This is a genomic window from Rhizobium sp. AN6A (assembly GCF_900215635.1).
Lineage (GTDB): Bacteria > Pseudomonadota > Alphaproteobacteria > Rhizobiales > Rhizobiaceae > Agrobacterium > Agrobacterium tumefaciens.
In genome coordinates, this window is the sequence record NZ_OCNC01000003.1 from 1,278,223 (window position 1) to 1,334,972 (window position 56,750).

Sequence of the window (56,750 nt, forward strand, 5' to 3'; positions counted from 1 at the left end):
CCCGCTTCGTGCAGGAGAGCAACCAGTTCCGGCCATATCTCGTCATGGCGCCGCCTATATTCGGCTTGCTTGCCGGCGAAGAGTTTCATCTTGAAAGCGTGTTTCTCTAATTCCGGCATGGCTTAGCCTCTGATGGCGCGAAGGCGGCGCACAACGATGGGTATGGCGATGGTGATGATCAAAAGCAGGCCGACGAAGATCGACATGACGATGCCAGGCACGTTCAGAAGACCGAGGCCGAAGGTGACGAGGCCCATGACGAAGGCAGCGATGACGACGCCTGCAATGGTGCCGGAGCCGCCGAGAATGGACACCCCGCCGAGCACCACCATGGTCACGACTTCAAGCTCCCAGCCTTGAGCAATCGAGGGGCGGGTGGAACCGAGCCGCGAGGTGAGGCAGACGGCGGCGATGCCGCTCATCAGGCCGGTCAAAAGGAAGAGGATGAATTTCACTCGCTCGACGGGAATACCGGAAAAACGGGCGGCAAACGGATTGTTGCCGATGACATAGACCTGCCGGCCGAAATTTGTGGCGTGCAGCAGAATGGCGAAGATGACGGCCATTGCGAGGAAGAGGACGAATTCGAAGGAGATGACCGAGTACACGTAACCCTGACCGAAATAGGCGAAATCCGCCGGATATTTGCCATAGGCCTGATCACCCAGCACCATATAGGAAATACCGCGAAACAGGCTCATCGTACCGATGGTGACGACGATGGATGGCAGTTTCAGGCCAGCGACGAGAAAGCCGTTGAAAGCCCCGCAGAGTAGCCCGGTTCCGATGCCGATGGCGACGAGCCCCGGCGTGCCGACACCCATCTGCACCGCCGCACCCATTGCGGTGGAGGCGAGAGCGATGATGGCGGCGACTGAGAGATCAATCTCGCCGGCGATGATCAGAAGCGCCATCGCAAAGGCGATGATCGCCTTTTCGGTGAAGTTGAACGTCGCGTCGGACAGGTTCCAGGCATTGAGGAAATAGGGCGAGGCGAACGAATTGGCGATGAAGATGAGGATCGCGACGCCGAGCAGCAGCACTTCCCAGCTCGCCAGGAGACGGCGCAACGGCGTGCCGAGCTTGTCTGGAATGATGCGCGGCTTCTGCGCCGGTTGAGAATTCGTGCTCATGCTGCGGCCTCCTTGGCCTGATCGCTTGCCGCCCGGTCGCGCAGGATGATGCGCCCTTTTCGAGCTTCGGCGCGGGCGTTGAAGACGACGGCGAGCACGATAACCACGCCGGAAATCGCCATTTGCGCGAAGGGAGAAATGCCGATGACGGGCAGGGCGTTCTTGATGACGCCGAGAAACAGTGCGCCGAGCACAGCGCCTGCCACCGAGCCAATGCCGCCGGCAATGGAGATGCCGCCAATCACATTTGCCGCCACGCTATCGAGTTCGAAACCGGCGGCGATATCCACATAGGCAACGGCATAACGCGATACCCAGAGATAGCTCGCAAGTCCTGCCAGTGCACCCGACAGAACGAAAGCCAGAAAGCGTGTGCGGCCGACATCGATGCCTGCATAGACCGCAGCGCCCGGATTACCGCCGGAAGCGTAGGCGGAGCGGCCGAAAGAGGTGCGGCTGAGCACGAGCCAGGCGCCGGCGATGATATGGATGGCGACCCAGGATAAAACCGGCATGCCGAGGATCATGGTGCGCGGCACGTTGAGAAAAGTCGGCGAAAGCTGGTGCGCATTCACCCAGCCGCCGCCCGAAAGCACGAAGGCCATGCCGCGATAGATGGTGAGCGTGCCGAGCGTGACGACGATGGGCGGAATGCCGAGCCACCAGACCAACACGCCGTTGATTGACCCCAGAAACGCGCCGATGCCGACCGCCATGGCGATGAGAAGCGGCAGTGGAATTCCCGGAAAGGCGGCATTGGTCATCGCCACCGCCATGCCGGTGAAGGCAAGGTTAGCGGCAACCGAAAGATCGATGGATTTGGTCAGAATGACCGCCATCTGGCCAAGCGCCAGGATGATGAGGATGGAGGTATCGTTGAAGATATTGACGAGATTGGCCGGCTTACCGAACCCGGGCGCGCGCAGCGCAAAGCCTGCGATCATGATGACGATGATGCCCGCCAGCAGCCATTCGCGATTTTTGAGAAAACGTTGCATGGTTTTGCCCCTCTCAGGCGTTGCCGGTGGCGGCGCGCACCAGCTTTTCCGGAGAAAAATCGGCGCGTTCGAACAGACCTGCCATCAGGCCTTCGCGCATGACGATGGCGCGGTCGGACATGCCGAGAATTTCGGGAAGTTCGGATGAAATCATGATGATGGAGAGACCTTCGGCCGCAAGCTCGCTGATGAAGCCGTGCACGGCGGCCTTCGAGCCGATATCGATGCCCTTGGTGGGTTCATCGAGAATAATGACTTTCGGCTGCGTGGCGAGCCATTTGCCGATCACCACCTTCTGCTGGTTGCCGCCGGAAAGCGTGCCGACAGGCACGGACAGGGCGGCGGCGCGCAGGTCGAGACGGGAGGCATATTTGCGCGCCAGAGCAAATTCGTTTGCGGCGGCGAGAAAGCCTTTGCGAGAGGTGCGGGCAAGAGAGGGCAGCGACATGTTCTGGTAGATCGGCATGTCCAGCGCCAGCCCATGGCGTCCGCGCTCTTCCGGCACATAAACGATGCCGGCGCGGATCGCATCCTCCGGCGAACGGATAACGAGCGGTTCGCCATTGAGCGTAATCTGTCCTGAGGCCGGGCGGGTGATGCCGAAAAGCGACTGGCACAGTTCCGACCGCCCGGCACCGATCAGCCCGTAAAGACCAAGAATTTCGCCTCTGCGCAGATCGAGAGAAATATCGCGAAATTCTGTCTGGTGTGAATAATTGCGGACTGACAGAACCGTCGGGCCGAGTGTGACCGCCTGTTTCGGAAAGGCGTTCGTGACGTCGCGACCAACCATCAGGCGCACGATCTCGTCCTGCGGTGTAGCCGCAAGATTACCCGCGCCGACCATCTTGCCGTCCCGGAATACGGCGTAATTTTCAGCGATTTCATAGACTTCGTCGAACTTGTGGCTGATGAAGAGGATGGCCTTGCCCTGCCGCTTCAGGTTTTCAACGATGCGGAACAGATCGTCTATTTCCTTGCGGGAAAGGGCGGCTGTCGGTTCGTCCATGATGACGATCCGTGCCTCGACGGAAAGCGCTCTGGCGATTGCCACGAGGTGGCGCTGCGCGATGGAAAGGTCCTTCAGCCGAATGGACGGATCGATGGTGCTTTCGAGCTGTTCAAGCAGGACCCCGGCGCGCGCATTGATGGTCTTCCAGTCAATGAGGCCGAAACGGCCTTTGGGCGCATGACCGAGGAAGATGTTTTCGCCCACGGAAAGCTCATCGAAAAGCACGGTCTCCTGGTGAATGGCTGTCACGCCGGCATCGATGGCATCCTGTGCGCCGTGAAAGGTGACGGGCCGGCCATCGAGAAGGATTTCCCCTTCATTCGGGCGGTAGATGCCGGTGAGAATTTTGACGAGCGTGGATTTTCCAGCACCGTTCTCGCCGATCAGCGCCGTGACCTTGCCGGGATAAAGCGCGATATCGACGCCATCCAGTGCCTTCACACCGGGGAATATCTGGCTGATGCCGCGCATTTCCAGAATGGGCGTCGCGCTGGAAGTCTCGGTAACGTCTAAGATTTTGGTTTCAGCACGCATCATTCCGTCTTACCGGTTGGTTTTGAGTGAAGCGGCGAGAGGCACCCCCCTCTGCCCTGCCGGGCATCTCCCCCACAAGGGGGGAGATCGGCAAGCGGATAACACCCTGCCTATGGAACGAGCGGGTGCGGCATATCGATCTCCCCCCTTGTGGGGGAGATGCCCGGCAGGACAGAGGGGGTTAGCCTCCGCACTGCCGGAAATTATTCAGATCAGAAAATCTTAGAGAACTGATCGATGTTCTTGGCGTCATAAATGAAGGGATCGGCCATGGCCGCTTCGCTATTTTCGCCGACCTTGATCTTGCCCATGCGGCCGGCTTCGATTTCCGAGCCCGGCTTGCCGTCGGCTTCGCCCTTCACAAGGCGGTAGGCAATCTGGGTGGCGGAATAACCGAGGTCGATCGGGTTCCAGATGGCGAATTCCTTGGTTGCGCCTGATTTGATGGCGCCAGCCATCTCCGAGGGAAGGCCAAGGCCCGTCACAAAGACCTTGCCGATCTTGCCCGCATCCTTCACGGCCTGAGAAGCCGCAAGAACGCCAACCGTCGTCGGTGCGACGATGACCTTCACATCAGGATGGGAGGAAAGCAGTCCCTGTGCTTCGCGGTAGCTCTTGTCGGCAAGGTCGTCACCATAAACGGTGGTAACGAGGTTGAGGCCGGGGAAGTCCTTCAGCTGCTTCTTCATCTCATCGATCCAGATATTCTGGTTCGTGGAGGTGGTGGTGGCCGAAAGGATGGCGAAATCGCCCTTGCCGCCTTCCAGGTGCGATGCGGCAAGCTGCAGGCACATCTTGCCGATCAGCGCGTTGGACGAGGGGTTGAGCTGCAGAATGCGGCCTTCAGGTGCCACGCCGGAATCCCAGGAGATGACCTTGATGCCGCGCTGCGCCGCCTTTTTCAGCGCCGGAACCACGGCGTCCGGGTCATTGGCGGAAATGGCGATGGCATCCACACCCTGCGCGATCAGCGAATTGATGACCTCGATCTGGCCTTCCGCCGTTGTGCTGGTCGGGCCTGTATAGATGATCTCGACACCGCCGAGGTCTTTTGCAGCCTCCTGCGCGCCCTTGTTGGCGGCTTCGAAAAAGCCGTTGCCAAGTGATTTGACCACCAGCGCGATCTTCACATCGGCTGCCTGGGCAACGCCGCCAAGGCCCGCGACGGAGAGCGCCGCGCTAAGTGCCAGGACGCTCGTCAATGTTCTGCGTGTAAGTTTCATGTTCCTTTTCCTCCCGTTTTTGAACCTGTTCCTCTCTTCGGTGCTTCCTCAAGCGACCGAAGAGGAATCCTCCTCATCAGGCGGGTTGGCTATCTTGCCATCCCCCGCTGCGCCGGCGATCAGCAATTCGACGCCGGCATTTTCAACCATCCGCGCCGCCTCATCCGAAATCCCGTCATCGGTGATGATGGTCGAGACGTTTTCGAGTGGGCATAAAATCAGGCTGGATCGTTTTTTGAATTTCGAGGAATCGACCATCACGATCAGCTCTTCCGCCTGCCGCATCAGCTTCTGCTCGCTCTGGATCACCAGCGCGTCCGATTCCATGATGCCGAGTGCGCCGATACCCTGCGCGCCGAGAAAAATTCGTCTTGCGTAAAAATTGCGGATGGCATCGTTTTCGAAGGGCGACAGGATAAGGCTTTGATCGCGATAGATCGCGCCACCCGGCACGCTGACATTGCACTTGGAATGTTTGACCAGATGCTCCGCAATCGCGAAGGAATTGGTCATAACCTGCAGCCGTCGCGCCGCCATGTAGTGCACCATCTGGAATGTGGTCGTGCCGCCATTCAGGATGATCGCATCACCATCATTACAGAGATCAACAGCTTTGCGCGCAATTGCGCGTTTCTTGTCGATGTTGACCGATTCGGACACGCGGAACGGCCGCGCGGCCAGATTGCCCAACTGCGGTGGATGCACCGCTTCGGCACCGCCACGCACGCGCCGCAACTTTCCCTGAACATGCAGGGACGCAATATCCCGGCGGATCGTTGCTTCCGACGCATCCGTCAGTTCGGCAATATCCTGCACCGTCACGACAGCTTTTTCCTGTGTGGCGCTCAAGATGATGCGATGGCGTTCGCGTTCGTGCATGTGGTCCTCCTGATTGTGATTATTCGCAATCTCGTTACGTTGTCAATCAAGAACGATCAAATTAATCAATATCGCGCTGCAACATGAAAATTTATGATCGTTTTTGATTGACATTATGCTTTTGTATGCGCGATATCTGCCGTCAACGGAGGCGGGCCGATATCGGCACCGCGAATGCAGACTTGACTTGGGAGGAAGACATGACGGGAAAATCCCGCCTTCTCGAAAGCCGTTGGGACGATGCCTATGCCAAAACGCTCGATGAGCCTGGCAAGCTGCTTTATCGCTCCAATCTGCTTGGCGCCGACAAGCGCATCACCAATTACGGCGGCGGAAACACATCCGCGAAGGTGCTTGAAACCGATCCGCTGACGGGCGAGAAAGTCCGCGTCATGTGGGTGAAAGGATCCGGCGGCGATGTCGGCACCATCAAGCTCGATGGCTTTGCGACGCTTTATCTCGACAAGCTGGAAGCGCTAAAGGGCATTTACAAGGGTGTCGAGGACGAGGACCGCATGGTCGGCTTCCTGCCGCATTGCACCTTCAACCTCAACCCACGCGCCGCCTCTATCGATACGCCGCTGCACGGTTTCGTGCCTTTTGATCATGTCGATCATATGCATCCGGATGCGATCATCGCGATTGCCGCCTCCAAAAATTCGAAAGAACTGACGCAGCAGATCTTTGGTGATGACATCGGCTGGCTTCCCTGGCGTCGTCCTGGTTTCCAGCTTGGTCTCGATCTCGAGGCTTTCGTAAAAGCCAACCCCGAGGCCAAGGGCGTTGTGCTGGAAAGCCACGGTCTGTTCACCTGGGATAACGACGCCAAGACATGTTACGAACTGACGCTCGCCATCATCAACAAGGCGATCGAATGGTTTGCAGCCAAGACCGAAGGCAAGACGATTTTCGGCGGTGCCGTTGCCAGGAGCCTGCCAATTGCTGAACGCCGCGCGATTGCTGCGAGGTTGATGCCGGAAATCCGTGGTCGGATCGGCCGCAAGGAGCGCAAGCTCGGCCATTTCGATGATCAGGACGCGGTTCTGGAATTCGTCAATTCGAAGGATCTGAAGCCGCTCGGAAATCTCGGCACCTCCTGCCCGGATCATTTCCTGCGCACGAAAATCCGCCCGCTGATCCTCGACCTCGATACGGCAAATCCTGATGTGGATGCGCTGACAGCCGGTCTCGACAAGGCGCTAGAGGCCTACCGCGCCGACTACGTCAGATATTATGAAGCGTGCCGCCACAACAATTCGCCTGATATGCGCGATCCGAACCCGGTGATTTTCCTGATCCCCGGCGTCGGCATGCTGTCCTTCGCCAAGGACAAGGCGACCGCCCGTATCGCCGGTGAATTTTACGTCAACGCCATCAACGTCATGCGCGGCGCTTCCACCGTGTCCGAATATCAGGGTCTTCCCGAACAGGAAGCCTTCGATATCGAATATTGGCTGCTGGAAGAGGCAAAGCTCCAGCGCATGCCGAAGCCGAAAAGTCTTGCAGGACGCGTAGCCTTTGTCACCGGCGGCGCCGGCGGCATCGGCCGGGCGACGGCGGAAAGGCTGGCAGCGGAGGGCGCCTGCATTGTTCTCGCCGATATTGACGAGGCGGCGCTGGAAGCGGCCAAGGGCGATTTCGCGAAGCGCTACAGTGCTGATGCGGTGCGCAGCGTCAAGCTGGATGTGACGCAGGAAGACGCTGTCATTTCCGCCTTTGCGGAAGCGAGCGTGGAATTTGGCGGCGTGGATATTCTCGTCTCCAATGCCGGCATCGCCTCGTCTGCACCGGTGGAAGACACGACGCTTGCCATGTGGAACAAGAATATCGATATTCTCGCGACGGGTTATTTCCTCGTGTCGCGGGAAGCATTCCGGCTGCTGCGGCGGCAGAACCTCGGCGGCAACGTGGTGTTCGTCGCCTCGAAGAACGGTCTTGCCTCTTCGCCCAATGCTTCTGCCTATTGCACGGCTAAGGCGGCGGAAATCCATCTTGCCCGTTGCCTTGCTCTGGAAGGGGCGGAAGCCGGCATTCGCGTCAACACCGTCAATCCCGATGCCGTTCTGCGCGGTTCGAAGATATGGAACGGCGAGTGGCGCGAGCAGCGCGCGGCCTCGTCCAAGATCGAGGTGACCGATCTGGAGGAACATTACCGCAAGCGCTCGATGCTGAAGCTCAACGTGTTCCCGGAAGACATCGCCGAAGCGATCTACTTCCTGGCGTCCGACGCGTCGGCCAAATCAACCGGCAATATCATCAATGTCGATGCCGGCAATGCGCAGAGCTTTACGCGGTAGGAATTTCGGCACGTCTCACCTCCGTCCTTCCGGCTTAAGGCCGAAATGACGGAGGTGGCGATGATCGAGCATGCACTGGACCGATTCCGGGGAGGAAGAGATGACCGACACCAAAATCGCCGCCGATGTGATCGCGGCCGAAAACGACAAGCGCGCCGCCGCGCTGAAGGATGACTATGACGCGCTGGGCAACCAGCTTGCGCGCCGCAACATCGATATCGATGCTGTCACCGCCAAGGTCGCGGAATTCTTCGTCGCTGTTCCATCCTGGGGCGTCGGCACCGGCGGCACCCGTTTCGCCCGCTTTCCGGGCGAAGGCGAGCCGCGCGGCATTTTTGACAAGCTGGATGATTGCGCCGTCATCAACCAGCTGACACGGGCGACGCCGAATGTCTCCCTGCATATTCCGTGGGACAAGCAGGACCCGAAGCGTTTGAAGGACCATGCCGACACGCTGGGTCTCGGCTTCGACGCCATGAATTCCAATACCTTCTCGGATGCACCGGATCAGAGCCATTCCTACAAATACGGTTCGCTCAGCCACACCGATGCCGCAACGCGGGGCCAAGCCGTCGAGCACAACATCGAATGTATCGAGATCGGTAAAGCCATTGGTTCCAAGGCGCTGACGGTGTGGGTGGGCGATGGTTCCAACTTCCCCGGCCAGAGCAATTTCACCAGAAGTTTCGAGCGCTATCTCGCCGCCATGGCCGATATCTACAAGGCGCTGCCGGATGACTGGCGCATCTTTTCCGAACACAAGATGTTCGAGCCGGCTTTCTATTCCACCGTCGTGCAGGATTGGGGCACCAACTACCTCATCGCCAATACGCTCGGTGAAAAGGCTTTCTGCCTCGTCGATCTCGGCCACCATGCGCCGAACACCAATATCGAGATGATCGTCTCCCGGCTCATCCAGTTCGGCAAGCTCGGTGGTTTCCACTTCAACGATTCGAAATATGGCGATGACGATCTGGATGCCGGCTCCATCGAGCCTTACCGCCTGTTCCTCGTCTTCAACGAGCTGGTAGATGCCGAACATCGTGGCGTGAAGGGCTTCCATCCCGCCCATATGATCGACCAGTCGCACAATGTGACCGACCCAATCGAAAGCCTGATTTCCAGCGCCAACGAAATCCGTCGCGCCTATGCGCAGGCGCTGCTGGTGGATCGCGCGGCTCTCGACGGTTACCAGCAGGACAACGATGCGTTGATGGCCTCCGATACGCTGAAACGGGCCTATCGCACCGATGTCGAGCCGGTTCTCGCCAAGGCAAGGCAACTGGCGGGCGGCGCGATCGATCCTGTTGCCACCTACCGGGCGAGTGGTTATCGCAAACGGGTTGCGGCGGAACGCCCGGCTTCGGTCGGTGGCAGCGGCGGGATTGTTTAGGGGGTGGGGTTTGAGGGGATAGGCGGAGAAGCCGAGCCTGCTTACAAACCTTGCCTCAAACGCGACGTCATCCTCGGCCTTGTGCCGAGGATCTGCCGACATTTCACAAAATAGATAGGTAGCAGATGCTCGGGACAAGCCCGAGCATGACGAAGGTGAATGTGTCCGTCACCACCTCACCAACTCCTCTGCGCCGTTTCCTCACTCCCCCGAAGGCGATTGCCTGCGGACCTGAAACGTATGCTCCGGCCCCGGAAACGCACCGGAGCGCACCTCTTCGGCATAACCTGCCGCTGCCTGTGAAACGGTCGCACCCAGATCGGCGAAACGTTTGACGAATTTCGGTTTGAAATCGGTGAAGAGCCCGAGCATGTCGTCGGAAACCAGCACCTGCCCATCGCAGGCCGGTGATGCGCCGATGCCGACAGTCGGGACGGAGAGTTTTTCGGTCAATTCGCGCGCAAGCGGCTCGACGATGCCTTCGACGACAATGGCGAAAGCACCGGCCTGATCGACCGCAATCGCATCGCGCCAGATTTTCTGCGTTTCCGCATCCGAATGTCCAAGCGAGCGGAAACCTCCGGCGGTGTGAACCAGCTGCGGCATCAGCCCGACATGGCCAAACACCGGAATGCCGCGCCCCACGAGAAAGGCAATGGTTTCGGCCATTTCTTCGCCGCCTTCCAGCTTCACGCCATCACAGCCGGTCTCCTGCATCAGCCGCACGGCGTTGCGGAACGCCTGTTCCTTTGATTCCTGATAGGTCCCGAAGGGGAGATCGACGATGACGCAGGCGTGTTCCACACCACGCATGACGGCGCGGCCATGGGCGATCATCATATCCAGGGTGACGCCGACCGTCGTGTCCATGCCATAAAGCACCATGCCGACTGAATCGCCAACCAGCAGCAGGTCGCAATGCGGATCGAGCAGGCGGGTAATCGGCGTTGTATAGGCGGTGAGGCAGACGATGCGCGCACCGCCCTTCATTTGCCGGATGGAGGCTGTCGTCAGCCGCTTCTGTTTCGCGTGCGTGCTCATGGTGCAGCCTCCTGTTTGCCGGTTTTATCACGTCCGATGACGCGGTTGTCGAGAAGGCGGGTGCTGCCGACCCGCACGAACAGCGCCACCAGCACAGGCCGCGCCTGCAGCGAAGCCACGGGGGCCAGCGTGTCCGGATCGCGCACCGCCACGACTTCGGACAATGCCAGCTTCTCGGTGGCGATGAATTTTTCTATTGCTGCTTCGAACGCGGACGGGTCGTCGCAGCCTTCATTATACAGCCGCTCGGCCTCATCAAGCGCGCGCGGCACAATCACGGCGGCGGCGCGCTCTTCAAGGCTCAGATAGACATTGCGCGAGGAGCAGGCGAGCCCATCCGCCTCACGTACGGTGGCGACAGGAACGACGCGGACTGGCTGGGCGAGATCTTCCACCATGCGCCGGATCAGCGTTACCTGCTGGTAGTCCTTTTCTCCGAAATAGGCGGCATCCGGCTGTACGAGATTAAAAAGCTTGGTGACAACAGTCGTAACCCCGGCAAAATGCCCCGGCCGTACCGCACCTTCCAACTGGCTTCCCAGTTCCGGCACATCCACCACGGTCTGCATCGGGCGCGGATACATCTCCGTCACCTCGGGTGCGAAAAGAATGTCGACGCCTGCCTCTTCCAGCAGCGCGCTATCGCGGGCGAGATCGCGGGGGTAACGGGCAAGATCCTCATTGGCTCCGAATTGCAGCGGATTGACGAAGATCGAGACCACCGTCACGTCGTTCTCCGCCTTTGCTTTGGCAACCAGCGTCAGATGGCCGATATGCAAAAAACCCATGGTCGGCACGAAGCCGACGGTCTTGCCATCGCGGCGAAACATGGCGGTCAGACCGCGCAATTCAGCGACGGTTTTTACAAGGCGCATAGGTTCTCCTCCGGCTCCCCGATCGCCCTCCGGCGAAAGGTGGTGGATAGAACTCGATTTGCCGAACGGGGTCAACGCGGCTGCGGGCATTATATCGATTAAGACCTTGAGCGGTGGTTCAGGACCCGCCAGCCCAGATCGGCGGGCGTTTTCCAGCGAAGGCGTCTCTGCCTTCGCGCGCCTCCTCGCTGCTACTTATTTTCGCGATGACGCTTTCGGCAAAGGCGAGCCGTTCACTGGCCGGCATGTCGCGCATCGTCAGCAGCGCTGCCTTTCCGGCGGCGACTGCGCCCGGCGCGTTCTGCCGCAAGCGGGCGAGTACCCCCTCGATCACGCCATCGAGTTCGGCACGTGGCGCCGTGCGGTTGATAAGGCCGATGCCTTCGGCCTCTGCGGCAGTGATCGGTTGCCCCAGATAGGCCATTTCGTGAAGGCGGCTCAGCGGTATTTTGGCCAGAAGTTTCGCCGCCACCATGGCCGGGAAAAGCCCGACGCGAACTTCCGGCAGGCCGAACTCAGCATGATCGGCGGCATAAGCGAGATCGCAGGCCGCGACAAGGCCGAGCCCACCCGCCAGCACCAGGCCATTGACGCGGGCTATGACGATCTTTTCGCACATTTCGATGGCGCGTATCACATCGGCGATGGGATTTGTTCCGTCTAGCGAGAGGAAAATGCCGCCAGCGCTTTCCTTCAGATCGGCACCTGAGCAGAAGCTACGGTCGCCCGCTGCCGTTATCACCACTGCACGCAGGTCGTCGTCGCTGGAGGCCGTCCGGATCGCATGCGTCAAGGCGTCCGTCATCGCGGCGTTCATGGCGTTGTGGACGTCCGGCCGGTTAAGCGTCAGCCACAGAACGTCCTTGCGCTTCTCGCTCAACAGCTCATCCATCATGTGCATTATCCTCCATCTTTACGGCAAGCAGTGCCTTACCGGCGCGTGCCGCATTTGCCCTGCCGAGATGGCGACTTATCCAGTCTCCCGTTCTCGCCACCGCCATCAGGTCGATGCCGGTTTTGATGCCAAGCCCGTGCAGCAGGTAGACAACGTCTTCGGTGGCGACATTGCCGCTTGCGCCCGGCGCAAAGGGGCAACCGCCGAGCCCGGCCACGGAACTATCGAACACGCAAATACCTTCCTCAAGCGAAGCCAGTACATTGGCGACGCCCTGCCCATAGGTGTCGTGGAAATGCATGGCGAGTTTTTCGCAGGGGATGCGGGTCGATACATGTTGGATGAGCTTGCGGATTTGCCCGGCCGTGCCGACGCCAATCGTATCGCCGAGCGAGATTTCGTAGCATCCCATGGCGACAAGCGCTTCGGCCATCGCCGCCACATCATCTGGCGCGACCGCGCCGTCATAGGGGCAACCGGCGATGCAGGAGACATAGCCGCGCATGCGGATGTTACGGCTGGCCGCTGCCTCCGAAACATCGCGCAGGCGCTCGAGGCTTTCGGCGCGCGAACAGGCGATATTGTGCTGGCTGAAGCCTTCGGATGCGGACACGAAAACGGCTATCTCCGTCACACCGGCTTCAACGGCGGCCTCGAAACCCTTGATGTTGGGAACGAGCGCCGGATAGGCGGTATTGGGATGTCGTTTGAGGCCTAGAAGCACCTCCTTCGACCCTGCCATTTGCGGAACTTTTTTTGGCGAAACGAAGGCTCCCGCCTCCACCGCCGCCAATCCGGCCGCAGCCAGCCGCTCGATCAACCCGATCTTGATGGCGGTGGGAACCTCAGCACTTTCGTTTTGCAGGCCATCACGTGCGCCGACCTCGACGATTTTGACGGTTTTGGGCAAGGCCATCTCATGCGCCCTCCGGTTCGAAATCCACCAGCATCGCGCCGGCTTCGACCATATTGCCTTCGGCGCAGTTGATGGCGGTGACGGTACCTTTCGCTGGCGCACGGATCGTGTGCTCCATTTTCATCGCCTCCATCACCACAAGCGCGTCACCGGCCTCAACCGCTGCGCCCTGCTGGCTTAGAATGGCGCGGATGACGCCGGGCATCGGGGCTTCCAGACCGCCGGTATGGGTGGAGGTATCCGCAACATCGACGGGGTCGGGCTGGCTGATGCGATAGTGCTCGCCATCCAGAAAAAGCGCGTGGCCGTTATCGCTGGCAAAGAAACGGCACTGCCTTTGCCTGCCATCGACGGTCGCCCGCAGTGTGCCGTCTTGTGAGATGCTGCCATGAGCGCGGATGGCCCGCGTGCCGATCTCCAGTGAAAAACCATCTGGCTTATGTGTAACGGCGACATCGACCGGCTGTTGATCCAGGACGAAACGCAGGGTTTCCCTCGCTGGCGCATTGAGGCGGAAAGAGTTCGTATTGTTCCAAGGGCTATAAGGATCGGCCTGCGGCTTGGCCCCGTTCCGGCGTGAGAGAAGCAGGCCGAGCGTGGCCAAAGCTATTTCGTTCTCGCTTGTGGCTCCGGGGGCAAAAAGCGCCGCCTCGTTGCGGGCTATGAAGCTTGTATCGAGTTCGGCGGCGGCGAAAGCATCCAGCTCCGCAAGCCGTGTCAGAAAGGCGGCATTGCTGGTGACGCCGCAAATTGCCAGTTTTTCGAGTGCAAGCCGCAGACGCCGCACGGCAGACGGACGGTCGTAGTCCCAGACGATAAGCTTGGCGATCATCGGATCATAGTGCACGCTGATGGCGTCGCCGGTGCGTATGCCGCTATCTATCCTAAGGTGAGGTCCTTCTTCCGGAAAGGCGAGGTGGCTGACCGTGCCGATTGACGGCAGAAAATCATGCGCCGGGTCTTCGGCGTAAATCCGTGCCTCGATGGCATGGCCGTTGATGCACAGATTGCCCCAGTCGTCCGGCAGCGCCTCTCCATTCGCAACACGGATCTGCCATTCGACCAGATCGAGCCCGGTAATATATTCCGTGACCGGATGCTCGACCTGAAGCCTTGTGTTCATTTCCATGAAATAGAACTCGCCGGACGGGTCGAGCAGGAACTCCACCGTTCCCGCACCGCGATAGTCGATGGCGCGGGCGGCGGCGACCGCCGCGTCGTACATGCGTTGCCTGAGCGTATCGGGCAGGCCGGGGGCAGGGGCCTCCTCTATGACTTTCTGGTGCCGGCGCTGGATCGAACAGTCGCGCTCGAAAAGCGAAAAACAATTGCCATGGCCATCGGCAAAGACCTGCACCTCCACATGGCGCGGCCGTTCCAGATATTTCTCGATCAGCATGCGGTCGTTGCCGAAGGCGGCGAGCGCTTCGCGTTTTGCGCCGGCGAGCTCTGCCGCAAATTCACGCTTTTCACGGACAACGCGCATGCCCTTGCCGCCGCCGCCAGCTGAAGCCTTGAGTAAAACCGGATAGCCGATGTCTTCTGCCTCGCCTGCAAGCTTTTTGTCGGCCTGATCCTCGCCGTGATAGCCAGGCACCACGGGAACGCCCGCTTGCGCCATAAGCGCCTTCGCCTCGCTTTTTCCACCCATGGCGCGGATGGCATCGGGTGTCGGGCCGATGAAAATGATGCCGGCAGAGGCGCAGGCTTCGGCGAAACCGGCATTCTCCGAGAGAAAACCGTAACCCGGATGAATGGCTTGCGCGCCGCTTGCCTGTGCGGCGGCAATGATCTTTTCAGCATCGAGATACGACGAACGAGCGGGTGCCGGGCCGATGGCGATGGCCTCGTCGGCCAGCGCCACGTGCATGGCGTCGCGGTCGGCATCCGAATAGACCGCGACGGTGCGGACGCCCATCTTGCGGGCGGTGCGGATGATCCGGCAGGCGATTTCGCCGCGGTTGGCGATCAGTATTTTTGAGAACATCGTCGCCTCACATCCTGAATATGCCGAAACGGGTGGGTTCAATCGGCGCGTTCAGCGCGGCCGACAGGCCAAGGCCAAGCACGAGGCGGGTGTCCTTCGGGTCGATGATGCCATCGTCCCACAGCCTTGCACTGGCATAATAGGGGTGACCTTCCCGCTCGTATTTGTCCCGGATCGGCTGTTTGAACGCCTCCTCGCCCTCCTTGGACCAGTGGCGGCCATCCGTCTCGATACCGTCGCGCCGGATTTGCGCCAGAACGGATGCCGCCTGCTCGCCGCCCATGACGGAAATGCGTGCATTCGGCCACATCCACAAAAAGCGCGGCGAATAGGCGCGCCCGCACATGCCGTAATTGCCGGCACCGAAGGAGCCGCCGATGATGACGGTGAATTTCGGCACTTTAGCCGATGCAACGGCCGTAACGAGCTTGGCGCCATCCTTGGCGATACCATCAGCCTCATAGGCCTTGCCGACCATGAAGCCGGTGATGTTCTGCAGGAAAACCAGGGGAATGCCGCGCTGGCAGCAGAGTTCGATGAAATGCGCGCCCTTCAGCGCCGATTCAGAAAAGAGAATGCCGTTATTGGCGACGATGCCGACGGGATAACCGTGGATATGGGCGAAACCGCAGACCAGCGTCGTGCCATAAAGCGCCTTGAACTCGTCGAATTCGGAGCCATCCACCAGACGCGCGATGATTTCGCGCACCTCGAAAGGCTTGCGCGTATCGGTTGGCACGATGCCGTAAAGCTCCTCCGATGGATAAAGCGGTTCTGCGGGTTCGCGAATATCCAGCTCCACCTGTTTGCGGCGGTTGAGGGTGGAGACGATCCGCCGGGTCAGCGCCAGCGCATGACGGTCGTCGTGGGCGTAGTGATCAGTCACGCCGGATTGCCGCGAATGCACATCGGCGCCGCCCAGTTCTTCCGCACTCACCACTTCGCCCGTTGCGGCCTTCACCAGCGGCGGGCCGCCGAGAAAGATCGTGCCCTGATTTTTGACGATCACGGACTGGTCGCTCATAGCAGGCACATAGGCCCCGCCAGCCGTACAGCTTCCCATCACCACGGCGATCTGGGCGATGCCTGCCGCCGACATATTGGCCTGATTGTAAAAGATGCGGCCGAAATGATCGCGGTCGGGAAACACCTCGTCCTGGTTGGGAAGGTTCGCACCGCCTGAATCCACGAGATATATGCAGGGCAGGTGGTTTTCGGCAGCGATCTCCTGCGCGCGCAGATGTTTCTTGACCGTCAGCGGATAATAGGTGCCGCCTTTCACCGTCGCGTCATTGGCCACGATGACGCATTCACGGCCTGCGACCCGACCGATGCCGGTGACGATGCCGGCGGCGGGAACGGGTTCGTCATAGACCTCGTACGCGGCGAATTGCGAGAATTCGAGAAACGGACTGCCTGGATCGAGCAGCGCCTCTATCCGGTCGCGCGCCAGCAATTTGCCGCGTGACAGATGCCGTTCGCGCGCCTTGTCGCCGCCGCCCTTCGAGATTTTTTCGACATGCTGCCGCAGGTCATCCACCAGGTCCGACATGAAGGTGACGTTGGCGGAAAAGGTGGGGTCGCGGTTCAGACTGGATGTAAGCTTCATCGCATTCCTCACCCGTTGCCTTTGACCAGTTCGCGGCCGATCAGCATCCGGCGGATTTCGCTGGTGCCCGCGCCGATTTCATAAAGCTTGGCGTCCCGAAGCAAGCGACCCGCCGGGCTTTCATTGACATAGCCGGAACCGCCGAGAAGCTGGATCGCATCCAGTGCAACTCGCGTCGCCCGCTCGGCGGCAAACAGGATCGCACCTGCCGCATCCTGCCTTGTGATGCGGCCATTGTCGCAAGCGCGCGCCACGGCATAGACATAGGCGCGGGAGGCGTTCATGGCCGAATAGATATCGGCAAGCTTTCCCTGCACCAGCTGGAATTCGCCGATCGGCTTGCCGAATTGCTTGCGCTCACGCGCATAGGGCAGCACCAGATCGATAGCCGCCTGCATGATGCCAACAGGGCCGGCAGCCAGCACCGCGCGCTCGTAATCAAGCCCGCTCATCAGTACCGTCACGCCGTCGTTCAAACGCCCGAGGATGTTTTCCTCCGGCACCTCGCAATCCGTAAACACCAGTTCGGAGGTGGGTGAGCCGCGCATGCCAAGCTTGTCGAGTTTTTGTGCGGGGCGAAAACCCTTGAAGCCTTTTTCGATCAGAAAGGCCGTGATGCCACGCGCACCGGCGGACATGTCCGTCTTGGCGTATACAACCAGCGTGTCTGCCTCGTGGCCGTTGGTGATCCACATCTTTGTGCCGTTCAGCACATAGACGTCGCCCTTACGTTCCGCCTTCAGCCGCATCGAGACGACATCCGATCCGGCCTCTGTCTCGCTCATGGCAAGCGAACCGACATGCTCGCCCGACACCAGCTTCGGCAGATATCGCCGCTTCTGCTCTTCCGTTCCCCAGCGATGAATCTGGTTGATGCAGAGGTTGGAATGGGCGCCATAGGACAGGCCGATGGACGCGGAAGCGCGGCTTATCTCCTCCATCGCCACGCAATGGGCGAGATAGCCCATGTCAGCACCGCCGAATTCCTCCGAAACGGTAATGCCGTGCAGACCGAGTTCACCCATCTGCGGCCAGAGCTGGCGCGGAAACTGATCGTTGCGATCGATTTCTGCGGCAAGCGGCGCTATTTCATCGTCGGCGAATGCTCTTGCGCTGTCGCGCAATGCTGCGATTTCCGGGCCGAGATCGGCATCGAAAATGGCGGCGAGGTTCAAACTCATCGCTTCTCCTCCTCCGGACGGCCGTTTATCTCCGTCCCTCTCGTCAGCGGCCAGCACCTCCTCCGTGCTGGCAACTCTCATTTACGGCGCGTCACCTCCGGTGAAGGCGGCGGAACGGCGCACGAATGTCTTGATGGCGAAATTGGACTGGATGCGCGACACACCGGGAACCGTGGTCAGGAAATCCAGAAGCTGCTGATAATGCGGTAGATCCCGCACCATGGCATGAATGAGATAGTCGGAACTGCCGCTCGTCTGATAGCCGCCCACCACTTCCGGAATGGAGGCGACATGGTGCTCGAACGTCGTCAGCGCTTCCTTGATCTGTCGTTCCAGCGTGACGGAAATGAAGACGCCCATATTGCCGAGCAGCCGGTTCTCATCGAACACGGCGGTATAACCGCGAATGATGCCTTCTTCTTCCAGCTTGCGCACGCGGCGCAGTGTCGGCGTGAAGGAAAGCCCGATCCGGGCCGCCAGATCGCGCCAGCTCACACGCCCGTCATCGCCAAGCACATGGAGAATCTTCTGGTCGAAACTGTCGAGCTCAATCATGGATCATTTGCTCTATGATATGACTAATTATTGGATCAAAGATATCGCCAATCAAAAAACTGTCAATCAAAATAGCTTTGAAATGAATTCGAGATAGTGATAGCGTTCACGTCAGTCGCGGTCTGGAGGAGATTGCGATGACGGTCGTTCTCTCGGTGGGAGGATGGCCAAGGGAGGTGAGTTTGGCTGTGCATGACCCTGTCGTTATCGTCGGGGCCGCCCGTACTGCTACGGGTGGGTTCCAGGGCGAATTCAAATCGGTGGCGGCGCCCGATCTAGGGGCGGCGGCGATCCGCGTGGCCGTCGAACGGGCCGCAATTTCTTCCGCTGATATTGACGATGTGCTGATGGGCTGCGTGCTCTCGGCCGGGCAGGGACAGGCTCCCGCCAGACAGGCAGCGATTGCCGCCGGCATTCCCAACTCGGTTGGCGCAACAACAATCAACAAGATGTGCGGCTCAGGCATGAAAGCGATCATGTTGGCACATGACCAGCTTGCGGCGGGAAGCTCTTCCATCGTGCTTGCAGGTGGCATGGAGAGCATGAGCAACGCCCCCTATCTGCTGGACCGCGCCCGCAACGGCTATCGTCTTGGCCACGGCAAGCTCACCGACCACATGTTTCTCGACGGTCTCGAAGACGCCTATGACAAGGGCAGGCTAATGGGGACTTTCGCTGAAGATTGCGCGCAAGAGTATCAATTCACTCGCGCGATGCAGGATGATTTTGCGCTCGCCTCACTGGAACGGGCGCGACGCGCCATAGCGGAGGGTGCGTTTGAAGCGGAAATCGCGCCTGTTGGCGATGATGGCGTAGACGAGTTGCCGGGGAAGGCAAAGCCGGAAAAAATACCGCAACTGAAGCCCGCCTTTCGCGACGACGGAACGGTGACGGCGGCGAATTCCAGTTCCATCTCGGATGGTGCAGCCGCTCTCGTTCTCATGCGTCACTCCGAAGCGGAAAGACGAGGCCTTTCACCGCTGGCGACCATTATCGGTCAGGCCTCCTATGCGGATGCACCCGCCAGATATCCAACGGCTCCCATCGGCGCGATGACAAAGCTGTTCGAAAAAACCGGCTGGTCGGCAAAGGATGTCGATCTGTTCGAAATCAACGAGGCTTTCGCGGTTGTGGTGATGGCGGCCATGCGTGATCTCGATCTGCCGCATGAGAAGGTGAATGTGCATGGCGGCGCCTGCGCGCTCGGCCATCCCATCGGGGCCTCCGGTGCACGCATCGTCGTCACGTTGCTGGCCGCTTTGCAGCGTCACGGACTGAAACGCGGCATTGCCGCTGTCTGCATCGGCGGCGGCGAGGCGACTGCGCTTGCCGTCGAGCGGCACTGAAGAGAGGCGGAGATGATCCTGAACGAAGCCCAGCAACAGATCAGGGACATGGCCCGCGATTTCGCCCGCGAGCGGCTCGCCCCCGGCGCTGCCGCGCGCGACCGGGAAAGCCGGTTCCCGAAAGACGAGCTAAAAGAAATGGGTGAACTCGGCTTTCTCGGCATGCTGGTCTCGGAGGACTATGGCGGGTCGGAAACCGGTGCGGTCGCCTACGCCCTGGCGCTAGAGGAAATCGCTGCCGGTGACGGCGCCTGTTCCACCATCATGAGCGTCCACAATTCGGTTGGCTGCGTGCCAATCCTGAAATTTGGCACGGAAGAGCAGAAACAGCGTTTCCTCCCCAAGCTCGCCTCCGGCGAATGGATCGGCGGTTTTGCGCTGACCGAACCGCAGGCCGGTTCCGACGCCTCCAATCTGAAGACAAAAGCGAGGCGCGATGGCGACCGCTATATCATCGACGGCGCAAAACAGTTCATCACATCGGGCAAGAACGGCGATGTCATCATCGTTTTTGCCGTCACCGATCCTGCTGCCGGCAAAAAAGGTATCACTGCTTTCATCGTGCCGACCGCTACGCCCGGTTACGAGGTAATCAGGGTCGAGGAAAAACTCGGTCTGCATTCTTCGGATACCTGCCAGATTGCCTTTACCGACATGGCGGTTCCAGCCGAATTGCGGCTCGGTGAAGAGGGGCAGGGGTATCGCATCGCGCTCGCCAATCTGGAAGGCGGCCGCATCGGCATTGCCGCACAGGCGGTTGGCATGGCGCAGGCGGCTTTCGAGGCGGCGCGGGATTATGCCCGCGAGCGCAAGACCTTCGGGCAGGCAATCATCGAGCATCAGGCCGTGGCGTTCCGGCTTGCGGATATGGCAACCCGCATAACGGCGGCGCGGCAACTGGTGCTGCATGCGGCGGCGCTGAAGGAAGCGGGTGAGCCCTGCCTTTCGGAGGCCTCGATGGCCAAGCTCTTTGCCTCGGAAATGGCGGAGCGTGTCTGCTCGGACGCCATCCAGATTCACGGCGGTTATGGCTACATGGCGGATTATCCGGTGGAGCGGATCTATCGCGATGTACGCATCTGCCAGATTTACGAGGGAACCAGCGATGTCCAGCGCATGGTCATCGCGCGAAACCTCTGAAAATTGTTTCGTCGTCTGGAAGAGATGGCGATGGGAGGAGTAGAATGGATATTACCGAAACCACGCATCTCAGCCTGCATGTTCCCGAACCAGCGGTGCGGCCAGGCGACCAGCCGGATTTCTCCAATGTGAAAATACCCAAGGCCGGCTCCGTGCCACGCCCGGAGGTGGGCGCAGCACCTGAAGACATGCGCGATCTGGCCTATTCCATCATCCGCGTCCTCAATCATCAGGGTGAGGCTGTCGGCCCGTGGGCCGGGCTGCTTTCGGATGAGGATTTGCTCGTCGGCCTAAAGAACATGATGCGGCTGCGGGCTTTCGATGCCCGCATGCTGATGGCACAGCGGCAGGGTAAGACCTCCTTTTACATGCAGCATCTGGGCGAGGAAGCGGTCAGTTGCGCCTTCCGCAAGGCGCTTTCCAAAGGCGACATGAATTTCCCGACCTACCGGCAGGCGGGTCTGCTGATCGCCGACGATTACCCGCTCGTCACCATGATGAACCAGATTTATTCCAACGAGCTCGACCCGTTGCATGGGCGGCAATTGCCGGTTCTTTACTCCTCGAAGGAGCATGGCTTCTTCACCGTGTCCGGCAATCTTGCCACGCAATATGTACAGGCGGTCGGTTGGGCGATGGCATCTGCCATCAAGGGCGATACGAAGATCGCGGCAGCATGGATCGGTGACGGCTCAACGGCGGAATCGGATTTCCACTCGGCACTGGTCTTCGCCTCCACCTACAAGGCGCCGGTCATCCTCAACATCGTCAACAACCAATGGGCCATTTCCACCTTTCAGGGTATCGCGCGCGGCGGTTCCGGCACCTTTGCGGCCAGAGGCCTGGGCTTCGGCATTCCGGCACTTCGGGTCGACGGCAACGACTATCTCGCCGTTTATGCCGTGGCACGCTGGGCGGTGGAGCGGGCGCGGCGCAATCTCGGGCCGACGCTGATCGAATATGTGACCTACCGTGTCGGTGCGCATTCCACTTCCGACGATCCGAGCGCTTATCGCCCGAAGACCGAGTCCGAGGCATGGCCACTGGGTGACCCGGTTCTGCGGTTGAAGAAACATCTCATCCTGCGCGGCGTCTGGTCGGATGAGCGGCACAGGCAGGCGGAAGCGGAAATTGCCGACGAGGTGCTTGAGGCGCAGCGTGAAGCGGAAAGCCACGGTACGCTGCATGAGGGCCGCAAGCCGCCAAAGAAGGATATTTTCGAGGGCGTTTACGCCGAGATGCCGCCGCATCTCGCCCGCCAGCGCCAGAAGGCAGGGTGGTGAGACATGACAAGAATGACGATGATCGAAGCCGTCCGCAGCGCCATGGATGTGTCCATGGAGCGCAGCGACGATGTGGTGGTGTTCGGCGAGGATGTTGGCTATTTCGGCGGCGTGTTTCGTGCGACGCAGGGGTTGCAGGGAAAATACGGCAAGACCCGCTGTTTCGACGCGCCGATCAGCGAATCCGGCATTGTCGGCACGGCCATCGGCATGGCCGCTTATGGCCTGCGCCCCTGTGTGGAAATCCAGTTCGCGGATTACATGTATCCGGCCTATGACCAGATCACCCAGGAAGCGGCGCGCATTCGTTATCGCTCCAATGGCGATTTCACCTGCCCCATAGTCCTGCGCATGCCGACCGGCGGCGGCATTTTTGGCGGGCAGACGCATAGTCAGAGCCCGGAGGCGCTTTTCACCCATGTCTGCGGGCTGAAGGTGGTGGTTCCCTCCAATCCTTACGACGCCAAGGGGTTGCTGATCGCCTCGATCGAGGACCCGGATCCGGTGATGTTTCTGGAGCCGAAGCGGCTTTATAACGGTCCCTTCGACGGCCATCACGACCGGCCGGTAACGCCATGGTCGAAGCACGAGATGGGCGAGGTGCCGGAAGGGCATTACACCATTCCGATCGGCAAGGCCGAAATCCGCCGCGCCGGGCAGGATGTCACTGTCATCGCTTACGGCACCATGGTGCATGTGGCGCTCGCCGCAGCGGAAGAAACGGGCGTGGATGCCGAGATCATCGATCTGCGCAGCCTTTTGCCACTCGACCTGGACACCATCGTCAAGTCCGTCTCCAAGACCGGCCGCTGCGTCATGGTGCATGAGGCAACGCTCACGTCAGGCTTCGGCGCGGAAGTCGTGTCGCTTGTGCAGGAACACTGCTTTTATCATCTGGAAGCACCCGTCGTCCGTGTGGCTGGTTGGGATACGCCTTATCCCCACGCGCAGGAGTGGGATTATTTTCCGGGGCCGGCCCGCGTCGGGCGCGCCCTCGTCGAAGTCATGGAGGCCTGAAGATGGCGGAATTTGTTATCACTATGCCCGATGTCGGCGAAGGTGTGGCGGAAGCCGAACTGGTGGAATGGAACGTCAAACCCGGCGATCCCGTGCACGAGGATATGGTGCTGGCCGCTGTGATGACCGACAAGGCGACGGTTGAAATCCCCTCGCCGGTTGCGGGCGTCGTCACATGGTTGGCAGCGGAGGTGGGTGATACGGTGGCGGTTAAGGCACCGCTGGTGCGCATCGAAACCAATGCCTCCGCTGCCGCTGCTGCCCCCGCGGATGTGACTGAGCCGGAAGCGCCATCCGACATGACGGAAGAGCCGCCAACGGCTGAAATCCAGCCCGCCCGCGAAATACAGGATGCGCCGCCTTCCCCTGAGGTGGAACACCATAAACCTCTGGCGTCGCCAGCCGTTCGCCAGCGCGCCGACGATCTCGATATCGATCTCGGACAAGTGAGGGGAACAGGGCCGGACGGACATATCACCCACGCCGATCTCGATACATTTCTGACCGCGCGGTCGCAATCTGAGAGGCCCGCTGCGCCGATAGCTTCCCGCGATAGCGCTGTCGAAGAGGTGAAGGTGACGGGGCTGAGGCGCAAGATCGCCGAGAAAATGACGCTGTCCGTCTCCCGCATTCCCCACATCACCTATGTCGAGGAAATCGACGTGACCGATCTGGAGGATTTGCGCACGACCATGAATGGCAACCGCCGGTCAGGGAAGCCGAAACTGACGATCCTGCCGTTCCTGATGCGCGCACTTGTGAAAACGGTCGCCGATCATCCCGGCATGAATGCCACCTTCGATGACGAAAAAGGGGTCGTCAGCCACTACGAAGCGGTGCATATCGGCATAGCCACGCAGACACCTGCGGGGCTGATGGTCCCGGTCGTTCGCCACACGGAAGCGCTCGGCCTTTGGGAGTGTGCTGCTGAAGTCGTGCGCGTGGCCGAGGCGGCGCGTACCGGCGCCGCGCAACGGGACGAGTTGACGGGGTCCACCATCACCATCAGCTCGCTTGGCCCCCTTGGCGGTATCGTTTCGACGCCCATCATCAATCACCCGGAGGTGGCGATCATCGGCGTGAACAAGATCGTGACGCGACCGGTCTGGGATGGCAGCGGTTTCGTGCCGCGCAAGATGATGAACCTCTCCTCCAGCTTCGATCACCGGGTCGTCGACGGCTGGGATGCCGCCGTCTTTATTCAGGCCATCAAGGCGCTCCTGGAAAAGCCGGCGCTGATCTTCATCGACGGCTGAGCTTCGTTTGAAAAGGATTTTCTTCCGTGAAGCACTTCAGCTTCACGGAACTGTTTCGGTGTCGGTATAGGCTTGCGTTCGCGATCTTCGGGTATAGAAGAGAAAGAACGAGAAGCGTGTTTTCTCATCATGATCATAGTGGCGGACGGGGGCGCTCCGGTGCCCAGCGCTTCGCTGTTCGTCGGCAACCGAATGAAGAAGAAGGTCCTTTCATGAGCACTCCCAAACCCGTTGTCCTGACTATTCTCGATGGCTGGGGACTGAGCGAGGACACGTCCAGCAATGCGCCGGTACTGGCAAACACGCCCACCATGGATCGGCTTTTCGCCACCTGCCCGAATGCGCGGCTGACCACCTTCGGCCCGAATGTCGGCCTGCCCACCGGGCAAATGGGCAATTCGGAAGTTGGACACACCAATATCGGCGCCGGTCGCATCGTTGCCATGGATCTTGGCCAGATCGATCTGGCGATCGAAGACGGCAGCTTTTTCAGGAATGCTGCGATGCTCGATTTCGCCGCCAAGGTGAAGGCTGCGGGCGGCGTGGCGCATGTGATGTGCGTCGTCTCCGATGGCGGCGTTCACGGCCACATCGTCCACGGTCGGGCGGCGGTGAAGCTGCTGACCGATCTGGGTTTGAAGGTCGTCGTGCACGCCATCACCGATGGTCGCGATGTCGCGCCGCAGTCTGCGGAAGGCTTCGTCGCCGCATTTGCGGCAAGTCTGCCGCAAGGCGCCAGCATTGGCACGGTGATCGGCCGTTATTATGCGATGGACCGCGATAATCGCTGGGAGCGTGTTGAAAAGGCCTATGACGCCATGGTCCTCGGCCGGGGCGAACATGCGCCGGATGCGGTGAGCGCCGTTGCCGCGAGCTACAAAAATGATGTTACGGACGAATTCATCCTGCCGACGGTCATCGGTGGTTACGAAGGCTTCAAATCCGGTGACGGTCTCTTCTGCCTGAATTTCCGTGCCGACCGTGCCCGTGAAATCCTGCTTGCCATCGGTGCGGATGATTTCGACGGGTTTGTCCGTGAAAAGCCTGTGCTTTCGGCGCTGCTTGGCATGGTGGAATATTCGACCAAACATGCGACCTTCATGACGACGGCCTACCCTAAGCGCGATATCGAAAATACGCTGGGCTCCTGGGTTGCCAAGCAGGGTCTGCGGCAGTTCCGTCTGGCCGAGACGGAAAAATATCCGCATGTCACCTTCTTCCTGAATGGTGGCAAGGAAGAACCTGAAGTGGGCGAAGACCGCTTCATGCCGAAGTCTCCCAAGGTTGCGACCTACGATTTGCAGCCGGAAATGAGCGCGCCGGAAGTGACGGAGAAATTCGTCGAGGCGATCGGCAAGGGTTACGATCTCATCGTCACCAATTACGCCAATCCCGACATGGTGGGCCATACCGGCGATCTGCAAGCCGCGATCAAGGCTTGCGAAGCCGTGGACCGGGGGCTCGCCGCAGTCGTTGCCGCTCTGGAAAAGGTTGGCGGCGCCATGCTGGTGATTGCGGATCACGGTAATTGCGAAACCATGGTCGACCCGGTAACCGGTGGCCCGCACACCGCGCACACCACCAATCCGGTGCCGGTGATCCTGTTCGGCGGACCTGAAGGCGTGAAGCTGCATGACGGTATCCTTGCCGATGTCGCTCCCACGCTGCTGCAATTGATGAATGTGCCGCTGCCTGCGGAAATGACGGGCAAGAGCCTGATCGACCTGTAATCCAGCGACGATGCGCGAGAGCCTGCTGCTCTCGCGCATGTCCGGGCGAGGCGGAAATGCTTACCGTTTGGCGTAGATTCGGTCGTGAACGAGCATGCCGGCGATCATGGCACAAACGAAGAGAATGACCGGCATTAGGCCGAGAGCAAGCGCCGATATTACCGGGCCGGGGCAGATACCGGCGAGCCCCCAGCCTGCACCGAAAATAGCCGAGCCCACAACCAACGGCGCGTCGAACCGAGTTTTGGCGGGAAGGTGAAATTCCGCACTGAGAATCGGTTTGGCAAGAAAACGGGACAACAGAACGCCCGGCACGGCGACCAAAACCGCACCGCCGAGAACGAACATCAGGCCCGGGTCCCAATGGCCGCTCGCCACGTCGAGAAAACCAGAAACGCGGGCAGGATCGATCATGCCGGACAGGGAAAGGCCGAATCCGAACAGTGCCCCGGCCACAAGTGCCACCACGAAACGCGCTATGACGGGATTTTTCATGACAGCGCTCCGGTTATCGTCGCGGCGAGGATACCGGTGATCAGGAAGATGGCAGTGGCGGTGATGGAGCGCCGGGAAAATCGCGCAAGCCCCATGATGCCATGGCCGGATGTGCAGCCGGATCCCATGCGCGTACCAAACCCCACCAGCAGGCCAGCAATGACGATCAGTGGCCAGGGTGCAGATATGGTGAGCGCGGGAAAGCGGCCGAATGCAGTGGCGTAATGATAGGGGCCTGTCAGCAAACCTGCGACGAAGGCCACATCCGTCAAGCGCCGTTCTTTGCCGAGCACATTGCCCAGGATGCCGCTGATGCCGGCGATGCGGCCGTTAAAGAGAAACAGAAGAATACTCGCGAGGCCAAGCAGCATACCGCCGAATAGAGAGGGCCAATAGGCTGTCACGGGTTTTCCTCCGGCGCACAGAAGATGGTATAGAGAGCCTCGATCAGCTGCGCAGCTTTTTCCTCGGTTAACCGGTAAAAGATCTGTTTGGCCTCGCGCCGCGTTTCAACAACGCCCGCCTCACGCAAAACCCCAAGTTGCTGGGAAAGTGTGGGCTGGCGGATATCCAGCTTGGCTTCCAGCTCGCCAACGGAAAACTCGCCTTGCGCCAGCGTGCAGGCGAGTATCAGCCGCGCGGGATGGGCAAGCGTCTTCAAGAGTATGGCGACCTCGACTGCGCGTTCCTCCATTTCGGCAAGCGGGATTTCGGTGATATCAGGTATCTGTTTCCGCATGTTTTCCTTCACCATGTGCTGCCCTCCAGCACGTCGAGCGGGAATTTCAGATAACGTTTGCCATTGGCCTCCGGCTCCGGCAGGCGGCCGCCACGGATATTGACCTGCAAGGCGTGCAGAATTAGCTTCGGCATCGGCAAGGTGCGATCCCGCGCCTCGCGCAGCTGGATGAAACTTTCCTCTGTCATGCCAGCCAGATGCGGATTGCCGCGTTTCTGTTCTCCAACAGTGCTTTCCCATTTGGGCGCGCGGCCACCGGGTTGATAGTCATGGCCGGTGAAAAGCCGCGTTTCGTCGGGAAGGGCGAGGATGTCCTGAATGGATTCCCAGAGTTCTCTGGCGCTGCCGCCTGGAAAATCGGCGCGCGCCGTGCCGGAATCGGGCATGAAGAGAGTGTCATGCACGAATGCGGCGTCGCCCACCACGTAGGTCACGGAGGCGAGCGTATGTCCGGGTGAAAACAGCACGCGAGCTTCCAGCGAGCCGATGTTGAACCGGTCTCCCGCTTCAAACAGCCGGTCCCATTGCGAGCCGTCTGTTTCAAGATCGGGCCAGTTATATTTCTCCTGCCACAGCCGCTGCACACCGGTGACCTTGGCGCCGATTGCCGTTTTCGCGCCGGTTCTTTGGCTGAGATAGTGGGCGGCGGAAAAATGGTCGGCATGCGGATGCGTGTCTAGAACCCATTCCACCGACAGGCCTTGTTCCCTGACATAGTCCAGAATGGCATCGGCATTCATCGTGCCGGTCGCCCCGGATTTCTCGTCGAAATCGTAGACCGGATCGATGATGGCGCAGCGCCGGGTTGCGGGGTCGGAAACGACATATTGCACGCTCGATGTGCTCGGATCGAAGAAAGCCTTGACGTGCGGCTTTGCCGCTGCCTGCCGCTCCAGCCAGCGGACGGCGCCGGAAAGATCGAAACCATGCTGTTGGCCGAAAGTCGCGATCTCACTTTGTTTCATGCGCCCGTCCAGCGCTTCGCCAAGCACATAGAGGGTCAGCGCTCGCGCTCCACCCTTGCAATGGGCGAATACGGGGCCTTTTGCCTCGGTCATCGTCTGCTGAAAGGCACGAATATCGGCTTCGGTGATTGTCGGGCCGTTGACCGGAATGAAACTGTAGGCCAGACCCGCAGCATTGGCGGCGCTTTTTTCATGTTCATTGCCCGGCTGGCCGGGCTCTTCGCCATCCGGCCGGGCATTGATGATGCTTTTGTAGCCCTGATCGGAAAGCGATGAAAAGTCGGAGATCTCCGGCTGGCCTGCGACCGTCAGACGTTCGTTGATCCTCACGGCACTCATCGGTTTCTCCTGTTGTTCTAAATTAATATACGTTATCATATAATGTATATTGTTCGGCGGCAACAGACGGAAGAGAAAATTTCAGAGGCGGCGATTTCCTGTGTTCGCGACGAAATCACAAACTTGCCCGAAGGGGATCGAGCAAGTGTGCTTTTCCGGGAAGCCCGCAGGGGGCAGTGTGGGCGGGGGCTGGCTTCAGGCGAAAAGCTTGCGGCGCGTCGCTTTCCAGCCAAGACAGATTGCCGCAACAAGCAGGGCGAGTTGAGCGACAAGGAATGGTGGTTCGTTGCCATTCGGCGCCAGTGCGTTCAGTGCCTCGACCTTGAGAAAGGACTGAACGATCAGCACGAACATATTCAGATAAAGGCCCATCGTGGCGGTGATCGAATAAACAGTTCGCGCCCTGCCATTAAGACCGTATCCGTAAAGCGCGACCAGCGCGACCGCCAAAATGATGGTCGAGATGATGCCAACGCCGAGTGCCGGTGTGAAGTTGCCGATTGGAAACAGGAAGCCGGTGAGCGTTGTGGCGAGCGTGGTGACGAGAAAAAGCGCCATCATGCGCGGCATCCACCGCCCTGCCGCATAAGCGGGCAGGGCGATCAATCCGGTTACGATGCCTATGAGGCTCAAGGCAACGTGCAATGTCGTGAATTGGGGAATGGTCAGTCCGAGGATCATGATGTGTCTCCCTCTATTCAGTTTGGGTTGCACCATACCGGCTGGCGGCATGTGCATGCGATAGATTGGGCCTCAATGCAGCGCGGGCCGCAAGGAAATTTTCAAGGTCTGCCGTATCCGGCAGGGAAGGAATGGTCAGCGTTTCGCCGAGATCAAGACCGGCCAGGGCCGCATCCACCATCTCGTGAGCATCCATGATCATGGCGGCGGGAATGGCGTCGAGACGTTCCTCTTCCCAGATGGCCGTGCGGGTGATGCCCGGCAGGACACCCTGAACCCGCACGCCGGAAGGGGAAAGCTGCGCGTGCAGCGCTTCGGTGAAGGCAAGCACAAAGGCTTTGGTCGCCGGATAAACGGCGGTAAATGCCGCCGGCATCAAGGCCGTGACCGAGGTGATATTGATGATCGTGCCCTTTCCATCTGCTGCAAGACGCGGTGCGATCGCCGCTGCAAGCCGGGTGACGGCAAGGATATTGAGATTGATCATCGTCGTGACATGGGCCGGGTCCAGTTCCGTGATAGCGCCGTCTCCGGCAATACCGGCATTGTTGACAAGACCGGTGATCCGCCGGTCCTCGCGCAGCCGTGCCTCAACCCTTTCGAGGTCTTCCGCCCGTGAAAGGTCTGCTGCCAGAACCTCGACAGCGATCTGGTGATCCTTTTCCAGCCGCTCGGCCAGCGCCTTCAGCTTTTCGGCGCGTCGCGCCACGAGGATGAGATCATGGCCGCGTTTTGCGAGGCGCTCGGCATAAACAGCGCCAATGCCATCGGACGCGCCGGTGATGAGAAACGTATTCTGTGTCATGTCCCATGTTTCCTTTGTCTGATGGTTCAGGCGTTGATGAAAGCAAGAAGGTCGGCGTTGAACCGGTCCTGATGGGTCTGTGTCAGTCCATGGTCGGCGCCCTCATAGACCTTGAGGGTCGCATGTTTGACGATCTTGACCGTGGAGAGCGCCGAAGCGCCGATCGGCACGATCTGGTCGTCGTCGCCGTGCAGTACGAGCGTTGGCTTGTCGAAAGCCTTCAGGTCCTGATGGAAATCGCTTTCCGAAAAGGCGCGGATGCTGTCGAGCTGGCCCTTGAGGCCGCCCATCATGCCCTGCCGCCAGAACTCGTCGCGAATACCTTCAGAAATCACAGCACCTTCACGGTTGTAGCCGTAGAAAGGCATGGTCAGATCCCTGAAGAACTGGCTGCGATTGTCGTAGGTACCCTTGCGGATGCCGTCGAAAACATCGATCGGCAGGCCGATGGCATTGCTTTCCGTCTTCAGCATCAGCGGCGGTACTGCGCCGATGAGGGCGATCCTGGCGACGCGGGCCGTACCATGACGGCCGATATAGCGCGTCACCTCGCCGCCGCCGGTGGAATGGCCGACGAGAATGATGTCGTGAAGATCGAGCTGTTCGATCAGCTCGGCCAGATCGTCAGCATATTGATCCATGGTGTTGTTGTGCCAGACCTGGTCGGAGCGGCCGTGGCTGCGGCGATCATGGGCAATGGTGCGGAAACCGTTATTGGCAAAGAATACCATCTGCGCGTCCCATGCATCGGCACTGAGCGGCCAGCCGTGGGAAAAGATGATGGGCTGGCCGTCTTTCGAACCCCAGTCCTTGTAGAAGATGTGCGTTCCGTCTCTGGTGGCTATCGTTGTCATGGCTCTCTCTCCTGTTGCGGGTGGTTTGCTTGCGTCCTGTGGGAATAGAGATACTCTGGAGACAGCCGGGGCTGGATTGGCGCTTCTGACAGAAAACGAGCCGAAACTGACAAAACGGGGATGTGGGGCATGGCGGGTGTTGCGGGAAGTGCGCTGGAAGTCGGTCTGGTTCTCTACCGGGACTGTCAGGTCGCCATGGTGCACGGCATCACCGATCTTTTTGCCATCGCGTCGGTCTTTTCAGAGGATCGTGGTGGGCCGAAACTGCGCGTCAGTCACTGGAGCATGGGTGAGGGCGGTGAGTTTTCCCGTTGTCATGACACCGAGCCGGGCAGGCCGGGGCATCCCGATATCTTCGTCGTACCCGGCCGGCTGACCGGGCCAGCCGAAATCGATGAGGCCGGGCCCTATGCCCGCTGGCTGCTGGACCGGCATGCGCAGGGCGCGACGCTTGCCGCCAGTTGCGGCGGTTCCTTCATCATCGCTGCGACAGGTCTTCTGGCCGGCCGGCCGGCCACTACCCACTGGCTGTTTGCGGAACGGTTTCGCGAGCGCTTTCCCGATATCCGCCTGGAGATAGACAAGATCGTCATCGAAGACGGCGATATCATCACGGCGGGTGGGCTGATGGCATGGACCGATCTTGGTCTGCGCATTGTTGACCGGCTGCTTGGGCCTTCGGTGATGATCGAGACCGGAAAGTTCCTGCTGATCGACCCCTCCGGTCGGGAGCAGCGACATTACAGCAGTTTCGCGCCGCGGCTGACGCATGGCGACGAGCCGATCCTGAAGGTGCAGCACTGGCTGCAGGCGCGCGCGGGGAGGGCGACCAGTGTCACCGATATGGCCGCACATGCCGGGCTTGAGGAGCGAACCTTCCTGCGCCGCTTCAAGGCCGCCACCGGTATGAAGCCTATCGAATATGTCCAGCATCTTCGTGTCGGCAAGGCGCGGGAACTGCTGGAATTCACCCGTCGTTCGGTGGACCAGATCGCCTGGTCGGTGGGATACGAGGATGCCGCTGCCTTCCGTCGCGTTTTTCACCGTATTCTCGGCCTCTCGCCGGGCGAGTACAGAAACCGCTTTTCCAGCGGTTCGGCCATGGTGGCCGCCTGAGGGCAAATCCCGCTGTTGCGACATTGCCGCTTTGCAACGAGGTTGGTGCGAGAAGCGCGGCCCTTGCAATGTGGCGGGTGTTTGCTAACATGCCAGACAAGTTTAAAACAGGTGGGCCGGAATGGACGTTGAGAGCAGCACGAAGCCGGGAATATCGCTCGCGGCGAAAATCAGCTCCGCATTGCGGCGGGATTTGTCTGAAGGCGTGTTCCGTCCCGGCGACCGGCTCCCGAGTGAGAGCGCGCTGACACGCGAATATTCCGTCAGCCGCACCGTGGTGCGGGAGGCCATCGCCATTCTGCGCGCGGATGGTCTCGTTGAGGCCCGCAAGGGAGCGGGCGTTTTTGCCATTGAGGTGAAGCCGGCCAAGGAAGTGCCTTTCAATGATCTCGCCGTGGGGCGGATCTCCTCGGTAATCGAACTGCTGGAATTGCGCACCGTCTTCGAAGTTGAGTCCGCCGGGCTTGCGGCATCGCGCCGTTCCGCCGTGCAGGTGGAGTCGATTGTCGATGCGCATCGGCGCGTTGGCGACTGTCTCGCCGCCGGGTTGCCGACGCGGGATGCCGATTTCGAGTTCCATCTGGCCATTGCACAGGCGACACAGAACAGGCGATTCCCCGAGTTTCTTCAACTCATCCGCTCCGGCATCATTCCGCGTGGCGAATTACAGGGGGCGGCGCCCGGTTCCCGTCCGAAGGACTACAATCTTCATCTCCAGGAGGAGCATGCGAAGATCGTTGACGCCATCATCGAAGGCGATGCCGATGCTGCCCGCCAATATATGGCGGCGCATCTGCGCGGTAGTCTTGAGCGCTACAAGGTGCTTTTGCGCTCCCGCACAGCCGCCGAATAACTCGGAAATTTCAGCTTTCTCAGCAGGTTAAGCGCTCGCCCGTCGGTAGAAGGCCAGAGAGGCGGCAAGCGTCAAAAGCGCGCCGCCGCAAATGCGGTCGAGCCATAACGCCCCTGACTTCCGCAACAGTCTGACGGCCTGCGAGCCCAGCAGGGCATATCCGAACATGACGATGAAATCGATGCCGGCAAAAACCAGCGCAAGCACCGCATATTGCTGGATCTGCGGTGCTGCCGGATCGATGAATTGCGGCAGGAAAGCCGAAAAGAACAGATATCCCTTGGGGTTGGTCACGGCCACAAAAAAGCTTTTGAGGAAAATCGAGCGGGCGGAAGTGGCCCCGGAAGTATCTGCCGATTGAAGAGCGCCATCGAGCGAGCCTCTGGAGCGCAAAAGCACGACGCCGAGGAAGGCAAGATAACAAACGCCGACCCATTTGACGACGCCGAACCAGAACTCTGAGGCGGCGAGCAATGCTCCCAATCCCAGTGCGACCGCGCCGATCAGAACGAAATCGGAGAGGACCGCGCCGGCCATGCCGGTCAAGGCACGGCGGACCCCGAAACGCGAGCCATTCGCAAGCGCGAGCAAAACCGTCGGCCCAGGTGTGGCAATACCGATAAAGGCGACTATCGCAAATGCCAGAAGTGTCATTTCCGCCATCTCTTCCTCCCCCTTGAAGTAGGAGATGTGCCGGCGCCGGACCGGCATCTCCAAAGGCAGTTCGAAGCGAAGAATACAGGCTTTTGTCATCGCGGCAATATGTGCGATTCCTTTTCCGGCAAAGCAAAGAACCGTTGGATTTAGGATGAAATCTCGGTCTTGAAAGGCAGCGTTGTTGCCTGCTTCAGTCATCTTCCACGCCTGCCGCAAGACCAATTTTATCGGCATATGCTTGACAGCTCTCCACACCTGTGACAACTTGCGAATAGTTGTCAGACAGGATTGCGCCTTTATTATTTTGTGCAGTCGACTTCTGGCAAGGGAGGAACCATGCCAAAAAGACGCCTTTCGCTGTATGGCCTGTCCGGCCAGATCGGAAGTATTGCGGTCACGCTGCTCGGATTGCTGCTGCTGACCTTTTTCATCGGCCGCCTGATGCCCGCTGATCCGGTGCGGGCCATCGTCGGCGAGGACGCGACCCGCGAAACCTATGAGCAGGTTTACCATGCGCTCGGTTTCGACCGTCCGCTCTGGCAACAATTCATCTATTATCTCGGCGATGTGTTCACCGGCGATTTCGGAACCTCGATCCGCACGGGCCAGCCCGTCATCCAGGATATCATACGCGTCATGCCGGCGACGATGGAGCTTGCGACCTTCGCGATCCTGATCGGTGCCGGCCTCGGGATTCCCATGGGGGTCTATGCCGCCGTCAAGAAAGACCGCTGGCAGGACCATCTGGTGCGGGTGCTCAGCCTGTTCGGCCATTCCATGCCGATTTTCTGGACCGGTATGATTGCCCTGATCGTTTTTTACGCCCATCTCGGGCTTGTCGGCGGCGGTGGCCGCATGGACCAGTTCTATATCGGTCTCGTGGAGGAACGAACGGGCTTCCTGCTCATCGACAGCCTGCTGGCGGGCGATATGGAAGTCTTCTGGTCGGCCATCAATCACCTCATTCTGCCCGCCGCTCTGCTCGGTTATTCGTCGTCGGCCTATATCACCCGTATGACGCGAAGCTTCATGCTCGACCAGCTGGGCCAGGAATATGTGACGACCGCGCGCGTCAAAGGCCTGTCGCAACGCCAGACGGTGTGGCTGCATGCTTTCGGCAATATTCGTGTGCAGCTCGTCACCATCATTGCGCTTGCTTACGGATCACTGCTGGAAGGCGCTGTCCTTATCGAGACCGTCTTCGCCTGGCCGGGCTTCGGCCAATATCTCACCAGCAATCTCATCATCGGCGACATGAATGCCGTGATGACCTGCGTGCTCATCGTCGGCGTCATTTTCATCGGGCTCAATCTCCTGTCCGACATTCTCTACCGCTTTTTCGATCCGAGGACCCGCTGATGACGGCTCGTGCAGAAACTTCCTTCCGTCTTCCCGTGCCGTTGAACGCGCTGAAGAACATCATCGTCTTCCTGCTGAAAAGCCCGACATCGGCCTTCGGCCTGGTGATATTGCTGCTTCTCGTCATCGCGGCGATTTTCGCGCCCTGGCTTGCGACACATGACCCTTACGTGCAGGATCTCGCCAAGACGCTGCAGCCGCCCGGTAACGGTCATTTCTTCGGCACGGACGAGCTTGGACGCGATATTTACAGTCGCCTTCTGTGGGGCGCGCGCATCACGCTGACCATCATTTCGCTGGTGTCGATCATCGTTGGTCCGGTCGGTCTTCTGGTCGGCACGGCCTCCGGTTATCTCGGCGGCAAGTTCGATACGGTGATGATGCGCATCACGGATATTTTCCTGTCGTTCCCGAGCCTCATCCTGTCGCTCGCCTTCGTGGCCGCGCTCGGACCCAGCCTCAACAATGCGATCATCGCGATCGCGCTCACCTCATGGCCGCCGATCGCGCGGCTCGCACGCGCCGAAGCGATGACATTCCGCAAGGCGGACTACATTGCCGCCGCAAGGCTTCAGGGTGCTTCGCCGCTGCGTATCATCATAAAATCGATCATGCCCATGTGCCTGCCTTCGGTCCTGATCCGTCTGACGCTGAATATGGCGACGGTCATTCTGACCGCCGCAGGCCTCGGCTTCCTCGGCCTTGGCGCGCAGCCGCCCCTGCCGGAATGGGGAGCGATGATCGCGACCGGACGCCGTTACATGCTCGACAGCTGGTGGCTCGTCACTTTCCCCGGCGTTGCGATCCTTTCCGTCAGCCTCGCCTTCAACCTTCTGGGTGACGGCCTGCGGGATGCGCTCGATCCGAAGCAGATGAACCGGAAATAGGGCCATGGAAAAACCAATCCTCGACGTCGAAAATCTTCGCATCCGTTATGGCGGTTCGCCTACCGAGGCCGTGCGCGGCATCTCCTTCACCCTTGGCCGGGAGCGTCTCGGCATTGTCGGCGAAAGCGGCTCGGGCAAGTCCACTGTCGGCCGGGCTTTGCTGCGCCTCCTTCCATCGGCGACCATAACGGCCGACAAGCTTGATTTTGATGGTCTCGATCTGCTGTCGCTCAGTGAGAAGGAGATGCTGAAGGTTCGCGGACGGCGCATGTCGATGATCCTTCAGGATCCAAAATTCTCCCTCAATCCCATCCGCCGTGTCGGCGATCAGGTGACGGAGACCTATCTGCGCCATTTCAAGGCGTCGAAATCGGAAGCCCGGGAAAAGGCGCTCGCCATGCTCGATGCGGTGAAAATCCGTGACGCCGCGCGCGTCTACGAGCAATATCCGCACGAGATTTCCGGTGGCATGGGCCAGCGCGTCATGATTGCGATGATGCTGCTTGCCGATCCCGATCTGGTCATTGCCGACGAGCCGACCTCTGCGCTGGATGTGACGGTGCGGCTGCAGGTTCTGAATATTCTCGATGGCCTCGTTCGGGATAGAGGCATCGGTCTCATCATGATCAGCCACGACCTCAATCTCGTGCGCAATTTCTGCGACCGGGTACTCATCATGTATGCCGGCCGGGTGGTGGAAACGCTTGCCGCGCGCGACCTCGATCAAGCGCAGCACCCCTATACGCGCGGCCTGCTCGCGGCGCAGCCGCGGATTGGCGGCACGCGTGCGCCACTTGCGGTGTTGGATCGCCGTCCCGAATGGCTGGAGGAGAAAGTATAATGGCCGTTTCCGTTGAAACCCGCGATCTCTCCATCACCTTCGGCAGCGGCCACACGGCGCTGAAAGTGCTGCCTTCGGTGTCCTTTCGCGTCGAGCCGGGCGAGTGTTTCGGTCTGGTCGGTGAAAGCGGTTCGGGCAAATCCACAGTGTTGCGCTGCGTGTCGATGCTGAATGATTTCTGGAGCGGCGAAATCCTCATCAATGGAAAGTCGGTTCGCGACATGCCGCTGATCGAGCGATGCCGCACGTTGCAGATGGTGTTTCAGGATCCCTATGGTTCGCTGCATCCGCGCCAGTCGGTGCGCACCGTTCTCGGAGAATCGCTTGCCATCCATAAACTGGGCGATCGTGAAGAGCGCATGCGCAAGGTGATTACGGATGTCGGTCTGCCCGTGTCGTTCCTGGACCGCTTTCCGCACCAGCTTTCCGGCGGCCAGCGGCAGCGCGTGGCGATTGCGCGTGCGCTGATCCTAGAACCGTCGCTGCTTCTGCTCGACGAGCCGACCTCTGCGCTCGATGTTTCGGTGCAGGCCGAAATCCTCAACCTGTTGCAGCGCCTGCGCGAAGAGCGCGGCTTCACCTATATCATGGTGACGCACGATCTCGCCGTGGTCGATCACATGTGCGATCGCTTCGCTGTGATGCTGCGCGGCGAAATCACCGAAATCCTGCCGCGTGAGGCCATCGCCGGCAATGGCGCGACACATCCCTATGCGCGCGAACTGATCGGCGCCTCGCTGGAATATGAAGGCGCATGACACCTCCCAAAGCGTGATCGCCCTCCTCCGGGGCGTCACGAATAATAAAATCCTCCTTCCTTGCCCGGCCTTCAGTGCCGGGCAATTTTTTTGGATGGCTACGGCGGGATGGCGGGCCGCCAACTGCGCTTAGGCTGCTCACACAAGACCCCGGATCTCGTCCGGCGTGACGGAGTGCGGAGGCTTCGCTTGCGACTAACACATTGGGTGAATGGAGCCTTATTACAGCAAAAAGGCGCGGGGTTAGCCGCGCCTTTTCCTACTCGCAGATATGGCAGCCGATCACCGCTCCTTGCTCACCTCTTCAAAGCGCGAGAGCCAAGGGCTCACGATCATGCCCTTGATGTCGCTGCGGAAAGCGGCGGTGTCGACGACTTCGGAGAATGGCTGAATGGACATGACAATCTCGTCCATATAGGCCTGAAGGTCCTCGTAGAGCTTCGTCTGTTTCGCCACGTCGCGCTCGACAAGGGCTTCCTCGATCATCTTGTTCAGTTTTTCATCGAAGAAGCTCGTGCGCCAGCTCTGATAGTTGGTGAGCTTGGCGTCGTCCGCATTGTTCGGATTATAGGCGATGGAGCGCAGGTTGTTGTCCGGATGCGGCTGCTGACCGCCGCCGCCGCGGCCGAGAAGCAGTTCGAAGTTGCGCTCGCGCATGGCGCCGTAAATCTGGTCGCCGGAACCGCTGATAAGTTCGGCCTGGATGCCGGCCTGGGCCAGCGTGTTCTGGATGGCCGTTGCCGCTTTCATGAAGGGGTCTTCCGAAAGCACGCGCAGCGTCGTCTTGAAACCGTTTGGATAACCGGCTTCAGCCAGAAGCGCCTTGGCTTTTGCAATATCGAGCTTGTAACCCTGATCCGGCAGCGCGCCCATCACACCGGTGCTGAGAGAGCGCTGATGCAGCTTGCCGTAATAGGGCATGACCGCCTTGTCGAGACCGTCGTAGTCGATCAGGTAACGCAGGGCTTCGCGCACTTTCTTGTTCGCGAAGCGCTCGTCCTTCATCGAAACGCTGAGGTAATAAAAACCGGAGCCGGGTGTGGATTCGATGGCGATGGTCTTGTCGGCTTCGAGCGACTTCAGGTCCGGCGCCTGCAGGGAATAGGCGACATCGATATCGCCCTTTTCCAGCATCAGCCGCTGGGATTGCGATTCCGGCAGATGGCGCATCAGGACGCGCTTCATCCTGGCTTTTTCACCCCAGTAATCGTCGTTGCGGGTGAGGATGATATATTCGTTGGATTTCCACTGGGTCAGCTTGAACGGGCCGGAGCCCGCCGAATTGAGCGTCAGCCACGCGCCACCGAGATCGCCGTCCTTTTCGTTGGCAAGCGCCGTCTGGCTGTCGATGATCGAGCCGGGCCCATTCTGTGCAAGGATCATCAGCAGCAGGTTGGGATCATCAGGCTTCGGAATATTAAGCACGAAGGTCTGGTCGTTTTCGGCGACGAAAAGCTTGTCGGCATCCTCCAGCTTGAAACCGCGCGTTTTGAGGAAAGACGATTGCGCCAGATTGCGGGCGAGCAGACGTTTCAGGCTCCATGCCACGTCCTTTGCCGTCACGGCGTTACCGGACGCGAACTTGGCGTCGGCGCGCAGGTGGAAGCGGATCGATTTCCGGTCCTCGCCGATTTCCCAACGTTCGGCAAGGCGGGGCTGGACGCTACGATCTTTGGGCGAAAGCACGACCAGCGTGTCGTAGATATTATTCAGCACCTGCACCGTCTCGCGGCCGGTAATGGCGGCTGGGTCAAGGGTCAGGATATTGCTCATGGTCGTGGCGACGATGAGCTGGTCCTTCGGCGTTTCGGCAAAGACGCTGAGCGGCATGGCGCCGATCAGCAGTGCACCGAGGGCTGCGGTTGCAAGAAAATGTCTCATTTTTCCTCCCATACGGCCGGTTCATACGGCCTTCCACGTTTCGATCCGCGCGCCTGTTCCTCCACAGGCTTCGTGTGATCAGCCAAGAATGTCTCTGACCGGAGCGGCGAGCGCCCGGCCGATTGCGGCCGTTGCCGGCGCTTCCAGATGCACGCCATCCACTGGCGAGGCGCTGGCTACCGATCCGGCATCAAAGAAGTGATGCCCAAGTTCGGCGGCGAGTTTGTGGTAGAGCGGCGCAAGCCGTAGTGATTGTCCGATATCGCGACCGCCTGCGGGCTCTCCACCCGGGCCTGCGACGCAGGGCGGCGGCGCGACGATCAGAAGCTTAGGCACTGCATCTCGCGGCTTGTAGATGAAGGTCTCGACGATTTGCGCCAGCCGCCGCATGCCCGAAACAGCGGCTTCCGCGCGACCGCCATGCACCGGCTTGATGTCGTTGGTGCCGAGCATGACGATGACGAGATCAAGCGGCATGTGGCACGAAAGCGCGACTTCAAGCGCCCGCGCGCCATTGCGGCAGGCCGGGCCGGCATGGTCGTCATAACAGGTGGTGCGTCCGCCAAGTCCTTCGGCATGAACCTTCGCCTTTCCGGAAAGCTCGGCCTCCAGCACCTCCGGCCAGCGATGCTCAGGCCGGTGGCGGAGACCCGTTGCCGGGTCTGCGCCCCAGGTGAGGCTGTCTCCAAAGGCGAGCACGGTTTTCATAGCCTTATCTCACCCGGTTGTTGTCGATGAAATCGAAATCGATATCCTCGCCAAGGCCCGGCCGGTCGGGAACGTGAACGAAGCCATCGCGGTCCATCGGGTCGGACAAAGACTTCAGATAGTCGTGGCCGTCATCATATTCGAGGAAGGGATGCAGGAGGCCGCGCTCGTACCAGCGGCAATTCTTGGTGGCGGCGACCACATGCAGGTTCATGGCCGTATTGCCATGCACCTCGCATTCCATACCGAAGGCTTCGGCCAGATGCATGGTCTTGAGCGCCGGCGTGATGCCGCCGACATCGTTGACGCCGGTGCGAAGAATATCGCAGGCGCCGGCCTTGATCCATTCTGCGCGGTGCCAGTGCTTGCCAGCAGCACTTTCCGGGCCGACGACGGGAATATCGAGATTGTCGGCGAGCCACTTGTAGGAGGAGAGCGACTGCTCATCCATCGGCTCTTCGATCCAGTCGAAGCCGAGCTTTTCAAGGCCACGTCCCAATGCCAGCGCATCGGTGCGGGAATACCAGTGAAAGGCGTCGATCATCAGGCGGATATCGGGCCCGACCGCCTCGCGCACTGCCGCGCAGGCTTTGAGGTCCATCTTCACATCCGGCGCCCAGCTGACGGGCGGCATCCAGGTGTGAAGCTTGATGCCCTTGTAACCGCGCTTCACCAGCGTTTCGGCGAACCGGCCATAGTCTTCAGGCGTTGCAAGGCCGCCTTCCAGCTCGTCGCCGCACATGATGGAGCCATAGGCCAGCACCTTGTCGCGATAACCGCCGATCAACTTGTATACAGGTTGTCCGAGGCTGCGGCCGGCAAGGTCCCAGAGCGCGCAGTCCACCACCGCCAGCGTGCGGTCCGTCAGCTGCGCCGCCGAGCCGCGTTGCCAGTGAGCAAGGTCCTGCCAAAGGCGTTCCCGGTCGCGATGATCCTCGCCGATCAGCACCTTCTTGACGAATTTTTCGATGACATGCGGGCGAACGATTTCCGGCGCTGTGAAGGAATGGCCTTCTTGCCCGTCTTCCGTGCGGATGGTCAGCATGGCCTGTTCAACCTGATGCGCCGGACCCGGATGTGCGTGACCGGCACTGTCCGAGTGCCGACGGGTCGTCGTGCGGAAAACACGGACCTCGACGTCGGTGATGATCATAATTCCTCCCTCATGCAGGTATCGCAGCGTTCGTGGTGGCTGCAATGTCATACATGTATGCGTTATTTGTCAACATGTATGATAATCTGTATTACATGTTGGGAAGGAAAATCAAGGACATTCGCGCGGCGCTCGATATGTCGGCGTATTTACAAGGATGGAGAGGAGATAAAGCGACCGCCCCTCGAGGATTAATCTATAATTTTAGTAGACTAATGAATCGCGCAACGATCTTTCAAAAATCGCCGGGACTATAAAAGACCATGCCGCGCCAGCGATGCCGGTCATCGTGCATTCTGCTTGGGTATGCGCGGTACTGGATGATGGCCGCACCTGCGCTGTCTGAGCTTCATCATGCCTCAACAAACATTCCCGGATGCACACCATGCCTCTCTCCCATATCTCGCATTTTGCTTTTCTGGTTCCCGGCAACTATCACGATGATGATCCTGCGCAGGGGCTGGAGGAAACTCTGCAGCTTTTCGAAGCCGGCGAGGCGCTGGGTTATGATAGCGCCTGGGTCCGCCAGCGCCATCTGGAACGCGGCGTGTCCTCGGCCGCTACCTTTCTCGCGGCGGCGTCGCAGCGCACCAAGCGGATTGGCCTCGGCACCGCCGTCATTCAACTGGGTTATGAAAACCCTTTCAGGCTGGCGGAAGATCTCGCCACCGTGGATGTGCTGTCACACGGACGGTTGAATGTCGGCGTTTCCGTCGGTGCGCCGCCCTTCGCCCATCTGATTTCGGATTATGTCGATACGGCACCCGATGCGGATTACAGCCATGCCCGCGCCGAGAAGCTCGCCAGGGCCTTGAGATCAGAACCGCTGTCCAGCGAAACGGAGGCGGGCAATGCAGCGGGCGCGCAGGTGCCGCGCCTTCGGCCCTTCGCCAAGGGGTTGACCGACCGGCTGTGGTATGGCGGCGGATCGCAGAATTCCGCACGCTGGGCGGGGAAGGCGGGATTCAATCTGCTGACCGGCAATATCGTCAGCGGTGAAAATACCGATGATTTTCTGACGGCGCAGGCGGCCCTCGTCAGCCGCTTTCGGCAGGAATGGGCGCATGAGCGCCAGCCGCGCGTCGCCCTTGGCCGCGTGATTTTACCGACGGACAGTGCCAGCCCGGCGACACGCCGCCGTTATGCGGAGTTTGCGGCCGAGCGCGACAAGCGCACGCATACGCCGCATGGTGCGCGCCGCACGCTTTTTCTGCCTGATTTTGTCGGGACGACGGATGAAATTCTGGAGAAGCTGTTGCGCGATCCCGTTCTGCCGCATGTCTCGGAATTCCGTCTGGAACTGCCCTATGAATTCCAGCCGGAAGACTATCGCCAGATCGTGACGGATTTCGCGTCCGTCGTGCCGCAGCTTTCCGGCGGGCGGCCGGTTCTGAAAGTGGCGACAGCTCAATAGCGCGTTCACAACGTCGCCATTCCTGCGCCCAGCGTGGGAATGGCGAACGAGAGGAACAGCGTCAGTCCGGTTGAGGCAGGCCGTATCTCTCGCGTATGGTCGTGCCTTCGTATTCGCGCGGATAAACGCCGCGGTCTTGCAGCACCGGCACGACTTGTTCGACGAATTCGGCGATATCGTCAGGGGCACGGGGCGGCTGCAACGTGTAGCCGTCAACCGTTCCGTCCTGCCAGAGATCGATGATACCGTCCGCCACCTCTTCCGCTGTGCCGAGCAGCAGCCGGTGATGCCCCTCCGAGCGCCGCACGGCCTCGCGGGCGGTGAGCTTTTCATGGGTCAGCAGTTCGGAAAGGCCAAGCCCCATGCCTACTGCCCATTGGCGGTTCTGGTCGGGAATGAAGTGCTCGCCATCCAGTTTCGCGTCGGGATCGAAATCGCGGGGATCGATACCGTTTTCCTTGGCGAAGCGTGCCAGAAGACCGTCTTCCGAGCCGGTTCCGCTGTAGAGTTCGTGTTTGCGCAGCGCTTCCTCGCGCGTCTCGCCGAGAATGACGACGAGGCCGGGAACGATACGGATGCCCGAGGGATCGCGGCCGAAAGAAACGGCGCGGTCACGGACCTTTTTGCCAAAGGCCTGGCCGGCGGGGCGGGACAATATGTTGCAATAGATAATCTCGCCATGACGTGCCGCCAGATCGATGCCGCCCTCGGAAGCGCCCGCCTGAGCGATGACGGGGTGACCCTGCGGTCCGCGGGGCACGTTGAGCGGGCCTTTGACATGAAAATATTGCCCCTCGTGATCGATCGTCTCGGCCGTCGCCGCATCCCAGAAGCGGCCTTCCGGCACCTCGCCTTCGCGGCGCGGATCCCAGCTCGACCAGAGCTTTTTCGCGACATCGAGAAATTCCGTGGCCTTGGCATATCGCTCATTGCGCGGCGGCAACGGGTCGTTGCCGAAATTGGCGGCGACGTTCGGATTGAAGGAGGAGACGATGTTGACGATCAACCGACCGCCCGTGACGATATCGATGGATTGTGTTCGTCTCGCAAAATTATAGGGCGAGTTATAGGTGGAGGACACCGTCGCCACGAACCCGATGTCCGGCACCTGTGCGGCAAGCGATGTGGAAAGGATGAGCGGATCGATGGTGTGAAACGGCCGGCTTGTCGGGTCGGTCAGCAATGCCGGGTGATCCGAAAGGAAAACGGCGTCGAACCGGCCTTTGTGAGCCAGTTCCGTCAGTCGCCGGTAATAGCCGATATCGTTGATATCGTGCCGGTCTCCGCTCCTGTATTTCCAGGCATTGGCGAGGTATCCGGTGGTATTGATGCCGACATTGAGATTGAGCCGGCGTTTGTTCGTGCTCATGCTGCCACTTTTTCTTTCAGGTCTGTTGGATTGCCGGCTTGCGGGTCCGGCGCAATTGCGGGGAAGCGTAACAGCCGGGGTTCCGGTCGCGAGTTAAAAATCCTTGCTGTCAGGAGAAGAAAAACTTCCGAGCCATGGCCGACGCTCCCAAGGAGACGCTCACATCGAGTGCCGCTCTCCGCCGAAGTATCGCGCGAGAATGACGCCGTTTCCGAAAGGATATTTTACCGGAAGCACGAAGCCATGCTGATATGGAAACGAATTTCCTCAAAGGCCTCTCAAATAGTACACGTTATCTATAGAAAATATTTTATGGCGTGTAGCGTGTCGTAGAGATCGCAATTGAGAGGACGAACGCCATGGCTGATGCGGCCCTTCGCCAGATAACCCACCCTGAAACCGTCTGGTACACGCGCTGCCCGGCGCCAACGCCGCTTTCCATCGCGGTGCAGCTTGGCTGGATCGAGGAGAGTTTCGCCGGCCACGGCATTACTGTTTCCTCCATTCGCGATGCGGTGGATCCGGCCATTCGCCAGAGCCATTTCGATCACCGTCTGGACTGGTCCTTCCGTCAGGGCGGCAATATTCCGCCTATCTGGGCAAAATCCGGCGGACGCCAGACGCGTCTTGTCGGGTTGACCAGGACCGACGAGTTTCAGGCGGTCATAGCCCTGCCAGCCAGTGGTATAACAAAGGGCGGCGAGCTGAAGGGCCGGCGCATCGGGCTACCGAAACGACCGAACGAAACCATCGACTTCCAGCGCGCCACATCGCTCAAGGGCATCGTGTCGGCACTGACCGTTTCCGGCCTTTCCGTGGCAGAGGTCGAGCTGGTCGATCTCACCGCAACCGAGCCGGTGCTGCTCGGACCGGCTGACGACAGGTTCCATGGCCTGCGCCGACGGCTGCCCTATGGGGAGGAGATCGCGGCACTGCATCGCGGAAAGATCGATGCGTTTTTTGTAAAAGGGGCGGAGGGCGTCACCGTCGCCAATCTCATTGGCGCGCACGTCGTCGTGTCGACCGGGTTTCACCCCGATCCGAAAATCCGCATCAATAACGGCACGCCACGTCCTTTGACCGTGGATGCCACCTTTGCCGATGAAAGGCCCGATCTCGTCGCCGACCTCGTGGCCACGGTACAGCGGGTTGCCGGCTGGGCGAATGACAATCCGGCGGACGCGGTGCGTTTCATCGCCCGCGAGATCGGTGTCAGCGAGGAAGCAGTTATCGCCGCCAACGGAGCGGATGTGTACCGAAGCCTGAGGCTCGATCTCGATCCGGCGGAGCTGGATGCACTCAGCCACTTCAAGGATTTCCTGCTGGAATGGAAATTCATCCCTGACGATTTCGATGTGAACGACTGGGCCGATCCGCGCGCCCTTTCTCTACTGCAACAGGCTGCGGCGAAGTGAGGGCGTCATGACAGCAACCATTCTTGTAACGGGTGCAACCGGCAAGCTCGGCCAACGCGTCGTCAGCCGCCTTTTGCAGAAAGAGGCGAAGGTTAGGGTGCTGACCCGCCGGGGTGAGGACGCGCTCAAGCTCTGGGGCGACAGGGTGGATATTTCGGAGGGTAATTTCTCCGATCCGGCCAGCCTGAAAGAGGCCTCACGCGGAATAGACACGGTGTTCCTGCTTTCCCCAATCGGTGAAACGCTGGCGGCGGACCAGAAGGCGGTCATCGATGCCGCTCTCTCTGCCGGCGTATTGCGGATCGTGAAAATATCCGGCTCCGACTGGACCATCGCCAATACCGCACGCTCCATCTCGGGTGCTGCCCATGCCGAGATCGAAAGATATCTGGCCGGGAGCGGCATTGCGCATACGGTGCTGCGGCCGAATGCCTGGATGCAGGTGGCGCTGGAACCCGTCGTCGCAGCACTACGCAAGGGGGAGGATGTGCCCGCCCGTTTCGGCGATGCGGCCGTTTCCTTCATTGATGCCGACGATATAGCCGATGTGGCGGTTCACGCCTTGACTGCGAGCACGTCTGTTTCCGGCACCTTGGTGCTAACCGGCGGTGAAGCCTTGACGGCACTGGAAATCGCCCGCATCGCGGCCCGTATCCTGCATCGCCCCGTGGGGATATCGCATCATTCCGCTTCCGTTTTTCCGCCGCATATCGGAGCGTTCGAACAGAAGGCGATTGGTGAATTCGGCCAACTTATCCGCGAGGGCCTCGCGGCCTCCGTCAACGACAACATCGAGCAGATTACCGGTCGGCTGCCCCGCAGTGTGGAGGCCTATTTGCGCGCCCGGCTGGCAGCGACCACCCCGCAGGGTAATCATTCCGAGGGAGAAAAGACATGGCGCTGACTGTTTCACTGCCTGAAGGTCCCGAACTGAAAAGCCCCACTGATTTCGAAGACAGCCCGCTCAGCCGCGCGGCGAAACAGCCACTGATGCTGGGGCTGTTCCTCAATCTGCAGGACATCAACTTCTCCAGCCTGCCAACCAGCAATAGCTGGACCTTCGATTACAATGCGGAGCTGGTGAAGCGCGCGGAGGAGCTTGGTTTCGAAATCGCCTTCAGCCGCACGCAATGGCTGCCCAAGGGCGGTTATGACGGCGAATCCTCACTCGACAGTTTCATCGCACTCGGTGCCATGGCGGCGGTCACGAAGAGCATTCTTCTGATCTCCACCATCCATGTGCTTTACGGTCCCCTGCATCCGCTTCATCTCGCCAAATATGGCGCGACGCTGGATCATATCGCCAAGGGAAGATGGGGCATCAACATCGTCACCGGCCATCGCGCCATCGAGCATGAAATGTTCGGCTGGCAGCGGATCGACCATGACAAGCGCTACGATATGGCGGGCGAGTTGTTCGATGTGCTTCACCGCCTGTGGGGTGAAACCGAAAACTTCTCCTATGAGGGTAAGCTTAACCCCTGGGCCATCAACAACGGCTGGATAACGCCGAAGCCCGCCTTTGGCCGCCCGCCGCTGGTGACGGCGACCGGCTCGCCGGCCGGTATCGATTTCGCCGCGCGCCATTCCGATCTGGTTTTCGTTACCTCGCCCGGCGGCGCGCATATCGACAGCGCGCTGGAAACGCTTCCCGATCATATCGCCACCATCAAGAACCGCGCCAGGGCCTATGGCCGGCAGGTGAAGACGCTCATCAATCCGATCATCGTCAGCCGTGACACGGAGAAGGAGTCGATTGCCTATGCCGACGCCATCGAGGCCGGAAAACCGCAGCCCGGCACCCGTGCCTTTGCGACCAACAATTACGAAAGCGACGCCCATGCCTGGCGGGGTCGCGGCGATGCGCGCCACAAGCAGGGGCGCAATCTCGGCGGCAATATCGAAATCATCGGCTCGCCGGAGCAGGTGGTCGAGCAGTTTGTCGGCTTGAAAAAGGCTGGCATCGATGGCGTGCAGCTAAATTTCTACGATTTCCGCGAAGATCTCGAATATTTCGCTGAGCGCATTCTGCCCTTGATGAAGGAGGCTGGCCTGAGGCTCTGACGCCTCTCCCGCCTCAGCTTTCCAGTTCTAAAGCTTAGCACTTCGCAATCACAGAGATTGCGAGAACGATCTTTTTTGCCCTGAGGAGATACCGTGAATATTGCCGTCGATCCCGTCAAAACGCCCGCGCCGAAAGTCTTAGACCGGATTGGGACCTATGTTCCCGAACTCGTCTCCATCCGCCACGATCTGCACCAGCATCCGGAAATCGGTTTCGAAGAGGTGCGCACCTCCGGCATCGTCGCCGAGAAGCTCACCTCCTGGGGCATCGAGGTGCATCGCGGTTATGGCAAGACCGGCGTGGTCGGCGTGCTGCGTGGCCGCCATGCCGGCAACCGTTCAATCGGGTTGAGGGCGGATATGGATGCCCTGCCGATGCCGGAAGAAACCGGGCTGCCTTATGCATCGGTCTATCCCGGCAAGTTCCACGGCTGCGGGCATGATGTGCACACCACCATATTGCTTGGCACCGCCCGTTATCTGGCGGAAACCCGTGATTTTGCCGGCACGGTGATTTTCATTTTCCAGCCCGCCGAGGAAGGTCTGGGTGGCGCACGCGCCATGATCGCCGATGGGTTGTTCAAGGATTTCCCCGTCGATGAAATTTACGGGTTGCACAATTCCTCCCATGCAGCACCCAACCATCTGAAGGTTTCGCCGGGCACCATTCTGGCAGGCGCCGATTTCTTCGATATCCGGCTGAAGGGCAGGGGCGCGCATGCGGCTCACCCGGATGTCTCGCGTGATCCGGTGCCGGCGACGGGTGAACTCATCCAGGCCTTGCAGACGATCGTCAGCCGCAATGTGCCGCCGACCGATCCCGCCGTCTTGTCGATCACTCGCATCGAGGCGGGATCTGCCTATAACGTCATCCCCGAAACGGCCTCGATTGCAGGCACGGTGCGGGCCTTCTCCGACAGCGTGCGCGAAACGATCCGCGGCCGTATCCGCACCATCTCGGATCATATTGCCGCGGCTCACGGCCTGACCGCCGAGGTGGATATTCGCGACATATTCTCGGTTCTGACCAATGACGACGCGTCGGTGGAGATTGTGGCCGGGGTGGCGCGCGAAGTTCTCGGAGACGAGCGCGTTTCCACCGAGCCTGGCCGCTTCATGGGCAGCGAGGATTTCGCCGACCTCCTGAAACATGCGCCCGGTGCGTTTTTCACCCTCGGTCATTCCGGCACCGTGCCAGCCCATAATCCCGGTTTCATTGTCGACGATGCCATCCTGCCGGTCGGCGCCACCTTGTTTGCCCGGCTGGTCGAAACCCGGCTGAAGCCTGCCTGAAAATTTGAAAACAAGCCTGCAAGAGGAAACATCCATGGATATTACAAGACGTAAGACATTGCTTTTGAGTGCTGCGCTAGGTGCGGCCGTGCTGCTGCCATCCCTGCCGGTGCTGGCGGCGGAAACGCCGAAAAAGGGCGGTATTGTCACCCTTGCGGGTCTCGGTGAGCCGACGACGCTTGTGCCGCTTTCCGATTCCAATACGCGCACGCGCGCCATTTCCACCAAGATTCTGGAAGGGTTGGTGCGCTTCGACAGCGAGTTCAAGCCGCATCCGGTTCTCGCCGAAGGCTGGGAAACGTCCGCCGACGGGCTGCGCTACACCTTCAAGCTGCGCAAGGGCGTCAAATGGCATGATGGCAAGGATTTCACCGCGCAGGATGTGAAATTTTCCCTGCTTGCCTTCAAGAAGGTCGGGCCGCGCGGCCGTATCACTTTCGCCAATGTTGCCGATATCGAAACGCCCGATCCGCTGACGGCGGTAGTGGTGCTTTCCAAACCGGCACCCTATCTTCTGCGGGCGTTGACCGGTGGCGAAACGCCCATTTTGCCGGCCCATGCCTATGCTTCGGAAAACTACAATGAGAGCCCGAACGGCAACGCGCCCGTTGGCACCGGCCCCTTCGTGTTCGAGGAATGGAAACGCGGCAGTTATGTGAAGCTCAAGAAGAACCCGAACTACTGGCAGGCCGATCTTCCCTATCTCGATGGCTTCGTGGCGCGGTTCGTCGCTGACGCGGCCTCCACCACCATCTCGGTGGAAACGGGCGAGGCGGATTATACCGCCGATGTCTCCTACAGCGATCTGGAGCGTTTGCGGCAAAATCCCAAGCTTTCGGTGGAGGTCTATACCGACTCCTATCTCAATAACGCCGCCGTATTCGAGTTCAATCTGGAGAACCCGATCCTCGCGAAAAAGGAGGTGCGGCACGCGCTGGCCCATGCCATCGACCGCAATTTCATCAACGACGCGATCTTCTTCGGCACGGCGAAACCCGCCGGTTCGAACATTCCAGCGGTCTTCACCGCCTATAATGACGAGAAGCCCTTTACCTATCCTTTCGATCTGGCCAAAGCGAACGAGCTGCTGGACAAGGCGGGGTATCCGAGGGGTGCGGATGGCACGCGTTTTTCGCTGCGGCTGGCCTTCCTGCCCTCCGACGTCTTCCGCAAAACCTCCGAATATCTACGCTCGTCCTTTGGCAAGCTCGGCGTGAAGGTGGATATCGTTGAAGGCGATCTCGCCACCTTCATCAAGCGCGTCTATACGGAGCGCGGTTTTGACCTGACGGTGAACGGCATCAGCCGGTTGTTTGATCCGACAGCGGGCGTGCAGCGGCTCTACTGGTCCGATGGCATCAAGAAACCCGCGCCATACGTCAATGCCGCCCACTACAACAATCCGAGGGTGGATGAGCTTTTCCGCGCCGCCGCGATTGAAGTGGATGAAACGAAACGGGCGGGGCAGTTCCACGATATCCAGAAAATCACCGGTGACGAATTGCCGAATTTCTCTATCGTCGCCCTGCCGACCGTCATTCTGCGCAACACCAGCCTGCAGTCTCTCGTCACCACCATCGACATTGCCTATGGCGATCTGTCGACGGCCTGGAAGAACGAGTGAGCGTTTTGCATATGGCATTGAAAAACCCGGCAGTTCTGCCGGGTTTTTTATTGCTGAAAAAGGCCCTCCGGCCTTTTTTCACTATCGCGCGATAACGGCGTTTTCGGGAAAAACGTTGCCTTTGGAACAGGCCGGCAGGAACGGTGATGCCTGTTATCGGAACTCTAAAAAAATCAATTTCTTCAATAATTTAAGGCGAAGGAATTCTTCGTTTTGCTGGAAGAATAGCTTTCTGGACCTCTGATTTCTCTGCCTGCACTGTGTCCATGAAATCTCACCCGCACATGATGGATGCCATGGCCAAGGATACGCTTTTTTTGATTGCCCCCGGTTTTGAAGACCCCAAGCACCCCGGTGTCCGGTTCGTCTGCCCGCATTGTAACCAGATCGAAGGCCTGCTTGCCGCCTTTCCGGACCTTGCCGCCGGGATCGATATCCACCGGGTCGGTTTTCAGCGTCCGCGCGAAGCGGTCATCGCCGTCGTGGGTGAGGAAAACCAGTCGTTGCCGCTGTTCGTCTTTACCGGCGACGCACCAGCCGATGCGACCACCAAAGGCGACACGCACTTCATTCAGGACACGAAACGCATTTTGCAAATCCTCGCCGAGCGTCACGGGTTCCCGCAACTGCACTGAGATGCCCCACCCAGCACATCGGATTTTTCGGAGACAGACATGACCTTTTCCAGACGCCAGTTTCATAAAATTGCACTCGCTGCCGGCGCTTTCGTGGCGCTTCCAGGTGGTTCTTTCGCTGCTGCTGAAGAGCCGGTTTCGGGCGGTACGCTCAAGATCGTCTATTTTCCCGAGCCGACGCAGCTCGTGGCGATCAATACCAGTGCGGGCGGTCCGCAGTTCATCGGCTCGAAGATTTATGACGGGCTTTTGACGTACGATTACGAACTTTCGCCCAAGCCGAGCCTTGCCAAAGAATGGAGCGTTTCCGCCGACGGGCTGGAATATGTCTTTCATCTGCAGCCGAATGCGAAGTTCCATGACGGCAAGCCGGTGACATCGGCAGATGTGGAGTTCTCGATCCTGCGGCTGAAGGAAGCCCATCCGCGCGGCCGGGCGACTTTCTCGCATGTTGAAAGCGTCGATACTTCCGATCCACTGGTCGCAAAGGTGAAGCTTTCCAAGCCGGCGCCGGGATTGATAACCGCGCTCGCCTCATCTGAATCGCCTGTTGTGCCAAAGCACATCTTCGAGACCTTCAAGCCGACTGATAATCCAAAACCCGCCCAGATCATCGGCAGCGGCCCCTTCGTGCTGAAGGAATGGGTGCCGGGCAGCCATATTCTTCTGGACAAGAATGCCGACTACTGGGACGCGTCAGGCCCCTATCTCGACCGCGTCATCATTCGCCTCATCAACGATGCGGGCGCTCGCGCGGCGGCGCTGGAAACCGGAGAGGGCGACATTGGCCCGAACCCGGTGGCGCTTGCCGATCTGGAACGACTGAAATCCATCCCGACGCTGAAGGTGGATGACCGCATCTACGCCTATGCTGGCCAGCAGAACCAGCTCGTCATCAACCTTGAGAACGAATATCTCAAGGAATTGAAGGTGAGGCAGGCCATCGCTCACGCGATCGACATTCCGGCGTTGATCGATTCCGTGCTTTACGGTTACGCCGTGCCATCGCCCACGCCGATCAGCCCCGGCCTTGCGAAGTTCCACAATCCGGATATCGGTTTTGCCAAATTCGACGTCGCGCTGGCGGAAAAGCTGCTGGATGAGGCGGGCTTTCCGCGCAAGAATGGCGGCAAGCGCTTCAAGCTCAGGGTCACCACCAACCCGTTCAACCCGCAGACCTATTCGGATTTCATAGCGCAGGCGCTTTCCAAGATCGGCATCGAGGCGGATATCCAGAAATTCGATTTCGGCACCTATGTGAAGGTCGTTTATACCGATCGCGCCTGGGATCTTTCAGTCGAATCCCTCTCCAATACCTTCGATCCGACGGCCGGCGTGCAGCGTGTCTACTGGAGCAAGAACTTCAAGATCGGCCTGCCGTTCTCAAATGCCAGCCACTACGCCAATCCGGAAGTGGACCGGCTGCTGGAAGCGGCCGCGGTGGAGCCGGATATCGAAAAGCGCGCAGCCTTCTTCAAGGAGTTTCAGGCCGTCGTCGCCAAGGATCTTCCCGTCATCAATCTCGTTTCGCCAATCCAGCCGGTCGTCGGCAGCGTCCGCATCAAGGATTACGCGACAGGGGCGGAGGGTCTCAGCGGCAATCTCGCCAAAGCGTGGGTGACGAAGGAGGCGTAAGCGCCTCCTCACCTCTCGTTTAAAGCCGCGTCAAAGTGAAAAGGGTTCATCGCCATGAGCAGAAAATCCGAGAAGCTGGTCCTCAATGCGTTCATCTATCCGGGTGGGCACCATGAAGCAGCCTGGCGCCACCCCGAGTCGGAGCCACTGCGCGTCACCGATATAAGGCTCTACCAGGATATCGCCCGCAAGGCCGAGGCGGCAAAGCTGGATGCCATTTTCTTTGCCGATGCGCCGGTGCTGGACGCCAATATCCGCTATGCCGCCCGGCACCGGCTGGAACCTATCACCATGCTGGCGGCCTTGGCGGCAGTCACCGAAAAGATCGGCTTCATTGCGACGGCCTCCACCACCTATTACGAGCCTTACAATCTTGCCCGGCTGTTCGCCTCAGTCGATCATATCAGCGGCGGCCGGGTGGGCTGGAACATCGTGACGACCTCCGCCGATGCGGCGGCCGGAAACTTCAATCTCCAGCAGCATCCGCCGCATGCCGAGCGTTACCGGCAGGCGACTGAGTTCGTCGATGTGGTGACGAAGCTCTGGGACAGCTGGGAAGACGATGCCATCGTCGCCGACAAGGAGAGCGGTCTTTTCGCCGATACTGACCGCATCCATCCCGCCAGTCACGAGGGCGAGTTCTACCGGGTACGGGGCGCGCTTAACCTGCCACGCTCTCCGCAGGGCAGGCCGGTCTATGTGCAGGCCGGCTCTTCGGAGGACGGCCGTGGCTTTGCTGCCCGGTATGCCGAGGCAATCTTTACCGCGCATCAAACTCTGGAGAGTGCGCGGTCTTTTTATTCCGACATCAAGAGGCGCGTGGCGGCCACGGGGCGCAATCCCGCCCATGTGAAAATCCTGCCGGGGATCAGCCCCTTCATCGCCTCCACCGAAGAGGAGGCGCGAAAGCTCGAGGCGAGTTTCAACGATCTCATCCAGCCGGCCTTTTCGCTCGGGCAGTTGCAGCGCATTACAGGCATTGATCTCTCATCGGCCGATCTCGATCAGCCGTTGCCGAAGGAGGCGGTGGAAGCGACGCGCGCGCAGGCGGATAGCAGCCGGCATCAGCTGGTTCTCGATGTCATCGACCGGGAAAATCCGACGATCCGGCAATTGTTGCATCGGCTTGCCGGCGGGCGCGGCCACAAGGTGATTTCGGGAACGCCGGAACAGGTGGCAGACTGGATAGAGACCTGGTTCCGTGAAGGTGCTGCCGACGGCTTCAACATCATGCCGCCATGGCTAAATGGCGGGTTCGATATTTTCGTCGACGAGGTCGTGCCGATCCTCAAACAGCGCGGGCTGTTCCGCGAGGATTACGAGGGCGACACGCTGCGTGATCATTACGGCCTGCCCCGGCCGGAAAACATCCATACGACCAGGGAGTTGCAAAGGGAACGCGCCTGATGTGGGACGGGCGTGTTCAGGCGGCGGCTTCGAGAGAGCGTGTATCCTCGCGCAACAAGGCGAGTAGAGATGCGATTTCCGGCAGCCGCCGCCTGTCAGGACTGGTCAGCAGATGATACCGGCTGGCGGTCGGCTGAGGCACGCCGAAAGGTGCGATCAGGCGGCCGGTTCTAAGTTCTTCGGAAATCAGCGAGTGGCGCGCAAGACCGATGCCGTGGCTGGACAAGAGTGCCTCTATCAGCGCGGTCTGGCGCGAAAAGCGCGGTCCGGTTGCTGAAAGCCGAAGCGGAATGCGGCAGGCGCGAAGCCAGTTTGCCCATTCGAAGGCAGCATCCGCGCCGTTGCCGCGCAACATCGCAAAAGAGATATCCCGAAGCCGCTCGGGTTCACCACATAGCTGGTGGCGGGTGGCAAAATCCGGGGTGCAGACGGCACTGACGGTGTCGGCAAAAAGCGGTTCGTGAATGAAACCGGAGATTTGTCCGTGGGTTGCGACGATCGCGCAATCGGCATCGAAATGCGTGAGGTCGATGGTATCGCCCTCGAGAGATTCAATCGAGATATCTACGTCTCCAAGGGCTGGAACGATGGTTCCCAACCGTGGTGCCAGCCATCGGGCCGCAAAACAGCCTTCCGCCACAACCTTCACCTGCCGCCGGCCGCCGGAGGCCATGAGATCGGAAAGGCTGCCGATCATGGTCTCGAAAGCGTCCGCAAGGCCGGGGTAAAGCGTGCTGCCGGCCTCGGTCAGCACCAGTTCGCCGCGCTGGCGGCTGAAGAGCGTTTGCCCGAGATGGGTTTCGAGAATGCGCACCTGCTGGCCGATTGCGGCAGTCGAGACATGCAGTTCCTCCGCGGCCCGCGAGAAGCTGGCGTGACGCGCGGCCACGACAAATGCGCGCAGGGCCGTCAGCGGCGGCAGCCGGGAAAGCGTCGGCAACCGAAAAGCCGCTCTTGCGACCGAAGGAGGGATAAATTCCGTTCTCATGGCCGTTTTCCCTTCATGGCTAGAATACCCGGCCTTCCCTGAGGTGCGTCGTGGTGCCGTTGAGATAGTAGTCGCCGATGACACGCGCCTTGTGGGCAAGCGGATTATGGTTGTAGACCGTGCGGATGTTGCGCCAGTGGCGGTCGAAATTCCGCTCGCTGGATGTCGCCGATCCGCCGCCGAGTTCGTAAAGGTTGGTGGCGACCGTCAGTGAAAGCTGCGATGCGATGATCTGGGTACGGGCGGTAGCGAGAGAACCTTCCAGCAAAGCCGCTTCTATCGCCTCTTCGTCGCCGCTGGAAAAGGCGGCGGCGGTCCTGTCGAGCGTTCTTGCCGCCTCGCGGATCAGCGTCTTGACGGCGAAGGCACCGGCGCTGATCTCGCCGAGCATCTTTTGCACAAAGGGGTCTTGATTAGCGGTTTCGGCGCTGCTGTGGAGCGTGGTGCGCGCCTGGCGCAGAACATAGTCAATGCCGTCGTTGAGTGCGCCCTGAACGGCACCGGCGGCAGAGGCAGCGAGATGCAACTGTCGCATGGCCGAGCTGTGGCGTCCGACCTGGCTGCCGAGCTTGCGGGTCGTCAGTTCATGCGGGAGCACCTCGACATTTTCAAGCAAAACGCCGCCGCTTGCCGTCATGCGCTGGCCCATGCTGTCCCAGTCGTCGAGAATGGTGATCCCGGGCCGATCAAGCGGAATGAGGACGCCGATCGGCTGTTCGTCGTCGCCGACAGCGCTGAAGGTGCCGAAATCTGCGAAGGCGGTGCCGGTCGCATACCATTTGCGGCCGTTCAGACGATAACGGTCGCCATCGGCGCTGAGGCGCGTGGTGATTTCGCCGGGCCGTTTGGTGCCCTGTTCCGTACTGGCGCCCGCGAAGAGCTTGCCGGCGAGGACATTTTCGAGGTGCCGCCGATCCTCAAGCTCGATCGGTGTGAGAGCGAGGTTTTCGGTGAAATTGAAATGGCTGCGGAGTGCGTGCGGAATATTGCTGTCGGCTTCCCCGAGGATCATCAGCACTTCTATATAGTCCGCAATCGACCCGCCCGGTCCGCCCTTGGCCTCGGGGATGCGTAGCGTGCCGATCTTGGCTTCTTTGATCAGGCCGAAGATTTCGAAGGGAAGTTCCCGCTGGCGCTCACGGCGGGCGGCATCCTTGGCGGCAACAGCCGCAATGTCCCTGGCGCGGGCCAGAATGTCGTCTCGGCTCGGTACGCCGGAATTGTCGGTGGTTGCGGTCTGTATTTTAGGATTGGACATTGCGGGTTTCCCTGAGCGGATGTGATGACCTGCGGCACGGTCGCGCCGCAGGCATTTTCTTCTGGACGATCAGGCGACCGCGCGCGGCTTGACGACCGGGCGGGGAGCAGGTTCGATATTGCGCGGCACGCGGCCTTCGACGGGATGGCTCGGATCGTTGAAGCCGGGTGTCGAGGGATGGCCTGTCGTCACAAGGCTGTCGACCAGCGCCTCGTCTTCCGCATCGATCTTCACATCGAGGGCGCGGACGTAACCGT

52 protein-coding genes (2 of these 52 only partly in view) are annotated in these 56,750 nt (G+C 60.0%); 23 read left to right on the plus strand and 29 right to left on the minus strand.

Annotated features, from left to right (window positions below):
* The 6 genes from rhaM to CRO62_RS09850 all read right to left on the minus strand — a co-directional run.
* Positions 1–119, minus strand: partial view of an L-rhamnose mutarotase gene (rhaM, locus tag CRO62_RS09825; protein ID WP_097100018.1) — the 5' portion only. The gene continues 205 nt to the left of window position 1, outside the view; the window shows 119 of its 324 coding nt (coding positions 1–119); it begins with the start codon at positions 117–119; its stop codon lies off the left edge, out of view.
* Positions 120–122: 3 nt separating this feature from the next.
* A complete protein-coding gene (locus tag CRO62_RS09830) occupies positions 123–1,133 on the minus strand; it encodes an ABC transporter permease (protein ID WP_003511205.1) in 1,011 nt (336 codons plus the stop codon).
* The gene (locus CRO62_RS09835; RefSeq protein ID WP_097100019.1) at positions 1,130–2,131 is read right to left on the minus strand and encodes an ABC transporter permease; all 1,002 of its coding nucleotides are present in this window, start codon (positions 2,129–2,131) and stop codon (positions 1,130–1,132) included. The genes CRO62_RS09830 and CRO62_RS09835 overlap by 4 nt, the downstream gene beginning before the upstream one ends.
* Positions 2,132–2,144: 13 nt before the next feature.
* Positions 2,145–3,680 (minus strand): sugar ABC transporter ATP-binding protein, encoded by a 1,536-nt coding sequence (locus CRO62_RS09840; protein ID WP_179783953.1) that lies wholly within the window; start codon positions 3,678–3,680, stop codon positions 2,145–2,147.
* Positions 3,681–3,889: 209 nt separating this feature from the next.
* Positions 3,890–4,900, minus strand: coding sequence for a rhamnose ABC transporter substrate-binding protein (gene rhaS / locus CRO62_RS09845; RefSeq protein ID WP_003511200.1), 1,011 nt, complete (start codon positions 4,898–4,900; stop codon positions 3,890–3,892).
* A 48-nt stretch (positions 4,901–4,948) separates the two neighbouring features.
* Positions 4,949–5,779, minus strand: a complete 831-nt coding sequence (locus CRO62_RS09850; RefSeq protein WP_003511198.1) for a DeoR/GlpR family DNA-binding transcription regulator — start codon at positions 5,777–5,779, stop codon at positions 4,949–4,951.
* Positions 5,780–5,979: 200 nt separating this feature from the next.
* Between CRO62_RS09850 and CRO62_RS09855 the strand changes: the two genes are divergently transcribed.
* Positions 5,980–8,076, plus strand: coding sequence for a bifunctional rhamnulose-1-phosphate aldolase/short-chain dehydrogenase (locus CRO62_RS09855; protein ID WP_097100020.1), 2,097 nt, complete (start codon positions 5,980–5,982; stop codon positions 8,074–8,076).
* A gap of 100 nt (positions 8,077–8,176) precedes the next feature.
* On the plus strand, positions 8,177–9,469 hold the full coding sequence (rhaI, locus tag CRO62_RS09860) for an L-rhamnose catabolism isomerase (RefSeq protein ID WP_003511194.1): 1,293 nt from the start codon (positions 8,177–8,179) through the stop codon (positions 9,467–9,469).
* Between the two features lie 201 nt (positions 9,470–9,670).
* Here the strand turns inward: rhaI and panB are convergent, their stop codons facing one another.
* The 8 genes from panB to CRO62_RS09900 form a co-directional block, all read right to left on the minus strand.
* Complete coding sequence (panB, locus tag CRO62_RS09865; RefSeq protein ID WP_097100021.1) at positions 9,671–10,510, minus strand: 3-methyl-2-oxobutanoate hydroxymethyltransferase; 840 nt, start codon at positions 10,508–10,510, stop codon at positions 9,671–9,673.
* Entirely contained in the window at positions 10,507–11,385 is an 879-nt protein-coding gene (gene panC / locus CRO62_RS09870) for a pantoate--beta-alanine ligase (protein WP_097100022.1), read from the minus strand. Before panC ends, panB begins: the two co-directional genes overlap by 4 nt.
* 118 nt (positions 11,386–11,503) lie before the next feature.
* Positions 11,504–12,280, minus strand: a complete 777-nt coding sequence (locus CRO62_RS09875; protein WP_097100023.1) for an enoyl-CoA hydratase-related protein — start codon at positions 12,278–12,280, stop codon at positions 11,504–11,506.
* Positions 12,270–13,196: a hydroxymethylglutaryl-CoA lyase gene (locus CRO62_RS09880; protein WP_097100024.1), complete on the minus strand. Its 927-nt coding sequence runs from the start codon at positions 13,194–13,196 to the stop codon at positions 12,270–12,272. The genes CRO62_RS09875 and CRO62_RS09880 overlap by 11 nt, the downstream gene beginning before the upstream one ends.
* Before the next feature lies 1 nt (position 13,197).
* A complete protein-coding gene (locus CRO62_RS09885; protein ID WP_097100025.1) occupies positions 13,198–15,183 on the minus strand; it encodes an acetyl/propionyl/methylcrotonyl-CoA carboxylase subunit alpha in 1,986 nt (661 codons plus the stop codon).
* A 7-nt stretch (positions 15,184–15,190) separates the two neighbouring features.
* Entirely contained in the window at positions 15,191–16,792 is a 1,602-nt protein-coding gene (locus CRO62_RS09890) for a carboxyl transferase domain-containing protein (RefSeq protein ID WP_097100026.1), read from the minus strand.
* A gap of 8 nt (positions 16,793–16,800) precedes the next feature.
* Complete coding sequence (locus CRO62_RS09895; RefSeq protein WP_097100027.1) at positions 16,801–17,973, minus strand: isovaleryl-CoA dehydrogenase; 1,173 nt, start codon at positions 17,971–17,973, stop codon at positions 16,801–16,803.
* An 81-nt stretch (positions 17,974–18,054) separates the two neighbouring features.
* The gene (locus CRO62_RS09900) at positions 18,055–18,528 is read right to left on the minus strand and encodes an Lrp/AsnC family transcriptional regulator (RefSeq protein ID WP_003500312.1); all 474 of its coding nucleotides are present in this window, start codon (positions 18,526–18,528) and stop codon (positions 18,055–18,057) included.
* Between the two features lie 137 nt (positions 18,529–18,665).
* Here CRO62_RS09900 and CRO62_RS09905 point away from each other — a divergent pair, with 137 nt between their 5' ends.
* The 6 genes from CRO62_RS09905 (at position 18,666) to gpmI (ending at position 26,300) form a co-directional block, all read left to right on the plus strand.
* A complete protein-coding gene (locus tag CRO62_RS09905) occupies positions 18,666–19,874 on the plus strand; it encodes an acetyl-CoA C-acyltransferase (protein WP_323455484.1) in 1,209 nt (402 codons plus the stop codon).
* Between the two features lie 12 nt (positions 19,875–19,886).
* A complete protein-coding gene (locus CRO62_RS09910; protein WP_097100028.1) occupies positions 19,887–21,014 on the plus strand; it encodes an acyl-CoA dehydrogenase family protein in 1,128 nt (375 codons plus the stop codon).
* 44 nt (positions 21,015–21,058) lie between these two features.
* Entirely contained in the window at positions 21,059–22,297 is a 1,239-nt protein-coding gene (locus tag CRO62_RS09915) for a 3-methyl-2-oxobutanoate dehydrogenase (2-methylpropanoyl-transferring) subunit alpha (protein WP_097100029.1), read from the plus strand.
* A gap of 3 nt (positions 22,298–22,300) precedes the next feature.
* Positions 22,301–23,314 carry an alpha-ketoacid dehydrogenase subunit beta gene (locus CRO62_RS09920; protein WP_065659617.1) on the plus strand — a complete coding sequence of 338 codons (1,014 nt, stop codon included), beginning with the start codon at positions 22,301–22,303 and terminating at the stop codon, positions 23,312–23,314.
* Between the two features lie 2 nt (positions 23,315–23,316).
* Positions 23,317–24,570, plus strand: a complete 1,254-nt coding sequence (locus CRO62_RS09925) for a dihydrolipoamide acetyltransferase family protein (RefSeq protein ID WP_097100030.1) — start codon at positions 23,317–23,319, stop codon at positions 24,568–24,570.
* Between the two features lie 212 nt (positions 24,571–24,782).
* Positions 24,783–26,300, plus strand: a complete 1,518-nt coding sequence (gpmI, locus tag CRO62_RS09935) for a 2,3-bisphosphoglycerate-independent phosphoglycerate mutase (RefSeq protein ID WP_097100031.1) — start codon at positions 24,783–24,785, stop codon at positions 26,298–26,300.
* A 60-nt stretch (positions 26,301–26,360) separates the two neighbouring features.
* On the opposite strand, the gene CRO62_RS09940 is transcribed toward gpmI, so the two are convergent.
* From CRO62_RS09940 to CRO62_RS09970, 7 genes are all read right to left on the minus strand, one after another.
* Positions 26,361–26,795: a YeeE/YedE family protein gene (locus CRO62_RS09940; RefSeq protein WP_097100032.1), complete on the minus strand. Its 435-nt coding sequence runs from the start codon at positions 26,793–26,795 to the stop codon at positions 26,361–26,363.
* Positions 26,792–27,199 (minus strand): YeeE/YedE family protein, encoded by a 408-nt coding sequence (locus tag CRO62_RS09945; protein WP_097100033.1) that lies wholly within the window; start codon positions 27,197–27,199, stop codon positions 26,792–26,794. Before CRO62_RS09945 ends, CRO62_RS09940 begins: the two co-directional genes overlap by 4 nt.
* Entirely contained in the window at positions 27,196–27,549 is a 354-nt protein-coding gene (gene bigR / locus CRO62_RS09950; protein ID WP_097100034.1) for a sulfite-sensing transcriptional repressor BigR, read from the minus strand. The genes CRO62_RS09945 and bigR overlap by 4 nt, the downstream gene beginning before the upstream one ends.
* Positions 27,543–28,838 carry a bifunctional sulfur transferase/dioxygenase Blh gene (gene blh / locus CRO62_RS09955; protein WP_097100035.1) on the minus strand — a complete coding sequence of 432 codons (1,296 nt, stop codon included), beginning with the start codon at positions 28,836–28,838 and terminating at the stop codon, positions 27,543–27,545. The genes bigR and blh overlap by 7 nt, the downstream gene beginning before the upstream one ends.
* A gap of 195 nt (positions 28,839–29,033) precedes the next feature.
* A complete protein-coding gene (locus tag CRO62_RS09960; RefSeq protein WP_097100036.1) occupies positions 29,034–29,519 on the minus strand; it encodes a hypothetical protein in 486 nt (161 codons plus the stop codon).
* 13 nt (positions 29,520–29,532) lie between these two features.
* Entirely contained in the window at positions 29,533–30,324 is a 792-nt protein-coding gene (locus CRO62_RS09965; protein WP_097100037.1) for an SDR family NAD(P)-dependent oxidoreductase, read from the minus strand.
* A 26-nt stretch (positions 30,325–30,350) separates the two neighbouring features.
* On the minus strand, positions 30,351–31,178 hold the full coding sequence (locus CRO62_RS09970) for an alpha/beta fold hydrolase (protein ID WP_097100038.1): 828 nt from the start codon (positions 31,176–31,178) through the stop codon (positions 30,351–30,353).
* A 129-nt stretch (positions 31,179–31,307) separates the two neighbouring features.
* Between CRO62_RS09970 and CRO62_RS09975 the strand changes: the two genes are divergently transcribed.
* Both CRO62_RS09975 and CRO62_RS09980 read left to right on the plus strand, forming a co-directional pair.
* Positions 31,308–32,294 (plus strand): GlxA family transcriptional regulator, encoded by a 987-nt coding sequence (locus CRO62_RS09975; protein WP_097100455.1) that lies wholly within the window; start codon positions 31,308–31,310, stop codon positions 32,292–32,294.
* A 121-nt stretch (positions 32,295–32,415) separates the two neighbouring features.
* Positions 32,416–33,147, plus strand: a complete 732-nt coding sequence (locus CRO62_RS09980; RefSeq protein WP_003511162.1) for a FadR/GntR family transcriptional regulator — start codon at positions 32,416–32,418, stop codon at positions 33,145–33,147.
* A 27-nt stretch (positions 33,148–33,174) separates the two neighbouring features.
* Here CRO62_RS09980 and CRO62_RS09985 read toward each other — a convergent pair whose 3' ends face one another.
* Positions 33,175–33,810 carry a LysE family translocator gene (locus tag CRO62_RS09985; RefSeq protein WP_097100456.1) on the minus strand — a complete coding sequence of 212 codons (636 nt, stop codon included), beginning with the start codon at positions 33,808–33,810 and terminating at the stop codon, positions 33,175–33,177.
* Positions 33,811–34,140: 330 nt separating this feature from the next.
* On the opposite strand from CRO62_RS09985, the gene CRO62_RS09990 reads away from it, so the two are divergent.
* Genes CRO62_RS09990 through CRO62_RS10005 form a run of 4 tightly spaced genes read left to right on the plus strand, consistent with a single transcriptional unit; the run spans position 34,141 to position 37,649 of the window.
* Positions 34,141–35,163 carry an ABC transporter permease gene (locus CRO62_RS09990; RefSeq protein WP_003500347.1) on the plus strand — a complete coding sequence of 341 codons (1,023 nt, stop codon included), beginning with the start codon at positions 34,141–34,143 and terminating at the stop codon, positions 35,161–35,163.
* Positions 35,163–36,050 carry an ABC transporter permease gene (locus CRO62_RS09995; RefSeq protein WP_097100039.1) on the plus strand — a complete coding sequence of 296 codons (888 nt, stop codon included), beginning with the start codon at positions 35,163–35,165 and terminating at the stop codon, positions 36,048–36,050. The genes CRO62_RS09990 and CRO62_RS09995 overlap by 1 nt, the downstream gene beginning before the upstream one ends.
* Before the next feature lie 4 nt (positions 36,051–36,054).
* Entirely contained in the window at positions 36,055–36,891 is an 837-nt protein-coding gene (locus CRO62_RS10000) for an ABC transporter ATP-binding protein (RefSeq protein WP_013761686.1), read from the plus strand.
* Positions 36,891–37,649 carry an ABC transporter ATP-binding protein gene (locus tag CRO62_RS10005; RefSeq protein ID WP_003511153.1) on the plus strand — a complete coding sequence of 253 codons (759 nt, stop codon included), beginning with the start codon at positions 36,891–36,893 and terminating at the stop codon, positions 37,647–37,649. Before CRO62_RS10000 ends, CRO62_RS10005 begins: the two co-directional genes overlap by 1 nt.
* Positions 37,650–37,931: 282 nt before the next feature.
* Here CRO62_RS10005 and CRO62_RS10010 read toward each other — a convergent pair whose 3' ends face one another.
* The 3 genes from CRO62_RS10010 to CRO62_RS10020 all read right to left on the minus strand — a co-directional run bounded on the left by CRO62_RS10010 (position 37,932) and on the right by CRO62_RS10020 (position 41,391).
* Positions 37,932–39,530, minus strand: coding sequence for an ABC transporter substrate-binding protein (locus CRO62_RS10010; protein ID WP_097100040.1), 1,599 nt, complete (start codon positions 39,528–39,530; stop codon positions 37,932–37,934).
* 78 nt (positions 39,531–39,608) lie between these two features.
* Positions 39,609–40,238 (minus strand): SGNH/GDSL hydrolase family protein, encoded by a 630-nt coding sequence (locus CRO62_RS10015; protein WP_080849993.1) that lies wholly within the window; start codon positions 40,236–40,238, stop codon positions 39,609–39,611.
* A gap of 4 nt (positions 40,239–40,242) precedes the next feature.
* Positions 40,243–41,391: a mandelate racemase family protein gene (locus tag CRO62_RS10020; protein ID WP_080801404.1), complete on the minus strand. Its 1,149-nt coding sequence runs from the start codon at positions 41,389–41,391 to the stop codon at positions 40,243–40,245.
* 385 nt (positions 41,392–41,776) lie between these two features.
* Between CRO62_RS10020 and CRO62_RS10025 the strand changes: the two genes are divergently transcribed.
* The gene (locus CRO62_RS10025; protein ID WP_097100457.1) at positions 41,777–42,805 is read left to right on the plus strand and encodes an LLM class flavin-dependent oxidoreductase; all 1,029 of its coding nucleotides are present in this window, start codon (positions 41,777–41,779) and stop codon (positions 42,803–42,805) included.
* Between the two features lie 61 nt (positions 42,806–42,866).
* Here the strand turns inward: CRO62_RS10025 and CRO62_RS10030 are convergent, their stop codons facing one another.
* Positions 42,867–44,174 carry an NtaA/DmoA family FMN-dependent monooxygenase gene (locus CRO62_RS10030; protein WP_097100041.1) on the minus strand — a complete coding sequence of 436 codons (1,308 nt, stop codon included), beginning with the start codon at positions 44,172–44,174 and terminating at the stop codon, positions 42,867–42,869.
* Between the two features lie 359 nt (positions 44,175–44,533).
* Here CRO62_RS10030 and CRO62_RS10035 point away from each other — a divergent pair, with 359 nt between their 5' ends.
* The 8 genes from CRO62_RS10035 to CRO62_RS10070 all read left to right on the plus strand — a co-directional run bounded on the left by CRO62_RS10035 (position 44,534) and on the right by CRO62_RS10070 (position 54,247).
* Positions 44,534–45,589: an ABC transporter substrate-binding protein gene (locus CRO62_RS10035; RefSeq protein ID WP_097100042.1), complete on the plus strand. Its 1,056-nt coding sequence runs from the start codon at positions 44,534–44,536 to the stop codon at positions 45,587–45,589.
* 7 nt (positions 45,590–45,596) lie between these two features.
* Positions 45,597–46,493 carry an NmrA family NAD(P)-binding protein gene (locus tag CRO62_RS10040; protein WP_097100043.1) on the plus strand — a complete coding sequence of 299 codons (897 nt, stop codon included), beginning with the start codon at positions 45,597–45,599 and terminating at the stop codon, positions 46,491–46,493.
* A complete protein-coding gene (locus CRO62_RS10045; RefSeq protein ID WP_097100044.1) occupies positions 46,484–47,653 on the plus strand; it encodes an LLM class flavin-dependent oxidoreductase in 1,170 nt (389 codons plus the stop codon). The genes CRO62_RS10040 and CRO62_RS10045 overlap by 10 nt, the downstream gene beginning before the upstream one ends.
* A gap of 93 nt (positions 47,654–47,746) precedes the next feature.
* Positions 47,747–48,946, plus strand: a complete 1,200-nt coding sequence (locus CRO62_RS10050; RefSeq protein WP_097100045.1) for a M20 aminoacylase family protein — start codon at positions 47,747–47,749, stop codon at positions 48,944–48,946.
* A 34-nt stretch (positions 48,947–48,980) separates the two neighbouring features.
* On the plus strand, positions 48,981–50,570 hold the full coding sequence (locus CRO62_RS10055; RefSeq protein ID WP_179784487.1) for an ABC transporter substrate-binding protein: 1,590 nt from the start codon (positions 48,981–48,983) through the stop codon (positions 50,568–50,570).
* Positions 50,571–50,854: 284 nt separating this feature from the next.
* Positions 50,855–51,205, plus strand: a complete 351-nt coding sequence (locus CRO62_RS10060) for a DUF3088 domain-containing protein (RefSeq protein ID WP_097100047.1) — start codon at positions 50,855–50,857, stop codon at positions 51,203–51,205.
* 39 nt (positions 51,206–51,244) lie between these two features.
* Positions 51,245–52,840 (plus strand): ABC transporter substrate-binding protein, encoded by a 1,596-nt coding sequence (locus CRO62_RS10065; RefSeq protein WP_097100048.1) that lies wholly within the window; start codon positions 51,245–51,247, stop codon positions 52,838–52,840.
* Positions 52,841–52,894: 54 nt separating this feature from the next.
* A complete protein-coding gene (locus tag CRO62_RS10070; RefSeq protein WP_097100049.1) occupies positions 52,895–54,247 on the plus strand; it encodes an LLM class flavin-dependent oxidoreductase in 1,353 nt (450 codons plus the stop codon).
* Between the two features lie 16 nt (positions 54,248–54,263).
* Here CRO62_RS10070 and CRO62_RS10075 read toward each other — a convergent pair whose 3' ends face one another.
* From CRO62_RS10075 to CRO62_RS10085, 3 genes are all read right to left on the minus strand, one after another.
* Positions 54,264–55,235: a LysR substrate-binding domain-containing protein gene (locus tag CRO62_RS10075; protein WP_097100050.1), complete on the minus strand. Its 972-nt coding sequence runs from the start codon at positions 55,233–55,235 to the stop codon at positions 54,264–54,266.
* Positions 55,236–55,254: 19 nt separating this feature from the next.
* Complete coding sequence (locus CRO62_RS10080; RefSeq protein WP_097100051.1) at positions 55,255–56,493, minus strand: acyl-CoA dehydrogenase family protein; 1,239 nt, start codon at positions 56,491–56,493, stop codon at positions 55,255–55,257.
* 69 nt (positions 56,494–56,562) lie between these two features.
* A protein-coding gene (locus tag CRO62_RS10085; RefSeq protein ID WP_003511118.1) for an aldo/keto reductase crosses the window boundary here: on the minus strand, positions 56,563–56,750 show its 3' portion. The gene runs 868 nt beyond the window's last position; only the last 188 of its 1,056 coding nucleotides appear in the window; its start codon lies off the right edge, out of view — the gene reads right to left on this strand; it ends in the stop codon at positions 56,563–56,565.

What these genes read in the sequence shown, in the direction of transcription:
- CRO62_RS10025 (WP_097100457.1), top strand. Translation starts at nt 41,777, where the DNA reads ATGCCTCTCTCCCATATCTCGCATTTTGCTTTTCTGGTTCCCGGCAAC.
- panC (WP_097100022.1), bottom strand. Translation starts at nt 11,385, where the DNA reads ATGCGCCTTGTAAAAACCGTCGCTGAATTGCGCGGTCTGACCGCCATG.
- CRO62_RS09830 (WP_003511205.1), bottom strand. Translation starts at nt 1,133, where the DNA reads ATGAGCACGAATTCTCAACCGGCGCAGAAGCCGCGCATCATTCCAGAC.
- CRO62_RS09840 (WP_179783953.1), bottom strand. Translation starts at nt 3,680, where the DNA reads ATGATGCGTGCTGAAACCAAAATCTTAGACGTTACCGAGACTTCCAGC.
- blh (WP_097100035.1), bottom strand. Translation starts at nt 28,838, where the DNA reads ATGAGTGCCGTGAGGATCAACGAACGTCTGACGGTCGCAGGCCAGCCG.
- CRO62_RS10080 (WP_097100051.1), bottom strand. Translation starts at nt 56,493, where the DNA reads ATGTCCAATCCTAAAATACAGACCGCAACCACCGACAATTCCGGCGTA.
- CRO62_RS09910 (WP_097100028.1), top strand. Translation starts at nt 19,887, where the DNA reads ATGATCCTGAACGAAGCCCAGCAACAGATCAGGGACATGGCCCGCGAT.
- CRO62_RS09985 (WP_097100456.1), bottom strand. Translation starts at nt 33,810, where the DNA reads ATGGCGGAAATGACACTTCTGGCATTTGCGATAGTCGCCTTTATCGGT.
- CRO62_RS10000 (WP_013761686.1), top strand. Translation starts at nt 36,055, where the DNA reads ATGGAAAAACCAATCCTCGACGTCGAAAATCTTCGCATCCGTTATGGC.
- CRO62_RS09880 (WP_097100024.1), bottom strand. Translation starts at nt 13,196, where the DNA reads ATGGCCTTGCCCAAAACCGTCAAAATCGTCGAGGTCGGCGCACGTGAT.
- CRO62_RS10020 (WP_080801404.1), bottom strand. Translation starts at nt 41,391, where the DNA reads ATGATCATCACCGACGTCGAGGTCCGTGTTTTCCGCACGACGACCCGT.
- CRO62_RS09995 (WP_097100039.1), top strand. Translation starts at nt 35,163, where the DNA reads ATGACGGCTCGTGCAGAAACTTCCTTCCGTCTTCCCGTGCCGTTGAAC.
- CRO62_RS09835 (WP_097100019.1), bottom strand. Translation starts at nt 2,131, where the DNA reads ATGCAACGTTTTCTCAAAAATCGCGAATGGCTGCTGGCGGGCATCATC.
- CRO62_RS09875 (WP_097100023.1), bottom strand. Translation starts at nt 12,280, where the DNA reads ATGATGGATGAGCTGTTGAGCGAGAAGCGCAAGGACGTTCTGTGGCTG.
- bigR (WP_097100034.1), bottom strand. Translation starts at nt 27,549, where the DNA reads ATGGTGAAGGAAAACATGCGGAAACAGATACCTGATATCACCGAAATC.
- CRO62_RS09965 (WP_097100037.1), bottom strand. Translation starts at nt 30,324, where the DNA reads ATGACACAGAATACGTTTCTCATCACCGGCGCGTCCGATGGCATTGGC.
- CRO62_RS10015 (WP_080849993.1), bottom strand. Translation starts at nt 40,238, where the DNA reads ATGAAAACCGTGCTCGCCTTTGGAGACAGCCTCACCTGGGGCGCAGAC.
- CRO62_RS10075 (WP_097100050.1), bottom strand. Translation starts at nt 55,235, where the DNA reads ATGAGAACGGAATTTATCCCTCCTTCGGTCGCAAGAGCGGCTTTTCGG.
- CRO62_RS09850 (WP_003511198.1), bottom strand. Translation starts at nt 5,779, where the DNA reads ATGCACGAACGCGAACGCCATCGCATCATCTTGAGCGCCACACAGGAA.
- CRO62_RS09925 (WP_097100030.1), top strand. Translation starts at nt 23,317, where the DNA reads ATGGCGGAATTTGTTATCACTATGCCCGATGTCGGCGAAGGTGTGGCG.
- CRO62_RS09975 (WP_097100455.1), top strand. Translation starts at nt 31,308, where the DNA reads ATGGCGGGTGTTGCGGGAAGTGCGCTGGAAGTCGGTCTGGTTCTCTAC.
- CRO62_RS10035 (WP_097100042.1), top strand. Translation starts at nt 44,534, where the DNA reads ATGGCTGATGCGGCCCTTCGCCAGATAACCCACCCTGAAACCGTCTGG.
- CRO62_RS09885 (WP_097100025.1), bottom strand. Translation starts at nt 15,183, where the DNA reads ATGTTCTCAAAAATACTGATCGCCAACCGCGGCGAAATCGCCTGCCGG.
- CRO62_RS09905 (WP_323455484.1), top strand. Translation starts at nt 18,666, where the DNA reads ATGACGGTCGTTCTCTCGGTGGGAGGATGGCCAAGGGAGGTGAGTTTG.
- CRO62_RS10060 (WP_097100047.1), top strand. Translation starts at nt 50,855, where the DNA reads ATGATGGATGCCATGGCCAAGGATACGCTTTTTTTGATTGCCCCCGGT.
- CRO62_RS10010 (WP_097100040.1), bottom strand. Translation starts at nt 39,530, where the DNA reads ATGAGACATTTTCTTGCAACCGCAGCCCTCGGTGCACTGCTGATCGGC.
- CRO62_RS09990 (WP_003500347.1), top strand. Translation starts at nt 34,141, where the DNA reads ATGCCAAAAAGACGCCTTTCGCTGTATGGCCTGTCCGGCCAGATCGGA.
- CRO62_RS09920 (WP_065659617.1), top strand. Translation starts at nt 22,301, where the DNA reads ATGACAAGAATGACGATGATCGAAGCCGTCCGCAGCGCCATGGATGTG.
- CRO62_RS10040 (WP_097100043.1), top strand. Translation starts at nt 45,597, where the DNA reads ATGACAGCAACCATTCTTGTAACGGGTGCAACCGGCAAGCTCGGCCAA.
- rhaI (WP_003511194.1), top strand. Translation starts at nt 8,177, where the DNA reads ATGACCGACACCAAAATCGCCGCCGATGTGATCGCGGCCGAAAACGAC.
- CRO62_RS10070 (WP_097100049.1), top strand. Translation starts at nt 52,895, where the DNA reads ATGAGCAGAAAATCCGAGAAGCTGGTCCTCAATGCGTTCATCTATCCG.
- CRO62_RS10045 (WP_097100044.1), top strand. Translation starts at nt 46,484, where the DNA reads ATGGCGCTGACTGTTTCACTGCCTGAAGGTCCCGAACTGAAAAGCCCC.
- CRO62_RS10030 (WP_097100041.1), bottom strand. Translation starts at nt 44,174, where the DNA reads ATGAGCACGAACAAACGCCGGCTCAATCTCAATGTCGGCATCAATACC.
- CRO62_RS09915 (WP_097100029.1), top strand. Translation starts at nt 21,059, where the DNA reads ATGGATATTACCGAAACCACGCATCTCAGCCTGCATGTTCCCGAACCA.
- CRO62_RS09970 (WP_097100038.1), bottom strand. Translation starts at nt 31,178, where the DNA reads ATGACAACGATAGCCACCAGAGACGGAACGCACATCTTCTACAAGGAC.
- CRO62_RS09890 (WP_097100026.1), bottom strand. Translation starts at nt 16,792, where the DNA reads ATGAAGCTTACATCCAGTCTGAACCGCGACCCCACCTTTTCCGCCAAC.
- CRO62_RS09940 (WP_097100032.1), bottom strand. Translation starts at nt 26,795, where the DNA reads ATGAAAAATCCCGTCATAGCGCGTTTCGTGGTGGCACTTGTGGCCGGG.
- panB (WP_097100021.1), bottom strand. Translation starts at nt 10,510, where the DNA reads ATGAGCACGCACGCGAAACAGAAGCGGCTGACGACAGCCTCCATCCGG.
- CRO62_RS09895 (WP_097100027.1), bottom strand. Translation starts at nt 17,973, where the DNA reads ATGAGTTTGAACCTCGCCGCCATTTTCGATGCCGATCTCGGCCCGGAA.
- CRO62_RS09980 (WP_003511162.1), top strand. Translation starts at nt 32,416, where the DNA reads ATGGACGTTGAGAGCAGCACGAAGCCGGGAATATCGCTCGCGGCGAAA.
- CRO62_RS09855 (WP_097100020.1), top strand. Translation starts at nt 5,980, where the DNA reads ATGACGGGAAAATCCCGCCTTCTCGAAAGCCGTTGGGACGATGCCTAT.
- CRO62_RS10005 (WP_003511153.1), top strand. Translation starts at nt 36,891, where the DNA reads ATGGCCGTTTCCGTTGAAACCCGCGATCTCTCCATCACCTTCGGCAGC.
- CRO62_RS09960 (WP_097100036.1), bottom strand. Translation starts at nt 29,519, where the DNA reads ATGATCCTCGGACTGACCATTCCCCAATTCACGACATTGCACGTTGCC.
- rhaS (WP_003511200.1), bottom strand. Translation starts at nt 4,900, where the DNA reads ATGAAACTTACACGCAGAACATTGACGAGCGTCCTGGCACTTAGCGCG.
- CRO62_RS10065 (WP_097100048.1), top strand. Translation starts at nt 51,245, where the DNA reads ATGACCTTTTCCAGACGCCAGTTTCATAAAATTGCACTCGCTGCCGGC.
- gpmI (WP_097100031.1), top strand. Translation starts at nt 24,783, where the DNA reads ATGAGCACTCCCAAACCCGTTGTCCTGACTATTCTCGATGGCTGGGGA.
- CRO62_RS09900 (WP_003500312.1), bottom strand. Translation starts at nt 18,528, where the DNA reads ATGATTGAGCTCGACAGTTTCGACCAGAAGATTCTCCATGTGCTTGGC.
- CRO62_RS10055 (WP_179784487.1), top strand. Translation starts at nt 48,981, where the DNA reads ATGGATATTACAAGACGTAAGACATTGCTTTTGAGTGCTGCGCTAGGT.